Source organism: Streptomyces sp. Y20, assembly GCF_043195475.1.
GTDB lineage: Bacteria > Actinomycetota > Actinomycetes > Streptomycetales > Streptomycetaceae > Streptomyces.
The window spans coordinates 56,455-112,943 of the sequence record NZ_JBIDDP010000016.1 but is presented as its reverse complement, the minus strand read 5'-3'; the positions used below and the strand labels follow the sequence as shown (position 1 = coordinate 112,943).

The following is a 56,489-nucleotide window of genomic DNA, read 5'->3' as shown; positions in this document are numbered from 1 at the left end:
CTCGTACTCGGTGGACTACCGGCTGGCCCCAGAGCACCCCTTCCCGGCTGGTCTGCAAGACAACCTGAGCGCTTACCGTGCCCTCCTCGACAGCGGCCTGGACCCGTCCGCCATCGCATTTGCCGGGGACTCCGCCGGCGGCGGCTACTCGGTCACCACCGCCTTGGCCGCCCGCGACGCGGGGCTTCCGCTGCCCGCCGCGATCGTGGCCTTCTCCCCGGGATTGGACGCCACCCGTACCGGGGAGAGCATGACGACCAAGGACGGCATCGATCCGATCTTCAACCGCGAGGCCGTGATGCACACCGGAGCCATGTACCTCGCCGGCCAGGACCCCGAGCAGCCACTGCTCAGTCCGGCCCTCTTCGCTGACCTGACCGGGTTTCCCCCGCTGCTCATCCAGGTGGGCACCAACGAGATCCTCCTCGACGATTCCACCCGCCTCGCCACCCGCGCACGCGACGCCGGAGTCGACGTCATCCTCGACATCACCGCCGACGCCCCCCACGTCTTCCAGGCCTTCGCCGGCGGCACCCTCGACGAAGCCGACCAGGCACTCGACCGCGCCGCACTCTTCCTCACCCAGCACATCCCCACCCGCTGACGCCTCAACCGCACCAGTGCGACGGGCATCGCCCCGAGACCGCGGCCATGTCATCGGCGGAGTTCGCCCTTGCCGACGTCCAGGCCGAGGAAGACGTCGACGCCACCGGTGTCGATCACATGCGGGCCCCGCCATCACGCTTTCGTCCGGTCATGCCTGGGCACCGAGTTGCCACATGGGCGTCGAATCCGGCCACCGGCGTCTCCGCGCTCGACCCGCACTACTTCGGCCGATCAACCCCCACTACCGCGGCACCGGCGGGCGGTGGCGTCGGCCGCGCTCCGGCCGCCGGGCCCCCGCAACCCGCTGCCGTGCCGGGACCCTCCGCCGCCCCGCCTGCGGCCACCTCCGCCGACAGCGCGGACATGGACGGCGCCGGCGCCGAACGGCATGACACCACGAGTGATCTGTCATGTCTATCCCCGTGACAGGACTGGCCGGCCAAGGGGTGACCCACGAACCGCGCGCTGATGATCACGCACAACGGGTGCTCGGACCGGCCGCGGGCAACCGTCGGCCGGGATCACGTACGCGGCATGCGTCCGACGGACTTTCCACCGTGACCGCGTCGTCCGGGTCACGCGTGCATTCGACGGGAGCGGTGCCGGCCTGAGCCCCTACGCGCGGACCAAGGCGGTGTGCGAGAGCATGTTCGCCGACATCGCCGCCACCCAGCCAATCCGGGTGCTGTCCCTGCGCTACTTCAACCCGGTCGGCGCGGATCCCGAGTACCGCACGGGCCTGCAGGTGCGGCGTCCCAGCCATGCGGTGGGCAAGCTCATGGAGGCGCACGCCGCGGGGGAGCCGTTCAGGATCACGGGCACGGACTGGCCCACGCGCGACGGTTCGGGCATCCGCGACTCTATCCATGTCTGGGATCTGGCAGCCGCTCATGTGGCGGCGCTGCGGCGCTTCGACGACATCCTGACCGGCCCCACGAGGTCCACCGTGATCAACCTGGGCACCGGGACCGGCACCACGGTCCGGGAACTCGTGGACGCCTTCAACAGCGTGGTCACCCCACCGGTCGCCGTGGTCGAGACTGGTCCCCGGCCCGGTGACGTGGCGGGCGCGTTCACCCGCAGCGACCGGGCCGAGCGACTGCTGGGCTGGGTGCCCCGGCACAGCATCGCGGACGGCATGCGCAGTGCGCTGCGGTGGGCCGAGATCCGCGACGAGCGACTGGGGGACGGGGACGGAGGGTGAGAACGGGGAGCACCCACTGCCCTGGGCTGCGGTGTTCCGCGGCGGCGGTCATCCGTCCGGGGAGAGGGTCTGCGAGCCCTTCCGAGAAGTTCGAAGGCGCGGGTGATCGCCTGGCCGGGGTCGTTGTGGCTGCGTGCGGCGCGGGGCGCTTCGAGGGCCACGTGCCGCCCGTCCGGCGCCGCTCCCGGCAGTTCCCCGGCGGCCGGCCGAGTGCACCGCGCGGTGCCGCCGCCGGGGATGAACGGCCACGGTGGACTCCACCGTGCCCCCGGTGCGGGCCAGCGGTGGGGCTCGGCGGGAGTACTCCCGCCGACCGCACCGGCGCACCGCACGATGCGAGCTGGAGTGGCCGGCCACTCCCGCCTGTTCCACCCGATGCGCGTACAGAGGGCGTCGGCGCATCGGATGCGGTGGGCACATCGATCGCCTCATCGTGGGCGCTCGCCGTCATACCTCCTAGACCTAGCTGAGAACCGGTGCGGTCGCGCAATGACGCCCCCGCCGGTTGCTGGCGGGGGCGTGGTGCTGGGGTCAGGGCCTGCGGAACCCCAGGGCGGTGACGGGGGCGCCGTCGCCTATCCGGCTTTGATCGCGGCCGTCGAGACACCGGACTGACGCCGGGCCACGCGAGGCGACATGCCCGCCCGCGAATACGACAAGGCCGATGCCGCTCAGGACGACGGTCAGCAGGATGCGCCCCCAGCGGCTGAGCGCCTTTGCGAGCACCGGCCAGGTGGCGAAGGGCCAGCCGCGATCCACACCGGCATCGTCACCGATCCACTCCGGCAGCGTGCCTCTGGAATCAGGTGGCGGTCAGTCGGCGCCCTGCTCCGCGGGCGAGCTGACGTTCTGGGTGGCGGCCCAGGAGGCGAGGAGGCGCAGGCCCTCTTCGTTGGGTGAGCCGGGTTCGGCGGTGTAGATGGTGAGGGTGAGACCGGGTGCGGCGGCCATCTCGAGCCCTTCGTAGGCGAGGGTGAGGTCGCCAACGGCCTGGTGGTAGAAGCGTTTGGTGCCGGTGCCGTGGTGGCGGACGTTGTGGGCGCCCCAACGGGTGCGGAAGGCATCGCTGCGGGTGGACAGCTCGCCGACGAGGTCGTGCAGGTCCTTGTCGTGCGGGTTGCGGCCAGCTTCGGTGCGCAGGATGGCGACGGCGATGTCGGCGGCGAGGTCCCAGTCGGGGTAGAAACGGCGCGAGGCGGGGTCGAGGAACTGGAAGCGGGCCAGGTTCGCCTGGTTGCCGGCCGAGGCGTAGACGTCGGCATAGAAAGCGCGGGCGAGCTCGTTGGCGGCGAGCAGGTCCATGCGGCCGTTGCGCACGAAGGCGGGGCCGGCGGTGACGGCGTCCAGGACCCACTGCAGGCTCTGGTGCGCCTTCCACTGCGCGGTGCGGCGCCGGGGGCGGGTGAGGGCGTCGGAGCCGTCGGCGGCGTGGGCGAGGTTCAGCAGGTGAGCGCGCTCGGCGTCGTCGAGCTGGAGCGCACGGGCGACGGCTTCGAGGACGGCCGGGGAGACGCCGGCGAGGTTGCCGCGTTCCAGCTTGGCGTAGTACTCCACGCTCACATCGGCGAGCGCGGCGACCTCGCTGCGGCGCAGGCCCGGCACCCGTCGGCGGCTCCCGGAGGGCAGGCCGGCCTGCTCGGGAGTGATCTTGGCTCGCCGCGAGGACAGGAACTCGCGGACCTCTGCTTGATTGTCCACGCCTTCGACGGTACGTCCCGCCCGCGTCCACAGGGATGCACTGGCGGTACACCCCTTGACGGTGTCTCGCTCCCCGCGCGAAGAGCGGGTTACCTGGATGACGTGCTGCTTTTCACCCGGTCACCACGACGGGACCTTGCACCTTGCCCTGCACTCGGCGACGACCCCGGCATCCGGGATCGCCCGCCCCGACACGCCCAAGGAAGCTCATCTATGCGCGGCGCAATCATTCACGCTCCCGGCGACGTCCGCTTCGAGTCCCTGGACGACCCGAAGCTGCTTCACCCCACCGACGCGATCATCCGCACGGCCGTCACCTGCGTGTGCGGTTCCGACCTGTGGCCCTACCGGGGCGCCGAGCCGATCGGTGACCCGCACCCGATGGGCCACGAGTACGCGGGCTTCGTGGAGGAGGTCGGCTCCGAGGTCACCTCGCTGCGGCCTGGGCAGTTCGTCGTCGGCTCTTTCGCCACCTCGGACAACACCTGCGCGAACTGCCGCAACGGGTTCCAGTCGAACTGTCTGCACCGCGAGTTCATGTCCACCTGCCAGGCCGAGTACGTGCGCATCCCCAATGCCCAGGGCACCCTGGTCGCCACCGACGAGGTGCCCGACGAGGAGCTGTGGCCCGGTCTGCTGGCTGTGTCCGACGTGATGGGCACCGGCTGGTGGGCCGCGGATGCCGCCGAGGTGCGGCCCGGTTCGACCGCCGTGGTCGTCGGTGACGGCGCGGTGGGCCTGTGCGGGGTGATCGCGGCGAAGGAGATGGGCGCGGAACGGATCATCGCCATGTCGCGGCACGAGTCCCGGCAGAAGCTCGCCCTCGAGTTCGGCGCCACCGACATCGTCACCGAACGCGGCGACGAGGGAGTCGAGAAGATCAAGGAGTTGACTGGCGGGATCGGCGCCGACAGCGTCCTGGAGTGCGTGGGCACCGCCCAGGCCATGAGCCAGGCTCTGCACTCTGCCCGGCCCGGCGGCAACGTCGGCATCGTCGGCGTTCCCCACGAGGTCGCCGTCGACGGGCAGGAACTGTTCTTCTCCCACGTCGGCCTGCGCGGCGGCCCCGCCCCCGTACGCCGCTACCTGCCCGACCTCATCGACCGCGTCCTCACCCGCCGGATCGACCCGGGCAAGGTCTTCGACCTCACCCTGCCCCTGGAGCAGGTCGCCGAGGGCTACAAGGCGATGGACGAGCGCCGCGCCATCAAGACCCTCCTCAAGCCCTGATCCCCCTCCCATCTGACAAGGAGCACCCGTGCAGATCATCCGCAGCTCGCTCGACACCCTCAAGGGCCCGGCCGACTGGTTCACCGGCGACGTCTACATCGACCCGGTCGCCGCCGCGCCGGCTCCCTCCCGGGTCACCGCCTCACTGGTGCACTTCATGCCCGGAGCCCGCACCCACTGGCACCGCCACCCGCTGGGCCAGACCGTCTTCGTCACCGAGGGCGTCGGCCTGTGCCAGCGCCGCGGCGGACCGGTGGAGGTCATCCGGCCCGGTGACCGTGTCCTGTTCGAGGCGGACGAGGAGCACTGGCACGGCGCCGCCCCGAACCGGCTGATGGTCCACGTGGCCATCAACGAGGGCGACGACGCTCACGACGTCGTGCACTGGCTGAACCCCGTGACCGACGACGAGTACACCGCCGCCCCGGCCACCGATTGACACGGCGGTGCGTCCGCACCGCCTCACCTGAAAGGCTCACTGTGACCACGTTCGCCCTCGTCGGCGCCGGCCCCGGCTTGGGGCTGGCCATTGCCCGCCGGTTCGGCGCCGCGGGCCACCACGTCGCCCTCCTCTCCCGCGACGCCGATCACCTCGACGCCCTCGCGGGCGAACTCCACGGTGAGGGCATCCGGGCGCGCGGCTTCACCGCCGACGTCCTCGACCCCGCCTCTCTGACCGCAGCCCTGGACACGGCAGCCAAGGAGCTGGGGCCGATCGAGGTTCTCCAGTTCAGCCCGGTGCCCCGCGGCGACTTCATGAAGCCGGTCCTGGAGACGACCGCCGCCGACTTGGACGATCCGCTGGCCTTCTCCGTCAAGGGGCCGGTGACCTGTGTGCACGCCGTTCTTCCGGGGATGCGGGAGCTGGGCCGGGGCACGCTGCTGTTCGTCAACGGCGGCAGTGCCGTACGCCCGAACCCCAAGGTGGCCGGTACCTCGGTCGCATTCGCCGCCGAGAGCGCTTACGCGGCGATGCTCCACGACGCTCTCGCGTCCGAGAACATTCACGTCGCCCAGCTCATCGTCCCGGGCGCGATCCACCCGGACGCCGAGCGCTCCAGCCCCGATGCGCTCGCCGAGCGCCTGTATGCCATCCACACCGAGCGCGGCGCCTTCCGGCACTACGCCGAGCCCATGCCCAATTGATCACCCTCAAGACACCGCTCGTGACCTCCGCAGTCCGCCGCGGACTGGGCTGTGCCGCTTCGATGGCTGTCCTGCTGCTGCCCGTGACCGCCTGCTCCAGCGGAACGCAGGGGAGCGCCCCGGCCGCCACGCCCTCTGCCGCCGCCTCGGCGGGGCAGCAGGAGCCGGCGGCCTCCCCCTCGTCGTCCGCCTCCGGGAGGAGTACGTCCATGAACATCCGGGTCACTCTCGACGGCCGCCCCGTCGACGCCGCCCTGAACGGCAGTCCCGCCGCCCGCGCCTTCGCCGAGCTGCTGCCGCTCACCTTGGGCCTTGAGGACTTCCACGGCACGGAGCGGGTCGCCGACCTGCCGCGCGAGCTGGACACCTCCGGCGCCCCCGAACCGGCCGCGGCCACGGTCGGCGACATCGCCTACTACGCGCCCTGGGGCAACCTCGCCCTCTTCTACCGGGACGGGCCCGCTCCCTCCGCCGATCTGCTCATCCTCGGCCACCTCGATGTCAGCACCGACCGACTCGGCCGGGCGACGCGCATCACCATCGAACCCGCCTCCTGACTCCTGACCTGGGCGACCGCCCGGGATCCCCGACAGAAAGAGAAGTACCTCTATGGCCTCCGCAGACGGCACCCGAGAGGGCAAGCTGCCCTTCGTCGTCTGGGTGCTCGCCGCCGGGACGTTCCTGATGGGCACCACCGAGTTCGTCATCGCCGGTCTGCTCCCGGCAATCGCCGGTGACCTCGGCGTCAATGTCTCCCACGCCGGGCTGCTGATCACCGCCTTCGCGATCGGCATGATCGTCGGCGGCCCGACCATGGCTCTGGCCACCCTGCGCCTGCCCCGCCGCCTGACCCTCGTCTGGGCCCTGGCCGTCTTCGCCCTCGGCCACGTCGTCGCGGCCGTGAGCTCCTCCTTCACCGTCGTCCTGGCCGCCCGGGCGGTGACCGCTTTGGCCACCGGCGCGTTCTGGGCCGTCGGCTTCGTCATCGCCACCGCCGCCGCGGGCCCGGCCCGGGGCACCCGGGCTGTGGGCGTCCTGATGGGCGGCCTGACCCTTGCCAACGTCGTCGGCGTGCCGATCGGCTCCTTCGTCGGCCAGTACACCGGCTGGCGCGGCCCCTTCTGGGCCCTCGCGGTCCTCGCGGGACTCGCGTCCGTGTTCGTCGGCCGCTTCATCCCCGCCACGGGGCAGCGGGCCGAGATGTCGGTACGGGCCGAGGTCGGTGCTCTGCGGCAGGGCCGGCTGTGGCTGGCGCTGGCCGCCGCCGTCCTGATCATGGGCGGTGTCCTGGCCACCTACACCTACATCACCCCGCTGCTGATCGACCGCGCCGGTGTCCCGGCCGGGGCCGTCCCGCTGGTCCTGGTCGTCTTCGGGCTCGGCGCGCTGGGCGGTACTGCCATCGGCGGCCGGCTGGGTGACCGCCACCCCATGGCCACCACCCTCGCCGCCGCCACCGTGACCGCCCTGACCCTGTTCCTGCTGATCCCCCTGTCGACCGGCCCGGTCACAGCCGTCGCCCTGGTCTTCGTCATGGCGCTGGCCGGGTTCACAGTCAACCCGGTCGTCACCTCCCTCGCCGTCCGCTTCGCCGGTGACGCCCCCACCCTCACCTCGGCGCTGACCACCTCCGCATACAACACCGGCATCGCCGCCGGCTCCGCCCTCGCCGGCCAAGCCCTGGACTCCTCCCTCGGCCTGACCGGACCCGCCCTCATCGGAGCCGTCTCCGCCACCCTCACCCTGCTGCCGCTCATCGCCCTCGCACTCAGCGGCACCAAACGTCCGGCGCGGATCGTCGCCCCGCGCACCACACCGGCCCGTGCACGGGACAACACCCCCGCACCGGCACCGACACGCCCTTGACAGCCGTCCGCACACGCACGCCTGGGCCATCGAAGGAGAACTCACATGAACGTCACCTACGACTTCCACGGCAAGGCCGCGTTCGTCACCGGCGCCGCCGCCGGCATCGGCCGCTCCACCGCCCTCGCCTTCGCCCGCGCCGGCGCACGGGTCGCCCTCGTCGACCAGTCCGCCGACGGGCTGCGCGAGACCGCCCGCCTCATCAAGGCCGACGGCGGACAAGCCCTCACTCTGACCTGCGACGTCACCAGCGAAGAAGACGTCCAGACCGCCGTCGAGCGCACCGTCGAGCAGTTCGGGAGCCTGGACGCCGCATTCAACAACGCGGGCGTCGAACAGCCCGTCCAGTCCGTGGCCGACACCGCCAAGGACGACTGGGACCGCATCCTGGGCGTCAGCCTCACCGGCGCGTTCCTGTGCACCAGGGCACAGGTTCGGCAGATGCTCCGCCAGGACGGCGGCGGAGCCATCGTCAACGTCTCCTCCGGCGCCGGCGTCAAGGGCTTCAAGGGCCAGGCCGCCTACGCCGCCGCCAAACACGGGGTCATCGGCTTCACCCGTTCAGCCGCCCTCGACCACGCCGCTGACACCATCCGCATCAACGCCGTCTGCCCCGGCATCATCGACACCGAGATGATCCGCCGCTTCGGCGATACCCGCCCCGGCGGCCGCGAAGGACTCATCGCCGACGAACCCGTCGGCCGTCTCGGCCGGCCCGAGGAAATCGCCTCCGCCGTCCTGTGGCTGTGCTCCGACGACGCCGCCTTCACCACCGGCACCGCCCTCGTCGTCGACGGCGGCCAGACCACCTGAACCTTCCGGCATCCCCGCCTGAAGGACCACTCCGTCGAAACCCCGTGCGAGGAACCATCTCCATGAACCCCACCTACGACTTCACCGGCCGGGTCGCCTTCGTCACTGGCACCTCCTCCGGCATGGGACTGGCCACCGCCCGCGCCTTCGCCGAAGCGGGCGCTGCCGTCGGCCTCGCCGACATCGACGAGAACGCCGTACGCAAGGCGGCGAAGGAACTCACCGACTCGGCCACCAAACCCTCGCCCTGGTCTGCGACATCACCGAAGAGAGCCAGGTCGCCGCCGCCGTCGACCGCACCGTTCAGACCTTCGGCCGCCTCGACATGGCCTACAACAACGCCGGCATCATGTCCCCGCCCACCGACGCCGCCGACGAGAGCGCCGAGCAGTTCGACCGCGTCCAGAACATCAACCTGCGCGGCATCTGGGCGAGCACGAAGCACGAACTGCGTCACCTGCGCGACCAGGGCAGCGGCGCCATCGTCAACTGCTCCTCCCTCGGCGGTCTCGTCGGCAACCCCGGCCGCGCCGCCTACGCCCAAATCACTTTGTCATGTATGGCTCAGACACAGCTTCTCAACGCATCCCGGGCAGGCGACGCAACTCGCTGACCTTCATCAGCCGGGCGAGAAGGAGATATCCCATGGCTGTTGCGAGCGCCCCGGCAACCAGTGCGATGGCCGTAGGCCACGTTCCACTTCCCAGCTCCGCGCACGCACGCGCCGTAAACCACCCCAGCCCTGCAGCCGGGCCCGCGGCGCAGAACAGTTTCACGTAGGTGCGGCGCAGGCCGCCGTCGTCGATACGGCTCCCAAGCCTCCTGCGCAGCAGATGCGCGGTGAGTGCGAGACCGGCCACATAGGAGAGGGTGTAGGCCCCGGCCATACCGACGACCGCCCAGCGGGCGGGCAGGAGTAAATGACAGGCGGTGGCCAGGGCGATGTTCACCCCCGCGATCCAGGCCGCCATGAAGAACGGAGTGCGGGTGTCCTCGAACGCGTAGAAGCCGCGCAGCAAGAGGTACTGGGCGGAGAAAGGGATGAGCCCGAGTCCGAACGCCTGCAGCATGTATCCCAGCGGGCGGGCTGAGGCGGCGTCCGCCGCCCCGTGAGCGAACAGCAGCGATGAAATCTGCGGCCCCAGAGCGAGGAAGAGGAACGCGGCGGGCACGATGACCACGCCGCTGATCCGCAGCACCCGGGACAGGTCCGCGCGTAGATCCGGGATACGCCCCTCAGCGACGGCCCGGCTCATACGCGGCAGCAAGGCCGTCACCAGGGACACCGTCACGATCGACTGCGGCAGCATCCAGATGGTCTGCGCGTAGGTGTAGGCCGAGTAGCCAGCGCCGGCCTGCGGCAGCTCCTGGTCGGCGGCATTGGCGTAGTTCGTGACCACTGTCAGGGCGACCTGGTTGGCCAGGACGAACAGCAGCGTCCACTTCGCCGCGTGGACGCTCTTTCCCAGGCCGGTGCCCCGCCAGTCGAACCGTGGGCGGAAACGGAAACCAGCCGCCTGTGCGAACGGGATCAGCGCCAAGGCCTGCAGGGCGATGCCTGCCGTCGTCCCAATCCCCAGCAACTGCACCTGGTTGGCGGTGATGTCCTCCACCCGGTCGGGCACCGTCATCAGTCCCAGGTAGGCAGCGAACATGCCGACCAGCACGAGGTTGTTCAGTACCGGAGTCCACATCATCGCGCCGAACTTCTCGCGGGCGTTCAACACCTGCCCGTAGATGCTGAACAGCCCGTAGAAGAAGATCTGCGGCAGCAGGAACCGGGCGAACGTCACCGTCAGCTTGAACGCCTCGTGACTTGCCGGGGTGTCTCGCATGTACAGGCCCACGATTTGCGGCGCCGCCCATACTGCCAGCGTCGTCCCCGCGCCCAGCACGCACACCACGAGCGTGACCAGACGCTGCTCGTAGGCCCGACCACCATCGGGATTCGTTGCACGAGCCCGCACCAGTTGCGGCACCAGCACGGCGTTGAGCGCACCACCGATCAGCAGCGTGTACAGGCTTGTCGGCACCGTGTTCGCCGTGTTGTACGTGCTGGCCAGCAGGCCCGTTCCTAGCGCCGCGGCCTGCAGCACCTGGCGGATCAGCCCTGTCGCCCGGGACACCACCGTGCCGAAAGCCATCAATAACGAGGAGCGGGCCAGCCCGCCTTTGTCCTTCTTGCGTCGGGCGGCATGCCGTCCCCGTTCCTGTTGCTCCTGCGGCATGGTCTGCGCCGCGGAGTTCGTCCCGTCCACCATGCCGTCAACCTATGTCCCCAGGGTTCCACGGCCCCAATTCGTCGTCGTCACACAGCAGCCCCGGTGAGCATCCCCGAGCCGCGGCTATCGCCACAGGAATACGACACCCACGGAACAAGTGCTCTGCGCCAGTACCGCTGAAGACCTTGGGTCCTGCCTGGAGTGCTTCGACGGCACGCCCGCCGACCCCGCCTCCTACATCGCTCCCCCGGCCAAGCACCTGCTTGCCGCCTGATCCGAGAGGACCACCGCCCATGAGCACCGCCCCCCTCGCCGCCTTCACCGAGCCCGACCGCCCAAGAACCTGGTGATCCGGTTCATCACGGTCGGCGGAAGCTACGTGGACGTCACCGGCCCCGGCGAGCGCTCGGACAAGAACCGCTGGAACTGCCACGGCTGCGGAGACTCCTCCGACCGGCCCGAGGAAGACTTCCTGTTCCGCATCCGGCCGGACGCCAACAACCACGCCGCCAACTGCCGCGCCATCCCGCTGCGGTGACCGGCTGCCGTCTGCGCGCCGCCCTGCTGATCGCCGCCGCCGTCCCGCTCGCCGCGGCGACGGCCGCCGCCGTGCTCAAGGCCGGCCACTGGCGGCTGCACGCCGACCGGCACCGCATCGAGCTGACGCCCCAGCCCCGCCGCTCCTGCCCCGACTGCCGGGACGCGGGCGGCTGGGGGTCGACGGCGCGAACCCGGAGATGGAGGCGTGCGGCTGCTGGCCGGACCGGCGCGAACTGCGCGTCGGCTCTGCCCGTCCCGGCCTGGCCGGACAACGAGCTCCCGCTCTGAACGTCCCGACCCCGGCCACACCGACCGGGGTCGGGACCGCCGGGTGGCCGCGCATCGGCAAAGGGCCGGCCACCCCGCTCCCTCACCCTCTTCGAGATCAGGAGCATGCATCGTCCCGCCGTCTTCGCCGCCCTGCTCGGACTGACCCGCGCCGCCAGCGCGGTCGGCGGCTTCTGGGTCCAGAACGACTTCTGCGCCCGCGTAAAGGGCGCCTCCGACGACGCCCCGGTGACCTACGAGGACCCGGCAACCAAGGAGAAGACCACCCACGGCACCGCCGACGGTCCGCAAGGCCTGCCTGCACCACGTCGCTTCTGCAGGGCTTGAGGGCCGAGTGGACGCGGAGGACGCCAGGCCTTTCCCGGTCAGAAGCATGAACCCTCCTGTGTCTAATGTGCGACAGGTGTCGTGCACGGAGGCGGCTGGATGCCGAGCGAGGGCCCGTTGGCGCATCGGGCGGCAAATGCCTCATCCAGTTCGAGCCGGCAGCCCCCTGAGTAGAAAATTGCGTGGCACGAATATTTGCGCAGCGCGCACCTACTGCTAGTGTGAATGGCATGAGTGGTCTTCGGGAACGGAAGAAGGAAGCCACGCGCACAGCGCTGAGCTGGGCCGCAGTCCGGCTCACCGTCGAGCGCGGGTGGAGTGCGGTCAAGGTCGAAGACATCGCTGCGGCGGTCGGCGTGTCTCCGCGCACCTACAACAACTACTTCTCCAGCAAGGCCGAAGCGATCGCGTTTCGCTACCGTGAGCGCTCCTTGCGGCTCGCGGCCGAGCTGCGTCACGGACCGCCCGGCGAGCCCTTGTGGGAGGCAATCACTCGCGCGGCACTACGGCAACTGGAGCCTGGCCTTGAGGTGGAGCACATGCCACCCCAGGAGTCCGATGAGTGGGCGGCCGGTCTGCGGGTGATGTTGGCCGAACCCGCGCTGGAGGCCGAGATGCTGCGGGCGAGCAAGATCGCGGAGAAGGAGCTTGCCGCAGCGATCGCTGACCGCACGGGCACGGATCCAGGGTCCGATCTCTACCCTCGCCTGGTGGCCGCGAGCGTGATGGCCGCGAACAATGTCGCCCTCGAGCTGTTCGTGCAAGGCGGCACGGGCGAGCCGATGGAGGTTCTGCTGCCCCGGGCTCTGCGCATGGTGGCCACCGGACTTCCCACTCCGTAGGCCCCTCCTTTCCAACCCTGAACAGGGGCTGCTTGCTTGCAGCCTCTACGCCGCCATGCCCCAAAAAGGAGAATTGTCATGCTTAATGTAGTAATTGTCGGTGGCGGCCCGAACGGGTTGATGCTCGCCTGCGAGCTGGCACTGGCTGGGGTGCGTCCGGTTGTGCTGGAGCGTCTCGCCGGCCCGAAGACCGAGCCCCGGGCGAACGGTCTGGTCGGTCAGGTGGTGCGCATGCTCGACCGACGTGGTCTCTACGCACGCATCAGCGGATCCAGCGAGCCGCCCCGACCCGCGCCCCGCTACATGTTCGGCGCATTCACGCTGGACCTCACAGGACTCGACGACAATCCCGTGAGCCTGCTCCCGGCGCCGCAGGAGCAGATCGAAAAGGTCCTCGCCGAACGCGCCGTGGAACTCGGCGTCGACCTCCGCAGGGGGCAGGAGGTGGCCGATCTGCACCAGGACAACGACTTCGTCCGGATCACCCTTGCCGGCGGTGAGGCTCTCACCGCCCGTTACCTGGTAGGGGCTGACGGGGGGCACAGCCTGGTGCGACGACTGTCCGGCATCGGCTTCCCGGGCGTGACCACCGACGACTTCGTCACCCGCTCCGCGAACGTGTCCGTGGCGGACGAATACCTGGGCCCGGACGGCAGCCTGCACGTTCCCGGCTACGGGAGCTTGCCACCCCTGCTGTACGTGCGCACGGAGCGCGGCACGATCGCGTGGGGCCTGCTGCCTGGCCGAGTGCCAGTCCTCAACACCACCGAAACCGGCAGGCCGGACGAGCACACCACCCCGATGACCTTCGAGGAGATGATGGCGAGCGCCGAACGCGTGCTGGGTGTGCCCGTCCCGCTGGGTCCGCCCCAAGGAGAGGGACCGCACCTGCTTCGACGACTTGCCGGCGGAAACACCCGACTGGCAGACCGCTACCGGGACAGGCGGGTACTGCTGCTGGGCGACGCGGCCCACGTGCACTCGGCGATCGGCGGCCCGGGACTCAACCTCGGCCTGCAGGACGCGGTCAACCTCGGTTGGAAGCTGGCCGCCACAGTGCGAGGGTGGGCCCCCGAAGGTCTGCTCGACACCTACGACGAGGAACGCCGACCTGTCGCAGAACACGTCGTGGCCTCGACCCTGTCCCAGTCGGCACTGATGCGCCCCGGACCGGAGGTCAGTGCCCTGCGGACCGTCTTTGGTGACCTGCTCGCCTCACCTGGCGGCACTGAACGCATCGCCCACCTGCTCGCTGGAACCACCGAGGACTTCGCGCCCGACCTCGTGATCCACACCGGCGCAGGCACCCGTCGGCTGGCCGACTTGACCACCACCGCCCGGCCCTTGCTGCTGGACCTGTGCGGCGACTTCGCCGAGGCCGCGAAGCCCTGGCACGACCGGGTCGATGTCATGAGCGGCAAGGCAGAGGGCACGAGCGCGACCGGCCTGCTGCTGCGCCCCGACTGCCACATTGCGTGGACCGGACACGGGCCGAACGACATCGACGGTCTGCGAGCCGCACTGCACCAGTGGTTCGGCGGACCGCTGAGCGACGCCCGTGAGCTGGAGCAGGTCAGCGGTTGAGCTGGGTCATCAGCTCGCGGTTGGTGGCACGTGCGGCTTCGAGGTCCGCGTCCCGTTCCGCGAGTCCGCCGCGCAGATCGAGAATCTGCTGCTCCAGCTCGGCGGCGCGGCGTGTGAGCGTCTCGACGTCGGCCGGGGCGCCGAGGCCGGAGGCTTCCCAAGCCGTCTGTCCCAGAGCCTCGGACAGACGGCGTTCGAGCCGGGTGATGTGCGCGGCCAGCCTTCCGTTGCGGGCAGTGAGGTTCGCGACGTCGGCCAGCAGCGACTTGCGGCTGGCCTGGGTTCCGGCAGCCGTGCCGGGCGGGGGCTGGCCCGTGCGGGCGATGACGGCTGCGTGCAGGTCACCGTGGCGGTGAATCAGGCTGCGGTGGACACCGGCGGCGCGTGTGACCGAGGAAACGCTGATCTCCTCGCCGGCGGAGGCAAGTTGGTCGAGGGCTTTGAACACTCGGTTGCGTCGTCGGTCGGAGTCAGCGGCCCGCGCTCGGGTCAGGTGGTCCGGTGAGGCGCTCATGCGTCACGCTCCAGCCGCAGGTCCGGCTCGGGCGGACGGATGCCGGGCATGCCCAGGGAGACGATGCGGGACTTGCGAAGGGTCCGGGCGGCGTCTTGATCTGCTCACGTTCGTCCTCGGTGAGCCCGTCGAGGTCGGTCTCGACGCGGCGGATCAGTGTGCGGATGCGCTTGATCTCCTCGTCGGACGGAGTCGCTTCGGTGCGGGCCCAGGCGTCGAGGTCCGAGGCCGCGGTGAGACGTTCGCGGTCCCTCGGTCGACCGCCGCGGGACTCCGCTCGCCGTCATGCGTACCGGTGACAACCGCCACGACGTCCCCCAACTCCGGCTGCTGGACGCCATGGGGCCGATCCGCGCCGGCGGGAAGCCCCACCGCGCCCCGGAAAGAGTCCTGCTCGGTGGCGGAATCGCGTCCGCCTGATCGGATGATCTCTTCGCTTCTGGCGGCAGGCTGTCAGGAGGGCGCGCTGGTCCCGGAGAGTGGCTGCCCCCTCACTTTCCAGGGCGATACCGCCAGCAGCCCTCACTCCGAGTCGGCGGGAGCTACCACCACACCGAAATCAGGCCACGCTAAGCAATGACACAATCACCGAAAGCTATCAAGGTGCGTTCGTCGAGAGAGGTCTCATGCGCATTCTGAAGAGGGCCCGGGTCGCTGCAGCCGCCCTGGGGGTGGTGGCCGGGACGCTGATGGCTTCGGCCGGCCCGGGGACGTCGGTCTCGCAAGCAGCGACACCCGCGGACGGTACCGCCACTGCGGCGTCGCGCATCTACGGCGTCGAGATCGTCAAGCAGGGCGGCGGGGTCGGCGACCTGCAGACCCAGAGTGTCCGCTGCCCGCAGCGCAAGGTCCCGATCGGCGGAGGCGCCGAGGCCAGTTTCGGTGACACCCCCTGGGGCCACGACATCCAGCTCGTCAGCAGCGCCCCGCTGGTGGAGGGCGGCCAGCCCGTCGGCTGGAGGGCGTCCGCCTTGAAGTTCGTCTCCCCCGGCATGACCCTGACGACCTATGCCGTCTGCGCCTACCCGCCCAGCGGTTACCAGATGGTTCAGAGCCCTGTCACGCCGTCCCCCAAGAACACGCTCACCACGTTGTCGTGTCCGGCCGGGAAGGTCGCACTGGGCGGAGGAGGCGAGGCCATCGGGGCCGACTCCTGGCTGAGCAAGTCGTACCCCACCCCGGTCAGCGGCACCGCCCAGCCCACCCAGTGGGCACTCGGCACCGCCGGATGGGAGACGACCACCGCCGTGGTCCACGCGGTCTGCACCGACCCCGTCTACGCCCTGACCGTCACCCGCTTCAACACCGCTTCCGAAAGCCCCTACGGCGGCCTGCTCAAGTGCCCCGCCGGGACTGTCGTCGCCGGTGGAGGCGCGTCGGCCAACGGGCCTGCGGCCAGCCTCATCTCCAGCCGCCCCGCAAAGGCGGCCGAGACCGGCTCGCGCGACGGCTGGTGGGCCCAGGGCAGCGACGACCTGCAGAGTTCCAACATCGACCTCTACGTCATGTGCACCGAGCCCGTCTAGGGACCGCTCTTCGTTGAACGCAGGCGGCCGCCGCCTGAGCCTTTGCGTAGGCGGGCGGCCACCTGGTCGGCGGGGGGGACGACTGCTGACGCCAGCGGGTGGCGCGGCCCTGCCCCCGGGCCGAGGGCGAGCAGGAGGTGCGACTCAAGTTGCGCTTGGATGTGGTCCTTGGCTGCCAGGCACGGGTTCGGACCAGCCCCGAAGGCCAGCAAAGCGAAGCCGGGTTCCTCATTCAGTTGCCCACCGACCACGGCCGCCGGGGCTGTGGGAGCCCGAGCCCAGGTGCTGGTCAGTCGCCTCGGTGACCCGGGCGTCACCCCGCACTGTCCGCGCCCCTTGAGCGCCGCCTCAGTCAGGCCCCATCATCGCCCGACTCGAGGATGGTGCGATGGGCGCCGGTACCGGGAGCATGCGGATGTTTGTGCCGGGTCGGCCACGGAGTTGCTGATTTTCTAGTTGCGTGAGGTACAGGGCCCCGACGAGGGCTTCGACGTCGGCTTTCAGTTGCTGGATCTCGGCGGCGTCCGAGGTGCGGAGTTCCCTCAGCTTCACAATCTGCTTGCGCAGTCGCTTCTCGCTCTCGGATACATCGCCGCGGCTGCGAATCTGTTCATAGAACTGGTTCTTGAGGTCGGTGTGACGTTGGGTGAGGGCGTTTCGGGGGACGTCGGCCTCGACGGGGCCCCTCCACCAGCTGTTGCCGTTCCTGGAGCGCCTGAGCGAGACCCGGCAGGCCGACCTCGGACTGGACGGCAGCGACGGCCTCGGTGACCTGAACCTCGTGGCCTGCACGTTCGGCAAGGAGATCCTGCCGCTGTGGCAGTGGAAGCCCGGCTCGAACGTCGTCGGCGGCGACCGCGTCGCGTAGATCCGCCTCGGTCAGCAGTACCTCACCCTCGCCCTGCGCACCGACGTGGACGGCGAGGGCGACGTCGGGTTGGACGTGATGGTGCCGTGCCCGCACGACGACGAATGCGACGGCTACGCCCTGGTGCCCGCCTACAGCGTCACCTGCCTGTTCCGCGCGCTCAACGGCGACCTGGACGACGACGAGGACATCGTCTGCACCGTCCACGGCCCGGACAACGGCGATGACCAGGACGACGACCCCGACGGGCGCGCCGACCTCGAGGAGCAGGCCCCGCGCGCCGCTGCGGGCCGCCTTGGAGGCGATGAGTTCGCGGTCGTACTGGAGCTGCCCGCCGGCCGTCGCGAGCAGCGACTCACGCAGCTGGTCCGGATGCTGCACACGCTGGTCACCCTGGACGACGGCCGCACCCTCAAGGTCGCCGCCTCGGTCGGCGCCGCGGCCCCCGATGTCCTCGGCACCCGCGACCTGACCAGCTTGCAGAGGGCCGCCGACACAGCGCTGTACGACGGCAAGCACTCCGGCCGCGCGGTCCTCGCCACTGCCGCGCACACCACGGTCCCGTCCATCAACGGGCGCCGGGCGGGCAGGCCGGGCACGGCCGTGTGGGGGCGGGCCGCATGAGCACCGCGACCCTGCCCGAGGGCGACTGGATCGGGGGCACCAGCATCCGGCAGCCGTACCCGGCCTTCATCCTCGCCGGGGCCAAGACGGTGGAGAACCGGCCCACGCGGTGGCGGACCGGCTAGGTGCTGCTGCACACGAGCAAGACCGTCGACCGGCCCGCCCTGCGGATTCCGCTGATCGGCCGCACGATCCGCGACCGCCAGCTCGTCACCGGCGCCGTGGTCGGCGTCGCCTGAATCACCGACTGCCACCAGGACCCCGACGGTGCGCCGCTCTGCTCGGAATGGGCGCACCCGGGCGCCTGGCACCTCGTGCTCGGCGACGTCCAGGATCTCCCGCTGCCTGTCCCCGCGCGCGGGCAGGTCGTGCCCTGGAAGCCGACGCCGGACCTGCTGGACCGCGTGTTCCAGCAGCTGCCCGCCTTCCGGCCGTGACCCGCCCGGGACGCACGAAGGAGAAGCCACCGTTCGAGCCGGGCCTGATCCCGGCTCCCGGCGAGCTACTCGTCTGGCGCGACGGCCAGCACTTCGACCGCTGGCAGGACCTCCCCTGCACGCTGTGCAGCCAGCCCACGCCCATGCGCTCCCACTCCGGCGAGCCCGTGCACAAGGCATGCGCCGAGGACTGGCTCACCGCCAACCCCGTGGAGGCACGCCTCGGGCGGTTCGCCTCCGACCTCACTCCGAAGCCCAAGTCCAAGGACAAGGGCCAAGGCGACCACTCCTGACCTCCACCTGGAGGACCTCTCGGGTTCGCTGTGAACCATCTGTGCGGTGCATGACATGCCCTGCTTCGGCAGGCTACGCGTGCCAAGTTGTCGACCAAGCGAACGGCGGACTCTGCCACGTCCTCCTGGGCAGTCGGCGTAGCTGGGCGCTTGGTTCCCGCAAAAGAATAGGAACAGGGGTGGGAGACATGGCGCTAAACCGCAGGTGGGCCGCTCGATCCGCTGCGACAGTCGTCGGCGTAGCGCTGGCGTTCGGGGTGGTGGCGGGCGGGTCCGCCTTCGCGGACATGGACCTCTACAAGTCCGGAGGGGTGCACTCCTGGCGTACCAGTTCCGGCAGTGTCGCGGCGGTGCAGGACACCGAAGCGGATGGGCACGGCGCGTACGCGAACTTCAACCGGAACTATCGAACAAGACCGGATACGAAGTCCGTACCGAGAGCGGCAACGGCAGCAAGGCCTACAGCCCCAGCGGCGGTCGGATCTGGGACATGCAGGCCTGCGTGTCCATCGACCAGTGGCCGGATGACTGCAGCGACTGGTGGACGGACAACCACTCCCACGGATAAGAGTGTCGCCTGAAGACCGGTTAGGCCAGGGCGGGACGACGTGCCATACGTGGCACGCTGCCCCGCCCTGGATCAGTTGTGCTGTAAGCGATTTCCTGACCCCCGCTGCCCGTGCGGAGCGGGGCTGACGTGTGGGGTGTGGAGCGGTGTCGCCTGAAGTCCCGTTGTCTATCAGTGGGCTTGATTATGAAATCGGCGGCCGCAAGCTGCTGTCCGCACTGGAGCTGACCGTGCGGCCCGGGGAATCGGTCGCGGTGATGGGCCCGTCCGGATCGGGAAAGAGCACCTTGCTCTCGCTGATCCTGGGCCTCATCCGGGCGCCCGTCGGCCGGGTCGTGGTGGCCGGGAAGGACGTCGCGGCTCTACGGGGTGGAAAGCTGGCGCAGTGGCGGCAGCAACACATCGGGATGGTGTTCCAGTTCGGTGAGCTGCTCCCTGAGCTGACGCCCGTGGAGAACGTGGCCCTGCCGGCGCTGCTGGTCGGCCAGGACCGAGGTGAAGCGTTCAATCGTGGGCGGCAGCTGCTGGCCGGGCTCGGCGTGCCGGTCGATGCAGCGGCCACCGCAGACCTGTCCGGTGGCGAGCGCCAGCGTACGGCTGTGGCACGCGCCTTGATGTCCGAGCCTTCCTTGCTGCTGGCGGACGAACCTACTGGGGCGTTGGACGAGCAGGCCCGCGATCAGGTCGCCGATGTGCTGTTCGACGTGCCCCGGCACGATGGCTGCGGGCTGCTGGTGGTGACCCACGACGCCTCAATTGCCGGACGCGCCGACCGGGTCCTGCGGCTCAGCCACGGACGCCTGGTGCAGGCACCGGGGCAGGGGGCGGCATGAAGAACACGGGGACACCGCTGCGGTGGCAGATGCTGCGCATGGGCGTTTCGGCCGCGCGGGCCGGTGAGAGTGGGCGAAGTCGCTTCCTCGCACTGCTGATGGCCACCGTGGTGGCGGCGCTCACCGGCGCTGCTTTCGTGGCGTCGGCCGCGACGTTCGACGGCCGGGAGCTGCGTGGCGAGGCCCGCAACCCTGTGATGGCGACCCATAGTCAGCAACCCAAGGCGCTGTGGAGCCGGTATTGGGACAGTGAACAGGGCCGACAGTACTCGGTGGTCATCGTGTGGCCGCTGACCGCGGATGCGCCGCTGCCTCCAGGCCTGCCCCGCTGGCCCGCTCCCGGTGAATCCTTCCTCTCCCCGGCTCTCGCCAGCGCACCTGTGTCGGCGGACTTCACCCACCGGTACGGGAAGGCAGTGGGTCGCATCAGTGAGGAGGGACTGGCCACCCCCGGCGAACGCCTGGTCTACACCCGCCCCAGTCAGAGGATGCTCAACTCGAGCTACCTCGATCCCATCGTGGGGTTCGGCTCTGCCGGCCCCTCGTTCGGCGACCTCAAGGCCATCGAGAGCGACCGCGCCGTCCAGCTGGACTTGATCATGATCGTGTTGCTGGGTCTTCCGGCAGCCGGATTGACCGTGGCTGCCGCTCGTATGGGCGCGGCAGGCTATGACCGCAGGGCCCGTCTGCTGGCCGTCCTCGGGGCTAACCGGCGCACACGGGCATGGATGGATTTCGGGACCGCTGTCCTCCCGGTCGCTGCCGGCGCCGCGGCAGCCACGGCGCTCACCGCCCCAGCGCTGGTATTCAATGTCACACTGCCCTGGATCGACTTCACCCTCGCTGCAAGAGATCTGCGTCAGGCAGCCGTCAGTCTGCTCCTAGCCCTGGCCGGCGCGGTGGTATTCGTCTTCGCGGTCACGTTGCTTCTCCAGCCCTCCGCCAGCCGACGCTCGCACCGCACGCGGATCCGTGCGGCAGACGGCGGGCTGTTGCGACGCACAGCCCTTGCGGCCTGCCCGGCCTTCGTGGTGCTCGCCGTCGCTACTGGCCCGCTGCTCGGTGGCGGCCAGCGCTCCGCCTTCGGGTACCTCTTCGCCGTCGTGGGAGTATGGGTCACTCTGCCCTCGGTGATCGGCTGGGTCACCTCCCGGTACGCTCACCGGATTGCCGCGGCAGCCCGCAAGGCGGGTAATCCCGGGCGGCTGATTGCCGCCCGGACCCTGGCCGCCCGCCCTGGCGCCGTCGTACGCCTGGTCGCCACTCTGGTCATCGCGATCGGCGTGATCGGACAGACTCAGCTCATCAGCACACTGCTCCACAACCGCTCAGACGACAACGAGTACGTGGGCTCCGCCGAGGGCAGGAGCATGGCACTGGTGCAAGCGGCCAACCGCGCCCGCCCGAGCGGCGAATTCCGGGCCGCACTACCCAGCGGTGTCCACATGGTGTCGCTGGGCCACGTGGACCTCGCACCGGACGGATCCAGCAGACGACGCCTCATCCAGGCTCCCTGCGCGGACCTGCGCGCCCTGCATCTGCCCTGCCCCCTGGAACGGCACACCAAAGAGGTGTCCTTCCAGCAACTGGACCGCCGCCTGAAAGCCAACGCCTACACCTACTTCGGTGACACCCCGGCCACCGTCCGTACCGCACCGGCTACCCGCCTCGACCCTCAAGACGTGTGGCTTGTCGTCTTCACCGCCGACCGCACGGCCCTCGACCTATCGGCCGTCAAGCGCGCTGCACGGCTGAGCCTGAGCACCGATTCCGTGATCCGTCCCCTGACCGAAAGCAACGGATCCAACACGCTCGGCTTCCAGGCCCGCTGGATCCCGTTTCTCGGAACAGTCGGCACGGTGTACATCGCCGCGGCGATGGTCTTGTCTGCTCTCTCGGAATTCGTTCGGTTCGCCCGTACCCTCGCACCCGTCACCGTACTTACCGGACACAACCGTGTCTTTCGCACCACGGCGGTATGGTCTCTCAGCCTGCCCATCGTCCTGGCCGGAGTCGCAGGCGTCGGAGCCTATATCGTGCTCGCCCAGCCCATCAGCGGCGGGGCGAGCGGCGCTCAGCTCTCCGTAAGCCTGTGTGTCGCGCTACTCGTACTCACCCTGACCCTCGCTGCAGCAGCGGCGGGAGCGGCTGGCGTGGCTGCCGTCAGAGAGGCGCGACAGTGGCGGCCACGGGCCGACTGAGCTCCCAGCAATCCAGGTCGCCGGCGGGGGACAGGTGCTCCTCGGTCCGAGCGCCTTTCACGGCAAGGTGGGTCGTCTAGCCTCCTATCTGGAGGGGGGATCATGGCGGACGAGCCAGGGACCGACAGCGAGGACTGGTTCCTCGAGGGCATCTACACAACCGATATCGGGCTCACCTGGCTGGCCTCTCAGTGGGAGGTCCTCGAGCAGGCCTACAGGGAGTACGTCCGGTCTCACCCTGACAGCGGCCCCGTCAGGGTGTGGCTCAGCATCGCGGAAGCATCGGTCGAGGACTTCGACCGCTCGAAGGCCGCCCAACTGGGCCAGGACGTCCAGCGGCTGCTGGGCTCCGCGCTGCCGGACGAGACGCTCCGCACGGCGTGGCTCGCGGCCACCCACGGCGTCTTCGACCCGAGCGAGTACGGCATGAGCACCGGCGCCTGGCTGCGGAAGGTCGAAGAGACCTGGCTGGCCCGGGTACGTCGGGACGACCCGGCGTTCACACCACCGCCGCCACAGCCGGTGGCGGACGGGGAGTTGCGGCGGGCCGTCCTGGAGGCGATCCGCCCGGTCGCGGAACAACTGAGCCACGCGGTCGGCAGTCCTCCGTTCGGGACTCCCGTGACCGGCCTCGTATCCGCGTTGGAGCGGGTGGTCGCCGAGTCCTGCGCGGACCTCGGCCTCCGGCTGTTCCTGCGTGCCATGAAGGCGTACCACGTACCGGCCGACAGGCCGGCCCTCGTCGCCCTCGGTGAACGGTTCGGCTACCCGGAATGGGTCGTACCCGAGGGGCTCAACGACCGGACCTGACGATCCCATGGCGGTCCCACGACCCGGTGCCCGACCGGTACAGCGACCACCTGGCCGACCCTGGACTGGCTCGTGCGCGGGCCGGCGCGGACGGGCAGGTGACCGGCGTGCAGACCAGAGCGTTGTACGGGCGTGGACGGCTATGAGGACGTGGACCTGGACGAGATCGATATCGCGCCGGTGGGAGGAACGCGGGAGCGGCTGCCGTTGCTGACCTTGCCGGAGGCGCACCACCTGCTGGACTAGGACCTGTCTCTTTGTTCGACTCTAAGGGCGCCATTCCTCGCGGTAATCCGGATGCTCTGCATAGGACTGCGCGAGCACGCGGAGCGTGTAGGTGAGGCCGGCGAAGCGCGGGTCTGTGGGGCCCATGGCCGCGCAGTCCCGCGCAAGCATGTCGATCAGGTCGAGCATCGGCAGGTGACTGTCGAGGATGGCCTTGCCACCGAAGCGATAGGCCACCTCGGCGTAGGCATGGTTGTCTGCCTCGTACCTGGCGTGAATGAACTTCAGAAGGTCGTCCATATGGCGATCTTCGCGCGCTGATGCCGCAGCCGGAAGCCCCTGCCTTCTCGGTCAGCACCTTGTCCAGATGAGGATGCTCGCGAGATGCAATGCGGCTTGGTAGGCGATGGCGAGCTTGTCCGTCCGCATGGCCAGGCCGCGCCACTGCTTGAGCCTGTTGATGCACCGTTCGACCGCGTTGCGCTGCTTGTGTTCGGCGTCGAAAGCGGGCGGGCGGCCGCCGGCGCGGCCGCGCCGCCGACGGTGGCCGACCTGGGCGGATGGCTGGGGAATGACTGCACGAATGCCGCGTCGGCGAACATGGCTCCGGATCGCGCGGGACGAGTAGGCCCGATCGGCCAGGACCGCCTCCGGCCGGGTTCTCGGTCTTCCGGGTCCGCTTCGAGGAACACTGATACCGGCCATGACAGTTTCGAAGGCCGGTGCGTCGCCGCCTGGCCTGCGGTGACGCGAAGGGCCAGAGGCCGTGCGCGACTGTCGCTGACGATGTGGACTTTCGTGCTCAGGCCGCCGCGGGAGCGTCCGAGTGCGTGGTCGCCGGGTTCGGCCCGGCCTGGTGCCCCTTTTTCCGGCTCCGGCGGCGTGCTGGTGAGCGCGGCAGACGGTGGAGTCCACCGAAACGGTCCAGCCGATTGTCGTCACGGGCGTCGGCTGCTGCCAGCAGCGCGGCAAGGATCCGTTCCCAGGTGCCGTCCATGGCCCACCTGATCAGCCGTTTGTGAGCGGTCTGGAACGAGCCGAGCTCGCCGGGCAAATCCCGCCAGGGCGAGCAGGTGCGGTACTTCCACACGATGGCCTCCAGGGTTCGGCGGTGATCGGCCCACCGCCGACCACGAACCGCATCGGCCGGCATCAGCGGCTCGATCCGGCCCGACATCGCATCAGTGATCACTAACCGGACGGACACATCCGATCAACTGACCGATAAAGAGACACGCTCTAGGTGAGGGAAGTGGGCGACGAGCGGTGATGTGTGCTCAGACGGAGGTCGCGCGGCGGGAGCGGGCCCGCAAAAGGAATCCGGTGCCGACTGCGGCGGTGAGGAGTACGCCGCCGGCGGCCCAGACCAGCGTGGCAGTGCGGGACGACCCGGTTGAGTGCTGTGCCAGGCACTTCTTTCCGGGGGCGGCGGGGGCGATACGCAGTCGGGCCCACGGTTTGTCGGGGCCGGTCTGGTCGACGTCGTGCCGGTAGACGACGTAGATTCCGCGTCCAGAGTCACAGCTCAGGGTGGGGGTGGCGGTCAGGACGGCTTTGGCGCCGCGCAGGACGGGGCGGCCGGTGAAGGCGCGGTAGGCGAGGGTGATATCTCCGTCCGATCCCTCGTCGTCGTTGTCCGTGATCGTGATGCGGCTGCCGGCCCGGAAGGTTCGCACGTCCCATTCCGACTGAGGCCACGTTCTGTCCGGAGCCCAGCGTTCCTCCAGCCTGGACGGAGGCAGTTTCCTGACCTTGTCCCGGCAGGCGCGGCGTGCCGCCTCGTCGGCGGGTTCCACACGGGCCCGTGCCCATCGGAACGGATGCTTTAGGGTCGCGAGTACGTGTGCGGATGCGTCGACAGACGGGCCGAACTGCATGCTGTGCTCGGCGCCAGTACACCGGCTGCCGGCAGGCCTGCACGGTCGCCGAACCGTCCCATGCCAGCTCGTCCGCACAGGACCGGAGGCGAAGCATTCGACTCACACCGAATCTCTGTGCCGGCCGGCAGCCGCTCTGCTGTGATACCTGCCATGAGCTTCCCTGCTGCCGGCGCCCCCGTTTCCCTCCCTCATGCCTTGAACGACGGACTCCGAATCGGTTACTGGTGCCGCCCCGAGCACTACCGCGCCCCCGTCGTGAGACAGGCGAGCTCCACCTTCGGACTACCCTCGCGCGCGGTGGGATCGGCGACGGCAAGACTGCCTGCGGACCTGGAGGCCCGTGCTGGCCAGGGCCTGAATGCCGGCCTGCTGGAAAAGGAGCACACGGACTACGGCTACCAACTGGTCCACGCAGGTGAAGAAACGCCTCGCTCGGCATGACGACCGAGAGAGAGGGGCACTCCGCCCACGCGCCATTCCATGACCAGGTGAAAACGGGTCACTGGTACGAATTGCACGAGGTGGACGACGGAGTCGTCAGGATCACCGAACCGCACGTCGCCAAGTTGCTCCGGGCCAACCTCTGGTGGTTACGCGGAGCCGGTCGCGACATCGTCGTGGACGCCGGCCTGGGCGTGACCGCACTGCGTCGCGAAATTCCGCACTTGTTCGAGCGGGACCCGCTGGTGATCCTCACTCACGCTCACCTGGACCACGTCGGCGGAGCCCACGAGTTCCACGAACGGGCCGCCCACACAACGGCCGTCGAGACTCTGGCAAGAGGCGTCCCGGCGAGCCTCTACGGGACCGAGCTCTACGAGAAACTCGGCATCGACGCGGCAGGAGAGCCCGTACCGCACCTTTTGATCAACAAGCTGCCGCACCCCACGTACGACCCGAGGGGCTACCATCTGGGCCCGCTGAAGGTCACCCGCCGCCTCCAGGGAGGAGACACCGTCGAAGTGGGCGGTCGCACTCTGACCGTTCTCCACCTGCCTGGACACACACCCGGATGCATCGCCCTCCACGAGAAAGGCACGGGTGCGCTGTACTCCGGCGACGTGATCTACAACGGCCATCTCATCGACGATCTTCCTGAATCGGATCGGTGCGCTTACCGGCGCAGTATGCGGCACCTCACCGACCTTGACGTATCCGTCGTCCACCCAGGACACGGCCGCAGCTTCGGCCCCCGCCGGCTCCGCGAGCTGACGCGCGGGTACCTGCGCGGTACCACGGGGATCACCTAGGCAGGGATGCAGCAGCGACGTGCCGGCCGGTTGTTTCCTGTCTCCCGGCCCAAAGACAATGCGGTGCGGTGACCGTGCCTTGGCAGGCGACATCGCCGCCGCCCCGGCGGGGGCGCCCCGTCCGGACGGCTCAGGGCGCCAGCTGATCGCCCAGTTGGGTGCGCAGGTACAGCACGAGGTGGCCGTGCCGGGCCCGGGTGACCAGCCCCGTGCGGTGCAGAACACCGAGATGCTGGCTCACCGTGCCGGGGCTCAGGCCCACTCGGTGGGCCAGGTCGGTGGTGCTGGCGGGCTCTGCCAGGAGGGCCAAGAGGCGGGCGCGGGTACTGCCGAGAAGGGCGGCCAAGGCCTCGGGCGGGGCGGCCGCATCCGTGTGCCATACCGTCGCGCGGCCCCGCGCGGGGTAGCCGACCCTGGGCGGCAGCGCCGGGTTAACGAGAGTGTTGGCATGGTCGCAGAACAAGGAGGGGGTGAACGTCACTCCCCGGCCGTCCACCGCGAGATCACGGCGTTCGTCGCGCAAGGCGTCCACCGTGAGAGTGCCGGCTCGCCAGCGCAAGCCCGGGTCTATATCGGGGAACAGCGTGGCGGCCCCACCGTCGGCCAGCCGCCGGGCCCGGTACAGGACATCGGCGCGCAGGACAGCCAGCATGCGCGGCCAGCGGGGGGCGATCACCAACGCCCAGTAGGCGTACAGGGCGTCGGCGATGCGCTCGAGCAGAGCCAGGGGATCTCGGTGGGCCTGTTGAAGGCCGGGGGGTAGCTCCGCACCACTTGCGGCCTGGAGCAACTCGGCTGTCACACGTTCGGCCGGCGTCGCCCGCAATGCGGCTAACTCGTCGTCGACATCGGGGGACGGGCCGGTGGGGTGAGGGGTCAGGAAATCGGGAATACGCCGGCGCGGGCCGACCAGCGATTGCAGCAGCGGCCAGTCGAGTTGCCGTAGTAGCGGGGCACACTGGCGCAGGAAGGGCTGGTGCTCGGCGTGGCGGACCGGGTTGTGCCATGCCCACAGGCTGAGAGCGGTCTCCTGCAGGGGTGAGCACGCGAACCGAACGGAGGCGAGGTCTTCCAGGTCGAGCCGGAACAGCAACATTCGGACCACACTAGATCTTTCGAGCCTCTCATGGCCGGTCTGGTGGGATCACCGGCATGACCTCCTCTTGCGCCGGGAGAAACCTGGCCACGACGGCGATACACGACCGAGTCCGCGGCGAGTGCCCGGCAGGTGCGGCAACTGGACGGCGAACGCCTACCGACACGCCCAGTCGGCCTTGGTGACGTCGTCGTCCTCGGTTCCGGCCTGGTGGGGCTGATCGCCCTGCTGGTGCGATACCTGACCCATCGCCCGCTGCGGCCACACTCTGGGGCTCGAGCCACGCGCGACGAGTGCCCTGGTTGTCGAACTGAACAGCGCTGCTGAACTCGGTCTTCGCCCACATCGGCCATGCGACCTGCCCCCCACCAATACACAGAGCCCGTCCCGGGCCACGACAAGGAGCAGCACATCTTCAACAGGACAAGTGACCAGCGGCGGAAGACGAGCGCGTTGCGTAGCGGGATGGCGGGCGTCGCCGTCCTGGTGGTCTTCGGCGCAGCCCTCCTGTTCGGGAGCTGTGCCGACGACGGTCGGGTCAAGCTTGTCCCGCGGGAGATCGCCGGGGTCTGGAAGGGCTCCGGCGGTGGGCGGGTCGAGTTGCACCGCGACGGCAGCTTCGAGATGTCGGGTATTCCGCGTAGTGCATCGAGTTCAGTTTCAGTAGGCCCACGACCAGCAAGGGCCGGCTGCCCGGGCGGGGCAACTGGGACCTGGAGGGCGACACCCGGCGCAGCGACAGCATCGAGTTGCACTTCGTGGCGGGAGGTTCCTTTCCCGACGACTCGGAATCCACCCTCCTTCAGGTGACAGGGGGTGGCGACCATCCGGTGCTCTATTTCGACAACGACCCTGACAAGGGGTACGGCTACGAGGTGCGGCGCACCCGATGACGCGGCAGGCGCCACAGCGGCTGCGCCGGTTCTATGGATAACGGACTGCCCCAGCTACCTTCCAACGGCCCGCGATCTGGCAGCATGGCCGGCTTCAGTGACCTGCCAAAACTGACTGCCCGCTCCCTCCGCCGGACGATGAGCTGACAGGAAGCAGCAGGAAGCGGCAGGAAATCGGCGGGCGGTCAACCTCTCCCGGCGCGGGAAGGTTCCGGGCTTGCGGACAGGGTGGACCGCGACGGGGCGAGTGAGTGCTCAGGCGTCCGGGCGGCAGCGGCGGCGGTAGTAGCCGTAGGTCAAAGCCAGCACCAGGGGGCCCCACAGGGTCAGCAGGCCGCTGACCGTCATCGCCAGCATGTCCCAGCCCGGGGCGTACGGGAAACCGGGCGAACCGTCGATGCGGAAGGCCGTGAAGACCCAGTTGACCATCAGCCCCAGGAGGAGGAGCCCGCCGATTGTGGCGGGAACGATCGCCGCGAAGGGTGGGATGCGGCGGCCACCCAGTTCCGGGACCCAGTTGGGCACCACCTCTCCCCATCGGCGCACCAGCCCGAACCCGAGCAGCGCGAACGCCTCCGTCAGGAGACTGAGTCCGAAGACATACGGGATGTGCCACCACGCCGACGGAGTGTTGTCCCCGCCCATCGCGTAACCGAAGCCGATGGGCAGCCTCCAGAGACACACCGGCAGCCCCACCAGCGGAATGAGGTGGGCGACTCTCTCCGCCCACAGCGGAACGGGGTGCTCCGTCCCTCTACTCCCAACTGTCTTATGCTTCACGTTGGTTGGCATACCCTCAGTGTTCCTCGTCTTCCCCTGCCGGGGGATCAACCTGCAGGTTGACGTCACTACCCCGCTCGGTTGACGACATTTGCAGTCAGCTGAACGCAGGTGTTCCGGCCAGAACACCTGGACTGAGGTTCAACCGACTTGCCTCATGTGTCTCAGTGGTGATCAAGGCTGCTGACCTGCCATGACGTTCGCCGGACACTAGATAACGACACCCATCGTCGCCTACGTTGAGGCGTAGGAGCCTTCGCTGCGGGTGGGGCTCGTGTGGTCGTGGCGCAGTATTCGCACGGCACGGTCAGCTCTCGTAGAGAGCGCGCATGGCGTCCCAGAACCGCTGGGGCCGGATGGCTCGCAGCTGGAGCATCGGCGCCCTGTGATCCAGCTACGGGCCGGGTGGTCCTGCTGGGCGGAGCGCTGGGTGTGGCCGTACTCGATCCGGAGCGGTCGGCGGCAGAGCGGGCAGAGGCCTCGGATCGCCCTTCTGTGCAGGTCAGCGCTGGGGCTCCATGGGTCGATGATCAGCATGTCGCCAGTCCGCCCGGGGAACGGGTGGCGCTATCTGTTCCGTGGCGTGATGGTCGGCGACGGCCACCGCTCCGCGGATACGGCGCTGCACGCCCCCCAGGACGAAGCCGGTGTCCCGCCCGGCGTGTGGGAGGGCCGGGGCCTGGCCGCGCTCGGTCTCAACGACGGGGACGTGGTGACCGAGCGGCAGGCCGAGCTGCTCCTGGGGGAGGGCCGGCACCCGGATGCTGACCGGATCGAGCGCGGGCTCCTGGCGCAGGGCAAGAGCCCGGCGCAGGCCCGGCGGGGCCTGGCGAGCGCCGGCGGCGAGTTCGATGCGGACGAGGTCCTCGACGAGGCGGTCGACTCCGGGGTTTGGGTCGATCCACATGGCTGCGGCAGGAGACGCAACCAGCATCGACGCGGCCAGAGCGGCTGCACCGCGACCGCTGCGGCGAGAACCAGCGTCACGGCGGGGACCACCGCGCCGGACACGGCCACTGACCGCCTCACCTGGCATCGCAAGGCGCCGGACCTGGCTCGCGCCGAAGACGGCTGCCCGATCGCCTGCCGTCGCGTAGGAGCGGGAGGAAAGCTGGCGAACCTGTCAGGGCGTCTGAAAGTGCGGGCTTCCACTGCTTCGGTGGCAGTCGGACGCCAGCTACGACAAAGCATTCACCACCAACCTCGCATTCGACGTACCCACTGCCGGGTGAACCGCCTCGTAGTGCCGGGGTGGTGGGAGCCGGCGGACGCGGCGTGCGCTCACGAGCCCATCAGCGAGGAAGAGGAGCAGATCCTCGCGCTCTGCATGCGCGGAGTCCAGCAGTTCGAGGACGCCTGGTGGGTCATGGGCAAGTCCATGGCCAACATCAACAACCGTCGCCTGTACCGCAAGACGCACGCCAACTTCGAGGACTTCGCCCGGGACGTCTTCAAGAAGTCCCGCCCCATCGCCTACGAAGAGATGACCGCGTACGCGATCGGTGAGCTGCTGTCTGCACGTGCAGACACTCCCAGCATCGGGAAGAAGGCGGCAGGTGCCCTCAACCCGATCACCAAGGACTACGGCGCAGAGACCTCGGTCGCCGTCCACGAAACCATCCAGGACGCCACCGGCAAGACTGTCACCGTCAAGGCGATCACCGGCATCGTCCAGCAGTTCCCCCGTAAGGAAGAGCGAGAGCTGACGCAGGACGAGCTGACGGCCCTGGTCCGGGAAGTCGCAGCCAACACGTTTCGGGCCGACCAGGAGAAGCCAAAGACCGAGGGGCAGCCCTCCGCCCTGGACACCCTTCGCAGCGCCGTGACGCAGTTGGAAGCCGCACACCGAGCCCTGGCCCCGGCCAACATCAAGAAGGCGCTCGAACAGAACGCGGACGAGACCGCCAAGGCCCTGGCATCAGCCAAGACCACCGCAGACAAGGCCGTCGCGAGGATCAACGCCGCTCTCCCGCGGGAGACGTGAGCTGGGCGATCAAGCGAGCAGAGGGCCGGTTTCCCAAGCCTGGGAAACCGGCCCTCTGCCGTATGGTGCCGCGGGGCCGTCAGGAGCCGGGCGGCCGCTCGGTCACTCCTGGAACTCCTCGCTCTTCACGCCGTAGAACGTCGGCTTCGCGGGCCGGACCTCGGACTGCTCCAAGGTGTCGGCCATCTTGGCGAACCCCTCACTGCGCCGGACGACGCCGAAGAACTTCCCCAGCGCCTCCTTGTCCTCCCACAGCGCTTGCGCGGTGCTGATGATCAACGACTTCAGGTGATCCGACTCGGGCACGGCCTCGTTCGCTGCCACGGTTTTCCCCTCCTGGTCATCGGAGATCAGCCAACCAACTGGCGACCCTGACCCCACAAGACGGCCTTCGGCCAGGGGCTGGTCCAGGATGCTGTGGGTCCCGATCCGGTGCCACACGATGTGACGGGCCCCGGCGACTACCTCCCGGCCGTACGACCACGTTGCGCGCCCGTCCGGCGCCCAGGTGAGTTCGTAGATGCCCGGCGCGCAGCGGACGCCCTTGATCGCGCGTTCGAAGGCCAAGGTCACCGGGGGCGAGGTCGGCGGAGGGGGGCATGCGCAAGCTGCGCGATCTTGGGGCACGGCCGCTGAACCTCGGTGAGTCCCCGTCCCATTGGCTGGCCGGGGTTCTTCCGGCGATCGGGGCCAGGTGGGCTCGTCACCCTGGGAACCTTCGCTTCCGCAGACAGTTGGTATGTGTTGCCGCCTAGCCGACGACGCTACCTGAGTCAGGAGCCTTCACGCGAACAGATCCGACGCTCAGTTGAGAGCCTGAAGGCCGCTGGGCCACAGCAGAGTGGTGGCCGCCCAGGTGAAGCCTGCACCGAAGGAGGTCACGAGGACTCGTTGCCTGGCTTCCAGTTGCTTGTCGATCGCGGAGTGGCTCAGTAGCAACGGGATGGAGGCAGCGGAGGTGTTGCCGACGTGAATGATGTTGGACGGTACGCGCTGGGGCGGGATTCCCAGGGTGTTGGCCACGGCTGCGCTGATGCGTGCGTTTGCCTGGTGGACGATAAGTCTGTCAATGTCCTGGATGGACCATCCAGCTGCGGAGGCGGATTCTTGGGTCACGTGAGCGATACGGCGCACCGCGTGACGGAATACTTCCTTTCCTTCCATGCGCACGTACCGGTTCCTCACGTCGTCGGTTGCGCTTGGAGGGCGGCGGGAGCCCCCGTCGGGGATGTAGATGGCGTCTGCGTGCTCGCCGTCGCTGCCCCATGCGGCTGGTCCGAGAGTTCCCGGTTCGTCAGCGTGTCCGGCTGTGAGCACGACTGCGCCTGCTCCGTCTCCGAAGATCGGCGCGGTGGAGCGGTCGTCGGGGTCGATGACGGCCGACATCTTCTCTGCTCCGATGACCAGTACGGTGCTGGCGGTTCTCGCCTGGATCAGTCCTGCTGCGACGGTTGTTGCGTAGACGAAGCCCGAGCAGCCGGCGCCGAGATCGAAGGCAGGGACATGACGCAGGCCGAGTCGGTGGGCCACCAGGGGCGCGGTGCCGGGCACGTGATGGTCCGGAGTGGCGGTGGCCAGGATCACGGCGTCGACATGTTCTACCTCCGCCGATTTCATCGCCCGTAGTCCTGCTTCTACCGCCAGGTCACTGGTGGCTGTCGCTGGATCGGCGATGTGTCGCTGGGCAATGCCGATACGGGTGCGGATCCATTCGTCCGTGGTGTCCAGGCGTGAGACCAAGTCGGCGTTGCTTACCTTCTGCGGGGGCAGGTAGGACCCCAGGCCGATCAGTCGCGCGGCAGGCGCTGGCGTCGGGGTCGTGGTTTTGCGAGCAAAGATCAACGATTCGCCTTCTCTGTGTTGCTCGTTCGCGTCACCGCCAGGAAGGGCTTCGCCTTCGGGATCCTGGGCTGACCGGTCGCTCTCGTGATCCCGCTGCGGGTGGTGGCATCGGTGGTGCCGGCCGGAGCTTTTGCCAATGGGCAGGGGCTCGACTACGCCTCAGGTGCTGCGTGGGGGCGATCTGCCTGTGGGTGGGGATTCTGCTCTCCCGGGCTCTCGTGTTCGGAGGGTGACGCTGCCCGTTGGGCCACCAGGTTGACCAAATCGGCGATGGTGGGTGCCTTCGCCAGTTCGTTTTCGGTGATCACGACGCCAATGCGGTCCTCGAGGGTCATGGACAGCAGGGCAATGGCCAGGGAGTCGATGCCGGCTTGTTCCTGAGTGGCCTGGGCAGTGATGGGTGCGGCCGGCAGGCTTCCCTGCTGGACCAGGATGTCTTTGATGAGGGCGAGATCGATGATGGCTGTGGTATCGCAGTCGAGGGCGGGTGCCGGAATCGTCTCGGTGGCGTGGGGAGGTTGGTCCGGCAGCTGCGAGGCGTCGTGAGGGTGGGGGAGTTCGTCTACCGCGTCGCGGAACAGGCCTGGCAGCTGGTTCAGTCCGGGGAGAGCGGCGTCGGTGACGAAGCAGATGCTGGTGGTTCCGTTGTAGCTGCAGGCCACGATCGACGCGGGCTGGTTTCGTGGGAGCCAGTTGAAGGGCTGGATGCGGGTGACGGTGTCGTGCTTGTAGCGAAGGGGCCGGTGGATGGCAAGGTAGGACGTGGTGATGGTGGCCCGGTCGGGTGTGGTCAGCCGGGTGGCCAGCGCCTGAAAGGCGCGCGCGGGGACGAGATCCATTACGGAACGCATGGCCTTGTGGCGGGTGGGGTCTTTCGTGGTGCGGGTGGCCGCGATGACGTGGTCGAGGCGGTCTTCAGCTGTCGGCTCGTGGCAGGGAAGGGGCATGGATGCGAAGGTGCAGTAGTTTCCGGGCCGGTCGCGTTCTTCCGCTCGGCGCAGATTGACCATGGTGACGGCCGGCAACGGCCGGTCGGCGCCCCGGGGCCAGAATTGTGATGTCCACGTGCCTAGGGCGCCGCTGAGGCTGGCCAGGAAGCCGTCGTTCGTGTCGCCGCCGCGGACGGTGGCGGCTTGCCGCAATCGCTGCGTGGGGACATGTGCCCAACTGATGTCACGGTCCCCTGTGAGGGGCAGCGCGGTGTCGTTCCACACGTTGTTGGTGCCGCTTGCGGCAAGCATGCCGCGCACAGTGCCCAGGTAGGCGCCGGCACGTGCGCGGGGCGAGGGCTGCGTGGTGGGCGTGGGTGCGGTGCCGAACAGTGCGGTCAAGGTACCGATCAGGCCCATGCCGTCCTGGGTGCTGTGGTGCGCTCGCAGGCAGAGGGCATAGCGGTCCGGTGCATATCCGGATACCAGACAGAGGTCCCACAGGGGGCCCGCGTCGGGCAAAGGGTGAGCGACGAGACCTGGCAGGGCCGTATCGAGGTGCTCGTCGCCTGATGGCAGGTGCTGTTCGCGGACGCGGTGGGTCAGGTCGGGGGATGGGTCGTAATGCCAGCGGGCTTTGAGTCCGGGGCCGTGCAGGTAGTGGGTCAGGCGCGGCTCATTCTTCAGGTGGGAGGCGACGTGAGCGCGGAGTTCGCCGAGGGTGGGAGTGGGTCCTTCCAGGTGGAGGATCACTCCGATGGTCTGGGAGATCGAGGGATGGGCCTGGGCCATGCTGTGCATGGTCAGGTCCATGGGGGTGGGACGAAGGGGCACAGTCACAGGGTTCTCCGCGGTTTCGGTGGGGAGAAGCGGGGTCAGGCCGGAGTGAGCCGGAAGATCCGCAGGCGGCGCCCAGAGCGTTGGGCGAAGGAGACGTAGGCGGGCCAGACTTCGACGAGATGGTCCCAGGCGGCCACGCGCTCGGTTCCCTCCAGGAGGGTGGCGGTCACCGAGAGCGTGCGTCCGCGGCGGGTCACGCTTGCTCGGGGTGTAGCGATGAGGTTGTGGGACCAGGCGGGAGTTGGGGGGCGACCGAAGTTGGTGTCGACGACGAGATAGCTTCCGTCTGCTTCGAGGTGGCACAGCAGAGGAGTCTGACGAGGTCGGCCGCTGCGGCGGCCGATCGTGGTGAGCATCAGGGAGGGCAGCGTTGCGGGCATGAGGAGCATCCGGCCACCGCTGAGTCGGTGAGCCGCCCGGTCGATGCCCGGTGCAATATGGGACATGGCGCGCACGAAGTGGGCGTTACTCCCCGCCTTCTTCAGGGCACGGGCGGTAAGCCCGTCCTTGTGGGCGCCGCTGGTTCGGATGAACTCGGGCTGCGCCGATGGGGCGGCTGAAGGGGTCCCGGCGGCGAAGTTGCGTCGGGCGCTGCCACCGGTTGCGGCGGCCTTGCGGGTGAGTTCGGGCGCCATGGCGTAGGCGCGGTAGAACGACGGCAGATAGCCGGGAATGTCGACGGCCCGCCGGCGGCTGCTGATCGCCTGAACGGTCGCGGCAGCGACTTTCTCCGGTGTGGTGGGCGGCAGGAAGTCGGCGATCCTGGGCATGCGGGCCGAGGGGACGTGGACTTTGAAGAAGTCGGTGCCGACGACGGTGGCCGGGCGCACCAGGGTCACGCCGATGTCGGTACCGGCCAGCTCGATGCGCAGCATCTCGGTGTACGCCTCGACGGCGGCCTTCGCCGCAGCGTAGGCCGCCGATGGTCCTTTGACGAAGATCCGTCCTGCGGCCGAGCCCATCGCCACGATCTGCCCACCGCCGCCCGCCCGCATCAGCGGCAGCACTGTTTTGACGGAGCAGACCAGAGCGTCGTATGCGGTGCGCATGGACAACTGGGCCTGCTCCATGGTCATCTCTTCAACGTCCGCCCAGTGGATGTAGGCGGCGTTGTGGACCAGGACGTCGATGCGCCCGTGCTCGGCATGGACCTTGGCGATCCAGTCCTCAAGTGCGGTGCGGTCGGTCACGTCGACATGGGTGAACACGATGGATGGCGCCTCAGGCAGCTGGGCGAGGTCAGCAGCGGCTCGGTCGAGGCTGGCTCGGGCGTTGTCGCACACGTACACGTGGGCGCCGGCCACGGCCAGGGCGCGGGTCAGGGCCCACCCGATGCCCGCTGCACCTCCCGTTACCAGGCACACGCGCCCGGGCAGGGAAGGGACAGCCGGCTTGGGGCGGAACGGGTTCATGGGGTGGTCCTTTCGGCGGGTTGCGCAGTGCTGAGCCGGCGGCCCGGCATGACGAGGCGTGATGGCCGGATGCGACGGGTGAGGTGGCCGAGGGCAAGCAGAGCGAACGCGTCGGTCAACAACGGGACGTGATACGGGAAAGGACGCGGGCCGAGCATGTCAGGCACGGAAATGACGCTGCCGTCGCGCCGTTGCTGGGCGAGCAGGTAGCCGGTGGCACGAACAGCGGGAGCAAGGTCACTCTGTCCCGCCAGAATGATCAGGGCATAGGCGGTGCTGATGGCATCGCTCGGGGCGCCGTTCTGCTGTCCGAACCCGCCGTCCGCGTTCTGTGCGGTCTGAACCAGCCCGGCGATCCGACGGCACATGCCATGGACGGTCGGAGGGGCCTGCCCGAGGTAGGGGCGAGCGGCGAGATAAGCCCTGAAGAGGGTGTGCAGACGACTGCTGCTCCAGCCGGGGGGAAAGGAACCGTCGGGCATCTGGCGGCCGGCGAGAAAGCACAGAGCAGCCGGGATGAGGTGATCGTGGCTGCCTTGGGTGCCGAGCGCGTTGATCGCAGCGGCGGTCATGCACGCCTCGGAGGGCGTGCCTGATCCGTACGTGGGAAATCCGCCGTCGGAACCGCGGACCGCGATCAGGGTGTCCAGGCCGCGCCGAATCGGGGCGCGGAATGCGTCTGCGTCCAGCTCATGCAGGAATTCGACCGCGACGGAGGTGCAGTCCGTGTCAGAGAGCTGCGCGTGGTCGGTGTAGGACCAGCCGCCGTCTGCTTGCTGCACCTGCACGAGGTGCCGGGCGATGCGGTGCAGTACCTCGCGCGGTGCGCCGGCGCTGCTCAGGGCAAGGCCCGCGGTCACGGTGCACCACGTGTCGGTTTCCGTGACAAAGGGCAGGCCGCCGTCCTCCCGTTGGTGCATGAGGGCGGTGCGCAGACCAACCTCGACGACGCTCTCCATGCCGGGCACGTCGACCAGGGCGTGCAGAACGGACAGGTGGATGAAGAGGTTGCCCTCCCATACCTTGCCCGGGCGCTGGGTGGAGAGCAGCAAGGTGACATCGTGCCGGCCAACCGGTGCCCTGCCTGCCGCCCGCTCCAGGATGGCTTTCACGGCAACGGCCTGCACAGCAGCCCAGGGATGCAGCGCGCTCACATCGAAAGCTTGAGGGGCCACGTCGTCCTGGGTGGTAGCTGCGCCCAGCATGGTGAAGATGGCGTGGACCAAGGCGCGCTTGCGAGGTCCGGTGAAGTCCGGGACACGGCTGACGATGTCCTCGAGGGCCTGGTGATGCGCCGGGTGCCCGGCACTGCGGCCCAGGGCGGTAGCGGCCACGGCCGCGTCCATCAGGTCTCCATTGCCGCGGTGGCGCTCCAGGTAACGCACCATGCGCTCACATGCGTGACGGTGGCCAGATCCGTACCGCTCTGCCAGTGCCAGGGCGAGCGCGGATTCAAGAACCCGGCTTCGGCAGGCGTCGCGCACGGCGCCGTCCGCTCCCACCCGGTTCAGTACGTGTCCTAAGAGACTTCTGCGTCCGGCTGGCAGCTCTGCTGGGAAGCGCGACGACGGCCAGGCCGGGGGGAGCTGCTCGGTGGCAGGGGGTCTCATCGCTAGGACAGTCCTTGAGAGCGGGAATCAGGGGCAGCGCGGATCGGTGAGGGGCCGGGCGAACGAGATCAGTCACATGGGCCCGGGCGCCCCGGCGACCAGTGGGCGTCAAAGCGATGGGTGACGCCAAGCCAGTGCAGCGTCGCGGCCACAAAGGATTCGAGGGCCGCCACGTAGCGCCGTACCTTGTCCCGCTCGGTTCCGGGAGCGGCCATCGCCGTCAACGAGGCGGCAAGCGCGTGGAAATCTCTGGCTCGGTCATCTCGCATGCCAATGACCTGCTCGCGTGCCGAGGGCAGGGAGCAGCCGCGCTCACGGCCCAGCACGGTCAACAGGTTGTCGCGGTCCTCGCATAGGTCGTCCTCGGCCGAAACCAGGTCATTGGTCCAGCCGGCCACATCGGCCGCGGCCAGACGCAGGGCCCCCATGAGGTCTTCACCGCCGGAAAGGCCGGGCAAGGGCGCGCCGGCGGTGCACTCCAGGATGTCTGCCATGGGCAGGGCGGTAATCGTTCTGCGACGCCGCAGGACGTAGTCGCTGAGTCCCAGCCGAATCTGGTCTGTGCGGTTGGTGGCCTCTTCACGTGTGGCCAGGGCAAAGTCCCGGTAGTCGGCAATGAACCGCTCCCGCCACTGAGCGGACATCCGCGGAGCCGTACGCCGCCACAGGTCATCCAGGGCCTGCTCGACTCCGCGGCCCGATCCTGCCGCGTCGCTGCCGGTGAGCACCTTCAGTAACCGGTTGAACAGCGACGCGACGTCCTCCGCATGGACATCGACCCAGGTACGGTCGAACCGGTCGTCGACCAGACAGATGAACGCCGCCCACTGGGCGGTCAGTTCCAGATCGCCGACGCTCGCCCCCGGCACGGCCAAACCGGCGAATTCACCCAGCCGCATGGCCACCAGACGCTTCTCCTCAAAAGCGCCGGCAACCAGTCCCAGATCCTGTGCCCACGCCAGCACCGCGGCGTTGACCTTCTCAGCCTGGACACCACCCGGGATGCCGCGACAGCCAGGTACGACGCCAGACTCCCCCAGCATCCGAGCTCAGCCCAGAGCCGGCACGACATCGACACGGCCCGCGAGCGTGGCCAGGCTGTCCCCAGCGGGAACCGGCGCCGCACCGAACGCCTGAGAGAACACCGCCGCACCCTCCTGCGTCAGCATCGTGTCGAACGGCTTGCCCTCGACCGAGCCAGGCGAGTTTACGGACGGCATGGTGACCGTCACCTTCGTCATGTCAAGCTCGTACGTGGAGAGGTCAACCGACTGCGCCGCTGCATCTCCCACAGCCGCATCCACCGACATCGACCGCCGCGCCATGTCACCGTGCGCCCCGGTAAAGCGCAGACTGCGCCCGTCCGAGGCCCTGGTGAAGGTCATACCGCCATCCGCCGTCCAGGACCCCGCAGTCAGGTCGAGACTGATCTTGCCCTTCATCGGCCACTGCACACACGGGGCCAGCCCCGAAGAGTCGAGCACAGCAGGAGCGCCAGCCGACACCGCGACTCCGTCATCCGCCAGATGCTGAGCCGCCGCAGAAGACAAGCACCATGTGACCGTCCCGGCAACAGGCATCACAGGTCCCGCAGCGACAGCTGCAGACACGGCAAGGGCGGACAGGGAAGCCAGGGCGGTAGCAATCACAGCACGACGCCGCATGGGCAAGCCTTCCGTCGGAGGACCGCCAGAATTGCCTACAACACTTACAAGACCGGGCGAATGAACGTTTCCGTTCCTGAAGTTCACCTGAAGGCGTGAGACAGCGGCTTCACCGCGGTTCGCACCTGCTGAGCGGCGACAAGAACCCGCACGTCGGTCCGTCTCGCTGAAGGCCGCGCGTGCGGGTTCCCTCCTAACCTCATCCAGGATCCGGGGAACCTGCGCGGCTCCCGTAACCCCGGGCGGAACTGGCGGCCGGGGTGCAGGTCGGGCACGAAGGCGTCTAGGACGACGCTGCGGAAGCGCCGGCGCTGGGCGGGGTGAGGTGCTGGAGGTCAGCGGTGAAGCGGGGGAGGGTCTCGAAGGTGGGCACGGTGGTCTCCTCCGGGCAGCACGACGAAGTCCCCGACGGGTGCCGGGGGCTGCTGTAGGCGGTGCTTCCTTGCGGTGCGCGTTCCTTGGTGTGCGGTGGTGCTTATTGGTGTTGTCCGGGGAGTGGTGTGAGGGCTGCCGGAGAGCGATGACATTTGCTTCCGGCCTGGAGCCGCCTCCCGCCTGACGGGCACCCGAGAAGAAAGTTCGGCCGTTGCTCCCGCCTGGCGGGACGTCTCGCTGATCGGTCTTTTCTTGGCTCCATGACAGCAGATATCAAGGTCATCCGGGCCGGTCAGATGTACAGCTACTACCTGCGTGAGACCGTTGTCGGTGACGGTCGGCGCCCAGCCCGCACGCCGCTGCGCGCCGTCCAGGAGCAGGCCGGTGTCCCGGTCGGGCGATGGATGGGGCGCGGCTTGGCCGTGCTCGGACTGGCGCCGGGTGAGGAAGTCACGGAGAGCCAGTTGCGGAACCTGTTCGGCGAGCGGGGACGCCACCCGTACGCGGACCGGATCGAGGCCGACCTGCTCGCCCAGGGCGCGTCCCCGGAGAAGGCGTTCAAGGCCGGCGCCCTCGGACGCCGCGTGACGGTTACCGGTGTCGATTTCGTGTTCCGGCCGCAGCCGACGATCTACCTGCTGTGGGCGCTGGGGGATGAGGAGACCCGGCGGGTGATCGAGGCCGCGCACGAGCGCGCGATCGAGCGGGTGCTGGAGTGGATCGAGGACGAGGTGGCGGTGATCCGCTACGGCAAGGACGGCATCTACCGGGTGCGGCCGCCCGGCGGTCTGGTCGCCGCGCGCTTCCGCCACTACGAGGCACGCTCCGGGATGCCCTTGCTCCATGACCATCTGATTCTGTCCGTGAAGGGGCAGCGCCTGGACGGGAAGTGGGGGTCGATCCACACCCTGGCCTTGCACGAGAACACCGTGGCCGCCTCAGCGCTCTACAACGAGCTCGTGGCCGCTGAGGTCTGCGAGGAACTCGGGCTCGCGACCGAGCCGCGCACCGTCACCCCGGGGTGCCGGCCCGTGATGGAGATTGCCGGGGTGCCGCACGAGCTGATCCGCTGGACCTCCCGGCGCAGCGACCAGATCGCCGCCTGCCGCGAGGACCTGGAGCACGAGTACGTCACCGCCGTCGACGACGACGGCGAGCTGAAGTTCCTGCCCGTGGTCTCCGAGCGGGCCCGCGCCAAGCTGAACCAGATGGCCGCCCGCAAGACCCGCCCGCCCAGGCAGAAGCCCCGGCCGCTCGCGCAGCTGGGCAAGGAGTGGAAGGAGAGTGCGATCCGCACCTCCGGAGTGGCCGTCGACATCATCAACTCCCTCCTCGAGTACGCCCGCGCCGCGGCTGCCGCGATCCGGGCCCGCGTCGCCGTCGTGGCCGACGTCGCCCTGGCGGCCGTCGACGTCGCCGCGACCGTGTTCGTGATGAACGAAGGCGGCCGCTTTCACCGTCGGCACCTGCTCGCCGAAGCCCGCCGCCACCTCGCTCTCGTCCTGCGCGGCCGCCGCCGCGACCCCGGCCTGGACGACAGAAAGGTGGCCGCCGCCATCTCCACCCACTGCCTGGACATCAGCGAACCGAAGACCGTACGCGGCCTGGAATCCGGTTACCGCCTTTACACCGCCCGGTGGGCGCTGTCCGACCTCCCCGCCCGGCGCCCCCTGGCACCCGCGCCTGGCCCGGACCGGCAGCCCCCGGCAGATCCCGGCGAGCCGGCTGCGCCCCGGCCTCCAGGCCAAGATGCGGGGGAGTGGGAGATACCCCGCCTCCCGCTTCTGTACGAGCGGGCTGTCCTCGCCGTTGCGGTGGTGCGGGAGAAGCTACGCACCACCACTACCGCCGCCGTGCGGGGTCGGGCGTACGACGTCGTCGCACACCAGCAGGCGGCGATGCCCGAGCAACTACTCGCGGCCCCGGCCGCCGACCCCGAGCACGACGACCAGGAGCCGGAGGTCGAACCTCGGGAGGTGGTCGACATGACGGCGCTGCGGGCGCTGAAGGAGTCCCGCACCGACGTGGAGGCCCTCGACCTCACAGCCGAGCGGCTGCGGCATCTCCAGGACGCTTTCGCCACGGCGGCCGACCGAGCCCGCGCCACCATGGACCGCTACGCCGACGGGAAGCACACCGGCGCACCGCACCCGGTGCACGAGGACGACCAGCGCGCGCACCGGCATGCGGACCCGCACCGCGGGACACAAGCTGGCCGATGAGCGCGTACGGCCGCACGGCGAGGAAGATGGACGTAGGGCTCCCCTCCCGTGTTTCCCCCGAGCTGGGACGGGAGCCCGCTCAGCCGGGCCCGGTGCGGCGAACCGCTCGATCACTCGCTTGCGTTGTCACCGTCTGCTTGTGCTTTGTCCTGCTCGGCTTCGGGAGCCTTTGGGGCATTCAAGACCTGTGCCTGCTCATCGCCTTCGTCCACCACTTGCTCACGAACGCTTGGGCGGTACACGACGACGGGCACATCGATCTTGGGGAGCGAGGTGGAGATGTCGAGTTCGGGGAGCGAGGCCGCGATCTGCCGGGCGTGACGGTGCGCGGGGCTGTAGAACGCGGCCTGCACAGCGGCACGGTGCGCGGTATTGGCCATGTTCGCGACACACGGTACGGTCGGTGGGATATCGACGACGGCAAGACGGAAGCCGGTGGGAATCCGGAACGGTCGCGCCACTGTGTGTCTCCGCCCCGCATGGGGTGGCGGCGAGTCAGACCCGTTGCCGTCGTCATGCGCACCACCGAGATGGGACGCGAACTCCCAGAGGAGGCCCTGCCATGGCGCAGCATGTCGCCCAGCCGACTGCCACCACTCCCGCTCTCCCCGCCAAGCTGCCGATCGGCGCGATCGCCCCGTGGGCGGTCTTCTTCGGCATCCTGATGCTGGTCCTGCTGTACTTCGTCGGCGCCGAGCAGGGCGCCACTTCCGTGTTCAGTGGCACGGGCGTCCACGAGTGGGTGCACGACGCCCGCCACCTGCTCGGCTTCCCCTGCCACTGACGCAAGGGACACCGACACCCTCATGAACTCCGCAACGGTAAGAAACCTTCTCGTTCGCGGCATGCTCGCCGGCCTTGTGGCCGGCGTGCTCGCTCTGGTCGTTGCCTACCTTCTCGGCGAGCCGTACGTCGACAAGGCGATCGGCTTCGAGGAGGCGCACTCCCACGAGCACGAGATGGAGGTCGTCTCCCGCTCCCTGCAGTCCACCGCCGGCCTGGCCACCGGTGTCCTCGTCTACGGGGTCGCCTTCGGCGGTATCGCCGCCCTCGCCTACGCCTTCGCGCTCGGCCGCGTCGGCCGCTTCGGCCCCCGCGCGACCGCACTGCTGCTGTCCGGCTGCGCGCTGCTCGCCGTCTACGTCGTGCCGTTCCTGAAGTACCCGGCCAACCCGCCCTCCGTCGGCAACCCGGACACCATCGGCAAGCGGACCACGCTGTACTTCCTGATGATGCTGCTCAGCGTCCTCCTCGCGATCGCCGCCACCATCTTGGGCAAGCGCCTAACGCCCGGCCTGGGCACCTGGTGGTCGACCGTGATCGCGGTGGCCGGCTTCGCGCTCGTGATCGGGCTGGCGTACGCGTTCCTGCCCGTCGTCAACGAGGTGCCGAAGGAGTTCCCGGCCACCCTGCTGTGGCGCTTCCGTCTCTCCGCGCTGGCCATCCAAATCACGCTGTGGACAGGATTCGGCCTGCTCTTCGGCGAGTTGGCAGAACGGCTGCTGAACCCCCAGCCCGCGACGGCCTCCGCCGCGCGACACCCGGTGGCCGCCCCCAACTGACATGAGCCGCCACACGTGCGAGGGCCCGCGGAACCATCCGGGGGCCCTTTCGCGTTCTTCCGACACCCGGTCCGGTGCACGGACATGACGCAACGATCCGACCGACCAGGCCGCGCAGACGGGGACAGCCGAGGCGAGCAGCGGAGGACTCACGTGGCCAGACGCCCCCAGCCCCGCCATATCACCCTCGGCGGCCGGGAGGCCGTCGCCTTGACCTTGGAGGAATACGAGCAGCTGATCGCCAGCCGTCGGCAGATCGGCGGCCAGAGTGCCCGGGCCAGGGTGCTCGCTCAGCAGGCCAAGCGAACGGAGCAACTGCTGCGGTCCCTGGAGACGCTCATCGCGGTACCCGAGGACGGCTGCGCGGTGGCCGAGGTGTCACCGTCGGGCTGCACCGCCTCATGCCGCACCGGCGATGCAGCCGAGCAGGAAGAGACAGAGTGTCTGCACTGCTCGATCGCCGCCCTGCTGCGCCGTCACCGGGAGTCGGCCGAATGACTGGGCCCCTCAGCCGTGGGCGTCCCGCGGACCGAGCGGGTGGCCCACTCGCAGGTTCCAGCGTCCGGTCCTTCCGCTGATCGCGGTCGCCGTGAGCGGCGGCACATCGGCACGCCAGAAAGCCGGCACAGGGGTTCCCAGGACCTGCACCACCACGGCGCGTACGACATCCGGCTCCACCACGGCGACCGTGCGGCCATCCGCCTTGGACGTGCTGTCCAGCCACCGCCCGACGCGCAGGCACAACTCCTGCACCGACTCCCCGCCGTGGGGCGCTGAGGCCGGGTCGGCGAGCCACTGCACTACCGCCTCCGGCTCGGCCGCGGAGACATCGTCGAGTGTGCGGCCCTGCCACCGGCCCACGTGCAGGCCGGCGAGTTCTGCCACAGGCTCGGCATCGCCCAGTCCTAGTGCTGCGGCCGTTTCTCGGCAGCGCATGCTGGGAGAGGTGACGACGCGGGCGGGCGAACGCGGCATCCTGGCCGCCGCCCGGGCCCGTGCAGCGCCGTTGTCGTCGAGCGGGGTTCGGCCGTCGTCGAAGCGGTTCTGACGCAGCGACGGGTTCGTCGCGGGCGAGATAAGGGTTACGCGGCTGGTCACGCGGTTGCTCCTGCCGTCTGAGTCATGGAGTGCAGGTCTCCACCGGGTGGGGCACTTCCCGAGCATGTGCGGAGGCTACCGTGCCGTCGAAAAGGGCGATCTTGCTGTGACTGGTGCCGGGGCGGAGCGAGCACTCCACCCCCGGTCGGTCGTGGGGATCAAGAATGCGGGCAGCCCACTTCTGGCCGTGCGGCCGCGGCGAACAAGCTCTCCAGACAGACACGGCCTCGGGCCAGCCGCGGGTCTGCAGGCTGTCGTCGGGGCCGTCCGGCCGGGTTGGTCTTGAGGCCCGGTTCGCGGGAGCGTGGCTGCTCCTCGGTGCCCGGGATGTGTGGAGAGTGGATGTCACAGACGCCAGGTCCGGCCTCACGCGAGCAAGTGCCCCAGCGCCCTGAGCCAGTCGGGAGGGCAAGCCAGTGCCAGCCACACATCGAGCGGGCGCTGTGCGCGCCGCCTGCTGAGACCTTCCCCCCACGGGTGCGAATCTGCCGGTGGAGCCAGCAGGTTGGCCAGGGGCTCGGCTGCGGTAGGCCTTGGCCTGTGCACCTGGCAGAGTACGACTCGGACATGCGGGCCGGCCGTCGCTGTCGGGAGGTGACGACGTCACACCACCCCACGGCAACACTGTGCTCGGAGACTGATCGGCAGGGGGAGTAAGTGGCTCGGGACGAAGGCGTTGATCGGCAGCTGCAGGCGATCGAGATGGGACTCGGACGCGATGACCCGCGGCTGCATGCCAAGTTGGCGCGGTCTGGTGCGTTGTTTGTGGGTGCACGGCTGGTCGTAGCCGTGGGCGTCCTGGTGCTGGCCGTTGCGGTGCTGATGCAGATGAGCGGACTGGGGATCGGTGCTGTCTACTTTGCTGCCATTTTGATGATCATCGGTGTGACCGAGACGGTCCGGCGGGCCATCCAGTTGACAGGCCTGGTTCTGGAACGTCGTCGACAGCGACGGTGACGTTCCGCTGCCAAATGGTCCCGGGAAGAGGCACGTGTGTGAGCGGATGTTTGACTCGTCATGCAGCGCAGCGCCGACCGGGGACATTTCGGCTGCCGGGTGCGGCCTAATCAGACAGGGGATTCTTAAGAATAAGGTAAGAGCAGTTGGCTTCATAAATGGTGGACATGCGTGCGACCGTTGATCCAGAGTCGACTCGCAGGTTCTCCTGACGGGGGTGTCAGTGTTCTCTGGTTCGACCGACCAGTTTGAAGCGTCATTCAATTTCAGGGCCGGATGGTGTCGCCTGACACTGAGCGTAGGCGGAGAGTCCGCCGTCTACCGGGCTACAGACATCGAGGACGACTTACAACCAGTTTCTTGCGACTCGCTCACGGGTGGCACTGCACCACCTCATGGGTGGCGGCCCGGCCCCCGTGGACGGCGACTGGCCGCGCATGCTGCGGATGGTGCCGGACCTGCGCGACCGCGAGAGCCCCGCAACCTTGACTTTCTTCTTCCAGGCGGTCACCACAGGCAGGGTCCGGCTGCTTCGCCAGGGCCGCACCTCGACCCGGGCCCAGTCGAAGATCCGTTGGCCATTGGCTCCTTCGCCGCAGGAACGGCGTTTCCATTTCTGCCGCGGCAGGCCGGGAAACAGGTCGTGGGCGGGGTGGTCGAGGGCCCAGCGGGTGACGACGGTGTCGTGCCGGGTGGTGGCCATGGCGTGGAAGACGTCCGCCTGCTCCAGCTCGAACCGCCAGCCCTCGCTGTAGCCGTAAGCGGCGTCCGCCGTGACCCAGCCGGACGGGACCCTGTCGGCGATGGCCTTGCGGACCATCACCTTGGCCATGGCCACCTTCGTGGCGAAGGCGACACTGTCGTCGATGCCCGCCTGCCGGCAGCGTTCCCGGTCGTCCGCCCAGGAGGCGGGCAGATACAGACGGCGGTCGATCAGCGTGCGTCCACGACCCGTGGCGTAGGCGAGGAACACGCCGATCTGGCAGTTCTCGGTGCGGCCGGCGGTGCCGGAGTACTGCCTTTGCACGCCGGCCGAACGGGTGCCCTTCTTCAGAAACCCGGTGTCGTCGACGATCAGGACGGCGCCCGGGTCTCCGAGGTGTTCCACGACGTAGTCGCGTACGTCGTCCAGGACCTCATCAGCGCCCAATCGATCTGGTTAAGCAGCCGATGAATACGGTCCGGAGCCGCATGACCTGCCTGTTCGGCAAGTGTCCAGCCGTTCTTCCGCTCCAGCGGAGCAATCAGTCCCCGCATGTAGGCAAGCGCCGTCTCCCGCGGCTTCGTCCTGCTGAACCGATGCACGAACCCGCTCCTGCAACTGGCCCAACTCGTCGACCCACAGCCTGACATCAGCAAGGTCCCCACTCGTAACACCAGACCAACGACCCAGCTGGCCAGCAGTCACCGCATGGACCATTGCAGTACTAGATCGATCAGTTTGGCGGCGATGTCCCCTGTCGTTGCTGAAGGGACGTGATGCCCTCGGCACGGTGGTCATGCTGAGGGCATCACGTGTCCCACGTCGGTCGCTGGGGCCAGTCTCAGTAGCCTGCGTGGACCAGGGTCTCTTCGGTGCCGAGGTGGTTAGCGCGGGTGTCCATGTACATCGTGGTCTCACCGTCGGACCAGCGGATGACGAGGTCGTCGGTGTGGTGATTCCCGGTGAAGTCGCCGGTCGTCATGACCAGATCGTGCTTCCAGAGCTCATTCTTGTTCAGGATGCGCTGCTCCTTGCCGAGGGACGTGCCCGTATTGACGTAGTCGTCGAGCTCGCCGTCGGTCCAGCGGACCATCAGGTCCCACTTCTGGCTGCCCGAGTACTCGCCGGTGGTGAGCAACGTGGCATCCTGCCATGTGCGGTTCTTGGGCTTGAGCTGGTGCTCCTTGCCGAACGTCCCGGCGCTGACCCCGCTGTAGAGGGTCACCTCACCGTCGACCCAGCGCACGATCAGGTCGGTGACGTACTCCGACGAGAAGAAGCGGCCCGCTGAGATCTGGCTCGCGTCCTTCCAAGTGCTCTTGGGCTTCGCCATCTGTGTGCCGGCCCCCTGGAGGCCCTTGGAGCCGACGTCGCCGTAGAGCGTCACCTCGCCGTCGGACCAGCGCACCAGCAGGTCGAACTGGTTGGATCCGGTGAAGTCGCCCGCAGTCATGGTCTTGGCGTGCGGCCAGGTGCCGTTCTTGCGCAGCAGCTGCCGCTCGCTGGTGAACTTACCGTTCCCGTCGCTGTTGTGAAGCGTGACCTCACCGTCGGACCACACCACGATCATGTCGCTGTGTCCCTTGCCGTTGAAGTCGCCCGACGCCATCAGGTTGGCGTGCTTCCATGTCGAGCCGGCGCCCATGGTGTAGGGCAGCGGCGGCTGCTGGTAGGGGCCGTAGTCAGGGATGTCGCTGCCCTTCTGGGCATCGTCGTAGAGCCGGAAGAAGCGGTCACCGTGCAGCGGACTGTAGGTGATCTCGTTGTACCGCGGATCCGAGTGGTCCTCGATGTCGGGGCCGCCCTGGAGGAATCCGCCCACGTTGCCGATGATCGTGCCGGTGTTCCCGGAGGCGTCCAGATGGGAGAAGAACGGCCCGCCGGAGACTCCGCCCCACATGCCACCGCAGAAGATCTGCATCTGGTAGTAGCCCGACAGCGCGGTCGTGTAGATGTTGGAGCAGCGGATCGGCGTGTCCTGCGGGTTGTGCGCGAACCCGGGGTAGCCGATGACGGTCACCCTGTTGGCGTAGCCGGGCGTACGGGCCAGGGTGTTGGCGCCTCCCACGACGTCCTGGACCTTCTTGCCGCCGTTCGGCTTCAGGCTCGCGAAGGCGTAGTCCAGATCCGAGTTCTTGCTCTTGTCCGAGGCGTACTTCTTGTCCCGGAACCACTTATCTATCGCCCAGACCCCGAGTGGCTGCTTCGCGGCGGTCTTGCCGTGGTCGTACATGGGCACGAACATGGACTTCGAGCCGACACAGTGCCCCGCGGTCAGGATCAGGTTGTGCCCCCCGCTGCGCACAACACTGGCCGTACAGCGGTGACCCTTCAGACCCTTGTCCGTACTGAAGATCGTGCCGACGGACTTGATGCCTTTGAAGTGCTGGCCGGTGATGCCGACGACGGAGTGCTGCTGCCCCACTGCTGGCAGGCCCTTCGGCGGCGCGGGACGGCCGGCGGGGTCGGTGGCCGCGGCCATGCGCTCGGGAGTCCAGAAGCGCATGGCGGCCTCGGCAGTCCAGTCGTCGCCGGAGGCCGTCACCTGCGTGTCCGAGGCCGACGACTTCGCCGAGGGCTTGGCCGACGGGCTGGCGGAGGCTGTGGGCATGTGACTGGCCGGCGGTTTCGGTGCCGGACTGGTGCTCTGCGGGAACCCCGACGCGGTCGGCGTGGGACTGCCGGGCACAGGGGTCGCGGTACCGGCCTGAGCCGCTGCGGTGTTGCCCCACAGCACCACGGCGCTCAGCGCCGCGACAGCCCCGAGACGTATTCGTTTATCGAGCAATTCAGGTCTCTCCAAGAAGCAGGCCGCACAGCACGCGAACCCCAAGGGCCAAGCCACCTGCCAGCAGAAGGCAGGCGGGTCACTGTTATGGAGCCCGACGCTCGGTCTTCGCCGCCGGCCTGCGCGCGGTCACAGCGCGCAACAGCGCACCCCCGTGTGTCCCCCGTGCCGCCGTACGGCGGCTGTCAGTCGACCGTGGTGAGCGGTCTCACCCGCCATGATCGCACGGTCGGCGTCCGGAGGCACACAGTTACCGAGCTTCAAAGCGTGGTGTGGGCAGGGGCTGCCGGCCGGTGAAACCGTGCGGTATGCCGACTGCATGAGGTAGGCGCAAGGGGGCGGGCTGACCACCGAGCGGCGAGCCTTCCGTGAGAAGTCTGGGACGACTTGAACACCCACCTCACGGCCGGAATGCGCCGCTACATCGCCGAGCGGAACTGGCTCACTGTCTACCAACTACCGCTCTGCGCACCGGGCCTCCATCCGGTCGAAGGCATCTGGTCGGTGCTGCGGCGCACCACCACAGCCAACCGCGCGTTCGCCGGCCCGCAAGACCTGATCACCGCCGTGCGGCGGGGCCTACGCCAGCTCCAGTACCGTCACGACGTCCTCGGCGGCTGCCTCACAGGAACCGGACGCGCGCTCACCCGACGATGACGACATCACGCCGAAGGCCAGTGACTGACCCGTCTCAGTGCATTCGGGGCGCACCCAGCTTCGGGTCATTGGGGCCGCAGACCTGCGCCCGCACGTGCTTTCCCTTCGCGTCGGTCAGGTGCACAGGGGTGCCGTAGTCGTGCGCGGCCCGGTGCGGTGGCGTCACGGAGACGCGGGGGTCGAGTTCGGCCGAGAGCTCGCAGTCCCCGGGCGAGGACCCGATCGGGTCGTAGAAGACCGGGAACTCGATGCGGTGGCCCGGGTTCAGCACAAGGTGAACCGGGGTAGAGGTCTTCGGCTTCGACTCGGCCGATGGACCCTTGCCAGCCCAGATATCGAGCTGCGGGTACCCGTCGAAGGCACAGGGCTTGGGTCCTTTGTGCGTTGCAGTGAGCGTCGCCGCCGGAGTGTTGTGCGGCTTGCCCGGCAGCAGGCTCATCTTCCAGTCCAACTGGGGCGTTGCACACACGGCTGGACGAGCGTCCGACGAGCCCTTGCTCGGCTGGGCGGCGCTGTGGTAGTTGTCACAGGCCACGGCGCCCAGCAGCACCATGAGGCTGAGCGTGGAGACCGCGACTGGCCGCCTTGACATGGGAGTTCCCCTCGGTGAAGCACCCCTGCGGGACCCGGTGTCACCGCTTCCACCTCACCGCACAGGGAGATGCGCGCCCTGCCTATGAGGTTCCGTGACGTGGACGCCGGGTCCCGCGAAGCTGAACACGGCTGACTCGGCGGTGGCTACTTGTAGGGCCGGGATGCCGCCCGCGCCTGCGGGCACCGGTGCCGGGCCGGCGGGGCGCGGTCCGGGCGGCCAGGGCGGTGGGCCGTGAGGCGGTCCCGGCCGGTTCCGCGGACGACCGGTGTCCCCGGAAAGGACTCGGCCAGAAGGCGAAGACAGATGCCCCTTCAGCGTCCTTCAGGCACGAATTGCCGTACGTGTGGGCGTAGTCCACGTGCTTGCCGCGCCATACGCCCTGCGCGGTGACCACGACCGGGCGGTACTCCTTGGTGCAGTACACCGGCGGCCCGGCGTGCGGGCCGAGCGTGTCGAAGTCCCCATCCAGCAGGGCAAGTTCCGCACAGGCCGTCCGCACGTCAGGGTGGGTTCCGGAGGCGGTGGGTGCACAGCTCATGGTGACGGCACGCTCAGGCACCGTCTCGGCGGCGTTCTCGCCGTGGCCGACGGTCAGAACCAATGCGGAAGGGGCGTACAGCGAGAAGGGAGCGCTGTGCGCGGGAGTACTCGAAAGTCCCGACAGGGCCGTGGTGAGCAGAGCGCTTGCCGTTGCCCAGCGTGTCACCGGTCGCATCGTGCTTCTCCTTCGATTGACGCGGTCGGTCGCGCTGACGTGCTCGCCGCTGCCCCCCGTCTCCGGCGGATGACTCTGCGCGGGTCATCGGCCGGCTGCGGCGCGCTTCAAACTGTCAGCAGGACCAGCACTCCGACCAGGGACCAAAGGGCACCAGCCCCGACCCTCGAATCCAAGATCGCAGCGACAGGCCCTAGCTTGCACCGCCGGTGAGTGATCCGGGAGTCCTGCGCTCTCCGGGACACGATCGTGCGCGCCGGCCAGTGCTCGAAAAGGCTGCGCTGATCTATGAGCGCGCACGGACCACGAAAGTTGAGTCACACCCCGTTCTCGCGTGCCGCAGCCAACCGGCCCTCCTGAACGAGCACTTACGAAGGTTCTTCTGCGCCAACGTGCAACCTTTCGGCCCCCCTACTGGTCTCTTGTTCGGTGGACCCCGCGCGTCACTCGGGAGACGTTCAGTGAACGACGTGGGGCCCCGCGAACCAGCGGCCGCGCACCCTGTTCGCCCGCCGATTGAGCCGCCTGCCTGCGCGATCACAAGGAGCCCCGACACTCATGCCCGTCCGCACAACGGTTTCGCTCGCCACCTTCGTGGTAGCGGGTCTCGTCCCCCTCTCTCTGCCCGTCGCGGCAGCGAACGCCGCGCCCGCGCGGCACGGCGACGACTTCAACGGCGACGGGTACCGCGACTACGCGTACTCGAGCTTCAGCGCAAGAGGGGGCGGCGGTGTCACCGTGGTCTTCGGCACTGCCACCGGGCCCGGCCCCAAGCAGCAGCGCATCACTCAGGCGAGCCCTGGCGTGCCCGGATCCGACGAGGCCGACGACATGTTCGGCGAGGTGCGGGCCGCCGCGGATTTCGACGGAGACGGTTACGGCGACCTCGCGGTGGCAGCGACCGGCGAGAACCATTCTCAGGGCGCCGTGACGATCCTGTGGGGGTCCCCCTCCGGCCTGTCCACGGGTACGGCTCTCCCGAACAAGAACCCGGGTCGCAACAACTACATGGGCAAGGACCTGGCGACCGGCGACTTCAATGCGGACGGCAAGCAGGACCTGGCCGTCATCAACGAGTCCATGACCTACGTCTACCGCGGCCCCTTCAAGCGCACCGGTACCACCGGTACCGTGACCAAGCTCGACAAGACGTCGTCCTTCTACGCCACCGCGCTGATCTCCGGCAAGGTCAACGGCGACAAGAAAACCGACCTCGCGATCATCGGTGACGTGGTCAGCCGCGAATACATCGCGTCCGACGTCTGGTTCATCAAGGGAGGCGCGAGCTCACTCACCCCGGGCACAAGCCTCCGCCTGGAGTCGGAATCCGGCAACGGCGGCAGCTCCGAACGCGGCGGCGACGGTGTCATCGCCGACTTCAACAAGGACGGCTACGGCGACATCGCCGTCGGCACACCCCTCTACTCGAAGCACAAAGGCCGAGTCAGCGTCTGGTACGGCTCGTCCGCCGGCCCGTCCCGGAGCACCCGCCTCACCCAGTCGACCAGTGGCGTCACCGGATCTCCCGAGAACTGGGACGAATTCGGCTCATCCATTTCGGCGGGTGACGTCAACGGCGACGGCTACGCGGATCTCGCAGTCGGCGTGCCGGGCGAGGAGATCGATAGCCACGACTACGCGGGCGGCGTGCACATCTTCAAGGGGCGGGCGGGCGGCCTGCCCGGTGCCGGCTCACAGTGGTTCGCCCGCAACACCCGAGGCGTCCCGGGTGCGTTGACGGCCGACGAGCAGTTCGGTGGCCTGGTACGGCTGCGTGACACGGACGGTGACGGAACGGCCGACCTGTACGTGAGCGGTGCCAGCGCTCTGCGGCTGCCCGGTTCAGCTGGCGGCATCACCACCGCGGGCGCGACGGAATACCACGCGGCACCCATCGACAGCTTCCTGCAGTGATGTGGCCTAGCTGACTCGTGTGGCTGCACCAGCTGCTCCCGGGCCTCGCTGATCAACTGCTCGATTCGAAAGCGGTGTTCGGCGTCCACCGTGGTCCGCCACCGGGTGGCCGAGCCGCCCGACCGCTGCTCGGCCGCCGTGCGCGCAGCTGGCCGGCCATCGTGGCGGGCTGCTGCTCCCGCCTCAGCCGCCACGGATCGTCCCATCCCGGCGGCCCGGCCTCGCGGCGGCGGGGGCGCACCAGCGCCCCCGTGAAGCCGTGCAGAGGGCTGTCGTGGTCGGCGGCGATCTCAGGTCCCAGCCAGGCGCGGCCCACCCGCTCGCCCATCCGGCGGCAGAACGCATCGTCAGCGCCCCGCGCCCGAGGCCGCGTCCCCCCCGCTTGCCTGCCAGGCCAGCTCGGCCGTCTCCGACTCCAGCAGCGCCTGCGCCACCGCCACCACCTCAGGGAAGATCGCCGCATCCCGGCCCACGATCCGCCACCACTGAAGCCGGCGAACCGCGTTGCCGCCCGCCAGCCGGTGCAGGCGCTGCGGCCAGATCTCCTCCTGCTCCCAGTGCAGGGCCTCATCCCACCACCGGACCGCGGCACCTGCGCCGCCCGGGGACGAGGGGACTGTTCGTGTCCGCGACGGGGACCGGGAAGACGCTGGTGTCCATCCGCGTCGCGGACGGACTCGGCGCAGGGCTGGTGCTGTTCGTGGTGCCTACGCTGGACCTGGCGGCGCAGACGGCGCTGGCCTGGCGGGCGGACGGCCACGGTGAGCACATGGTGATCGTCTCCTTCCTGGACGTGGCCGGCCGCGACGACCTGGTGGCCGCCCGCGTCATGTCGACCACCGACCCGCGCGTACTGGGCGGACTGATGTCGGTGGTGGGGGACGGGGAAGACCAGATCCCGGCCTTGACGCTGATCTGCACCTACGACTCCCTGAACAAGATCGAGGGAGCCCAGAAGACGGGGTACGCAGTCCCGCCGTTCGACCTGGCGGTCATGGACGAGGCGCACCGGATCGCGGGCCGCGCCGACAAGAAGTGGGCGATCGCCAACGACGCGAAGCGCATCCACGCGGACCGCCGCCTCTACACGACCGCCACCCCCCGCATCTTCGCCGCCCCGGAGCTGGCGGAGTCCGCCGACCTCACCCGCCCGCGCCGCCGCCAGCACCGGGACGGCGCGGATGCGGAGGCGTTCGCCAACTCCATGGACAACGAGCAGGTGTACGGCAAGAAGGTCGTCGAATACCCCCTGGCGAGGGCGGTGGCGGATGGCCGGGCGGCGGACTACCGCATCGTGGTGCCCACCCTCACCGACACCGACCTGCGCCGCCGCCTGAACCTGCCCGCCCCCGGCACCACGACCACCGGCGCCACCGGGGCCCGGGAGGAGGACGACGGTGCGCTGCGCACCACCGCCCTGCACCTGTCCGTCCTACGCACCATGACCCAGCACGGCCTGAAGAAGGTGCTGGTCTACTTCCACCTGGTCTCCGACGCCCGCCGCTTCGCCCGCGAACTCCCTCACACCCTGCGGCTGCTGCGCCGCACAGACCCCGACCTTGCGCCCAGGATCAACCGGAAGCTGTTCTTCGCCCACGGCGAGCACACCCCCGCCCAGCGCGCCGACATCTTCACCGGCTTCGCCGCCGCCGACATCGCGATCCTCGCCAACTCCCGTCTGATCGCCGAAGGCGTCGACATCCCCAGCGTCGACGCGATCGTGTTCGCCGATCGTGAGATTCGCAGAACCTTGTCCACCAGGCCGCGAGCCACGTGGGGGCCCGCAGACGGGAGTCGGGCGATCACGGTCGCCGCGACGAGGGTAGCCCGGCACGCCCTGAGAGCTCAACGTCTCCGGGGACAGGGGCCGTCCCAGGTTCGAGGTCCGAGGCGACCTGATGGTCGGCGCCAGCGGGGGAGAACATCCCGCGGGCCGGACCGCTCGCAGCCCGGGCGGTCGCCGGATGCCCGAGCGAGCTCGGAGCGGAAGCTCGGGGGATTTCGGCCGTTGTGCTAGCGATTTCCGGCGTTCTGGCCGACAGCGGCGGCAGGGGCCGGGATGATGCGTTGTCCGCAGGGGCGAGGAGGAGACGATGGGCAAGCACGAGAAGCCGCCGGCCGATCCGAGCTCGGGCAACCCGCCGCCCGGTAACAGCGACGGTCAGGTCCCTCCGCCTCCGCCCAGCGACGGCAAACACAAGAAGTAGGCCAGCACGGTGGTGATCACCTCCGACGTCGACAGCCTCCGCCGGTCCCTGGCCGCTGCCATGGACCAGCGGGGCGACTGGCCGCAGCGCTCCGCCTGGATCCGCCGGGCCGTCGACGAACTACCCCGGCACCGGTTCGCCCCGGAGCGCCTGTGGCGGTGGGACGGACACTCCTACGTGCCGGTGGACCAGGGCAGTGATCCGTCCGGCTGGGCGGGCGAGGTGTATCCCGGGCCCGATACGGCGACCGTCACCCAGGTCACGGACGGACTGCCGACATCGAGCCTGTCCAGCCAGGCCGTGGTGGCCGACATGCTGGACTCGCTACTGCTCGACCCCGGACACCGCGTGCTGGAGCTGGGCACGGGCAACGGATGGAACGCCGCCCTGCTGAACTGGCGGGCTGGCCCGGGGCACGTCGTCAGTGTCGAGGCAGACCCCGTTCTGGCCGCGACGGCACGCAGGGCCCTGGCCGCAGCCGGCGCCACGGTGGACGTGCAGGTCGGCGACGGAAACCAGGGATGGGCGCCGGCAGCCCCCTACGACCGCGTCCTGGCCACCTACGCCGTCGAACGGATCCCGTGGGCCTGGATCGAGCAGACGAAGCCGGGCGGGCGGCTCGTCACCCCGTGGGGCCGTCTCGGACACGTCGCGCTGACCGTCGCCGACGACGCCCGGTCCGCCACCGGATGGGTGCAGGGCCTGGCCCAGTTCATGCCCGACCGCCGCACCGTGAGTGCCGAGCCCGGCTTCACCCAAGTACGCACCCACAGTGAACCTCACGGGGAGCGGCCCTTCCTCCGCGACCTCGGCCCTCTCCAGGATGACGTCCATCTGCGGTTCGCACTCCGCGTCGCTCTGCCGTACCTCCGCATGACCCTCGCCCGGGACGCGGACGGACTCAACGCCTGGATCCACGACACCGAGCGGTCCTGGACCGTGCTCTCGGCCATCGGTGACCGCCGCACGGTCGCCACCCAAGGCGGCCCCCGACACCTGGCCGACGAACTGGAAGCGGCCTGGGACACGTGGCTGGAGGTGGGCAGACCCTCCCTCTACGACTTCGGGATGACCGTCACAGACAGCGGCACCACCCAGTACATGTGGGTCAACGACGCCGACCGCGGCCCTCGTTGGCCGATCACCTGAGCAACGAAATCCACGGGCGCGGCAACAGATCGGGACCGGCCCAGCTCGCTCGCCGCCGTTGGCGCCCTTGCCCGAGCAGCACCAAAACGGTTACCCCGCAGG

The 56,489-nt window shown here is 69.0% G+C and carries 53 protein-coding genes, 5 pseudogenes and 1 riboswitch (1 of these 59 running past the window's edge); of the genes and pseudogenes, 36 read left to right on the top strand and 22 right to left on the bottom strand.

The genetic code is table 11. From position 1 onward, the window contains the following. Both ACGFT1_RS31050 and ACGFT1_RS31045 read left to right on the top strand, forming a co-directional pair. Window positions 1-604, top strand: the 3' portion of a protein-coding gene (locus ACGFT1_RS31050) for an alpha/beta hydrolase (RefSeq protein WP_373912308.1). 299 nt of this gene lie to the left of the window's left edge; the window shows 604 of its 903 coding nt (coding positions 300-903); its start codon lies off the left edge, out of view; its stop codon occupies window positions 602-604. A 522-nt stretch (window positions 605-1,126) separates the two neighbouring features. Next, window positions 1,127-1,810 (top strand): NAD-dependent epimerase/dehydratase family protein, encoded by a 684-nt coding sequence (locus ACGFT1_RS31045; RefSeq protein ID WP_373912380.1) that lies wholly within the window; start codon window positions 1,127-1,129, stop codon window positions 1,808-1,810. A gap of 531 nt (window positions 1,811-2,341) precedes the next feature. On the opposite strand, the gene ACGFT1_RS31040 is transcribed toward ACGFT1_RS31045, so the two are convergent. Together ACGFT1_RS31040 and ACGFT1_RS31035 are read right to left on the bottom strand one after the other, a co-directional pair. Then, window positions 2,342-2,569: a hypothetical protein gene (locus tag ACGFT1_RS31040; RefSeq protein WP_373912307.1), complete on the bottom strand. Its 228-nt coding sequence runs from the start codon at window positions 2,567-2,569 to the stop codon at window positions 2,342-2,344. 54 nt (window positions 2,570-2,623) lie between these two features. Further along, window positions 2,624-3,508 carry a helix-turn-helix transcriptional regulator gene (locus ACGFT1_RS31035; RefSeq protein ID WP_373912306.1) on the bottom strand — a complete coding sequence of 295 codons (885 nt, stop codon included), beginning with the start codon at window positions 3,506-3,508 and terminating at the stop codon, window positions 2,624-2,626. A 213-nt stretch (window positions 3,509-3,721) separates the two neighbouring features. Here ACGFT1_RS31035 and ACGFT1_RS31030 point away from each other — a divergent pair, with 213 nt between their 5' ends. The 7 genes and pseudogenes from ACGFT1_RS31030 to ACGFT1_RS31000 all read left to right on the top strand — a co-directional run. Beyond that, window positions 3,722-4,738, top strand: a complete 1,017-nt coding sequence (locus ACGFT1_RS31030; RefSeq protein WP_373912305.1) for a zinc-dependent alcohol dehydrogenase family protein — start codon at window positions 3,722-3,724, stop codon at window positions 4,736-4,738. A 28-nt stretch (window positions 4,739-4,766) separates the two neighbouring features. After that, complete coding sequence (locus ACGFT1_RS31025; RefSeq protein WP_373912304.1) at window positions 4,767-5,177, top strand: cupin domain-containing protein; 411 nt, start codon at window positions 4,767-4,769, stop codon at window positions 5,175-5,177. Between the two features lie 41 nt (window positions 5,178-5,218). Then, window positions 5,219-5,884: an SDR family NAD(P)-dependent oxidoreductase gene (locus ACGFT1_RS31020; protein ID WP_373912303.1), complete on the top strand. Its 666-nt coding sequence runs from the start codon at window positions 5,219-5,221 to the stop codon at window positions 5,882-5,884. A gap of 209 nt (window positions 5,885-6,093) precedes the next feature. After that, on the top strand, window positions 6,094-6,441 hold the full coding sequence (locus ACGFT1_RS31015) for a cyclophilin-like fold protein (protein ID WP_373912302.1): 348 nt from the start codon (window positions 6,094-6,096) through the stop codon (window positions 6,439-6,441). 52 nt (window positions 6,442-6,493) lie between these two features. Beyond that, window positions 6,494-7,750 (top strand): MFS transporter, encoded by a 1,257-nt coding sequence (locus ACGFT1_RS31010; protein WP_373912301.1) that lies wholly within the window; start codon window positions 6,494-6,496, stop codon window positions 7,748-7,750. Between the two features lie 45 nt (window positions 7,751-7,795). Then, window positions 7,796-8,563: a glucose 1-dehydrogenase gene (locus ACGFT1_RS31005; RefSeq protein ID WP_373912300.1), complete on the top strand. Its 768-nt coding sequence runs from the start codon at window positions 7,796-7,798 to the stop codon at window positions 8,561-8,563. 62 nt (window positions 8,564-8,625) lie between these two features. Continuing rightward, window positions 8,626-9,101: pseudogene (locus ACGFT1_RS31000) on the top strand (SDR family NAD(P)-dependent oxidoreductase); the annotation flags it as partial. A 40-nt stretch (window positions 9,102-9,141) separates the two neighbouring features. Here the strand turns inward: ACGFT1_RS31000 and murJ are convergent. Then, entirely contained in the window at window positions 9,142-10,824 is a 1,683-nt protein-coding gene (gene murJ, locus ACGFT1_RS30995; protein WP_373912299.1) for a murein biosynthesis integral membrane protein MurJ, read from the bottom strand. A gap of 307 nt (window positions 10,825-11,131) precedes the next feature. On the opposite strand from murJ, the gene ACGFT1_RS30990 reads away from it, so the two are divergent. The 5 genes from ACGFT1_RS30990 to ACGFT1_RS30970 all read left to right on the top strand — a co-directional run bounded on the left by ACGFT1_RS30990 (window position 11,132) and on the right by ACGFT1_RS30970 (window position 14,366). Further along, complete coding sequence (locus tag ACGFT1_RS30990; protein WP_373912298.1) at window positions 11,132-11,323, top strand: hypothetical protein; 192 nt, start codon at window positions 11,132-11,134, stop codon at window positions 11,321-11,323. Further along, a complete protein-coding gene (locus tag ACGFT1_RS30985; protein ID WP_373912297.1) occupies window positions 11,320-11,613 on the top strand; it encodes a hypothetical protein in 294 nt (97 codons plus the stop codon). Before ACGFT1_RS30990 ends, ACGFT1_RS30985 begins: the two co-directional genes overlap by 4 nt. A gap of 105 nt (window positions 11,614-11,718) precedes the next feature. Further along, the gene (locus ACGFT1_RS30980) at window positions 11,719-11,940 is read left to right on the top strand and encodes a hypothetical protein (RefSeq protein WP_373912296.1); all 222 of its coding nucleotides are present in this window, start codon (window positions 11,719-11,721) and stop codon (window positions 11,938-11,940) included. Between the two features lie 230 nt (window positions 11,941-12,170). Next, entirely contained in the window at window positions 12,171-12,782 is a 612-nt protein-coding gene (locus tag ACGFT1_RS30975) for a TetR family transcriptional regulator (protein WP_373912295.1), read from the top strand. Between the two features lie 78 nt (window positions 12,783-12,860). Beyond that, window positions 12,861-14,366 (top strand): FAD-dependent monooxygenase, encoded by a 1,506-nt coding sequence (locus ACGFT1_RS30970; protein ID WP_373912379.1) that lies wholly within the window; start codon window positions 12,861-12,863, stop codon window positions 14,364-14,366. Here the strand turns inward: ACGFT1_RS30970 and ACGFT1_RS30965 are convergent. After that, window positions 14,356-14,880, bottom strand: a complete 525-nt coding sequence (locus ACGFT1_RS30965; RefSeq protein ID WP_373912294.1) for a hypothetical protein — start codon at window positions 14,878-14,880, stop codon at window positions 14,356-14,358. The genes ACGFT1_RS30970 and ACGFT1_RS30965 overlap by 11 nt on opposite strands. Before the next feature lie 285 nt (window positions 14,881-15,165). Between ACGFT1_RS30965 and ACGFT1_RS30960 the strand changes: the two genes are divergently transcribed. From ACGFT1_RS30960 to ACGFT1_RS30910, 11 genes are all read left to right on the top strand, one after another. Beyond that, window positions 15,166-15,300: a hypothetical protein gene (locus ACGFT1_RS30960; RefSeq protein WP_373912293.1), complete on the top strand. Its 135-nt coding sequence runs from the start codon at window positions 15,166-15,168 to the stop codon at window positions 15,298-15,300. 206 nt (window positions 15,301-15,506) lie between these two features. Beyond that, entirely contained in the window at window positions 15,507-16,406 is a 900-nt protein-coding gene (locus ACGFT1_RS30955) for a hypothetical protein (protein WP_373912292.1), read from the top strand. A gap of 697 nt (window positions 16,407-17,103) precedes the next feature. Then, window positions 17,104-17,274, top strand: a complete 171-nt coding sequence (locus tag ACGFT1_RS30950) for a hypothetical protein (RefSeq protein WP_373912291.1) — start codon at window positions 17,104-17,106, stop codon at window positions 17,272-17,274. Between the two features lie 45 nt (window positions 17,275-17,319). Then, window positions 17,320-17,898 carry a diguanylate cyclase domain-containing protein gene (locus tag ACGFT1_RS30945; RefSeq protein ID WP_373912290.1) on the top strand — a complete coding sequence of 193 codons (579 nt, stop codon included), beginning with the start codon at window positions 17,320-17,322 and terminating at the stop codon, window positions 17,896-17,898. Then, a complete protein-coding gene (locus tag ACGFT1_RS30940; protein ID WP_373912289.1) occupies window positions 17,895-18,023 on the top strand; it encodes a hypothetical protein in 129 nt (42 codons plus the stop codon). Before ACGFT1_RS30945 ends, ACGFT1_RS30940 begins: the two co-directional genes overlap by 4 nt. Before the next feature lie 189 nt (window positions 18,024-18,212). Further along, window positions 18,213-18,335 (top strand): hypothetical protein, encoded by a 123-nt coding sequence (locus ACGFT1_RS30935; protein ID WP_373912288.1) that lies wholly within the window; start codon window positions 18,213-18,215, stop codon window positions 18,333-18,335. Continuing rightward, window positions 18,332-18,628, top strand: coding sequence for a hypothetical protein (locus ACGFT1_RS30930; RefSeq protein ID WP_373912287.1), 297 nt, complete (start codon window positions 18,332-18,334; stop codon window positions 18,626-18,628). Before ACGFT1_RS30935 ends, ACGFT1_RS30930 begins: the two co-directional genes overlap by 4 nt. 714 nt (window positions 18,629-19,342) lie before the next feature. Continuing rightward, window positions 19,343-20,029: an ABC transporter ATP-binding protein gene (locus ACGFT1_RS30925; RefSeq protein WP_373912286.1), complete on the top strand. Its 687-nt coding sequence runs from the start codon at window positions 19,343-19,345 to the stop codon at window positions 20,027-20,029. Next, the gene (locus tag ACGFT1_RS30920) at window positions 20,026-22,230 is read left to right on the top strand and encodes a hypothetical protein (protein WP_373912285.1); all 2,205 of its coding nucleotides are present in this window, start codon (window positions 20,026-20,028) and stop codon (window positions 22,228-22,230) included. Before ACGFT1_RS30925 ends, ACGFT1_RS30920 begins: the two co-directional genes overlap by 4 nt. 102 nt (window positions 22,231-22,332) lie before the next feature. Next, entirely contained in the window at window positions 22,333-23,040 is a 708-nt protein-coding gene (locus tag ACGFT1_RS30915) for a hypothetical protein (RefSeq protein WP_373912284.1), read from the top strand. 132 nt (window positions 23,041-23,172) lie between these two features. Further along, window positions 23,173-23,286, top strand: coding sequence for a DUF6417 family protein (locus ACGFT1_RS30910; protein WP_373912283.1), 114 nt, complete (start codon window positions 23,173-23,175; stop codon window positions 23,284-23,286). Between the two features lie 21 nt (window positions 23,287-23,307). Here the strand turns inward: ACGFT1_RS30910 and ACGFT1_RS30905 are convergent, their stop codons facing one another. The 3 genes and pseudogenes from ACGFT1_RS30905 to ACGFT1_RS30895 all read right to left on the bottom strand — a co-directional run bounded on the left by ACGFT1_RS30905 (window position 23,308) and on the right by ACGFT1_RS30895 (window position 24,941). After that, complete coding sequence (locus tag ACGFT1_RS30905; protein ID WP_373912282.1) at window positions 23,308-23,565, bottom strand: DUF6221 family protein; 258 nt, start codon at window positions 23,563-23,565, stop codon at window positions 23,308-23,310. Between the two features lie 51 nt (window positions 23,566-23,616). After that, a pseudogene (locus ACGFT1_RS30900) lies at window positions 23,617-24,472 on the bottom strand (IS5 family transposase). 70 nt (window positions 24,473-24,542) lie between these two features. Further along, window positions 24,543-24,941 carry a hypothetical protein gene (locus ACGFT1_RS30895; RefSeq protein WP_373912281.1) on the bottom strand — a complete coding sequence of 133 codons (399 nt, stop codon included), beginning with the start codon at window positions 24,939-24,941 and terminating at the stop codon, window positions 24,543-24,545. 641 nt (window positions 24,942-25,582) lie between these two features. Here ACGFT1_RS30895 and ACGFT1_RS30890 point away from each other — a divergent pair. Further along, complete coding sequence (locus ACGFT1_RS30890; protein WP_373912280.1) at window positions 25,583-26,395, top strand: MBL fold metallo-hydrolase; 813 nt, start codon at window positions 25,583-25,585, stop codon at window positions 26,393-26,395. Window positions 26,396-26,525: 130 nt separating this feature from the next. Here ACGFT1_RS30890 and ACGFT1_RS30885 read toward each other — a convergent pair whose 3' ends face one another. Both ACGFT1_RS30885 and ACGFT1_RS30880 read right to left on the bottom strand, forming a co-directional pair. Then, window positions 26,526-27,491: an ArsR/SmtB family transcription factor gene (locus ACGFT1_RS30885; protein ID WP_373912279.1), complete on the bottom strand. Its 966-nt coding sequence runs from the start codon at window positions 27,489-27,491 to the stop codon at window positions 26,526-26,528. Between the two features lie 1,148 nt (window positions 27,492-28,639). Continuing rightward, window positions 28,640-29,068, bottom strand: coding sequence for a hypothetical protein (locus tag ACGFT1_RS30880; protein ID WP_373912278.1), 429 nt, complete (start codon window positions 29,066-29,068; stop codon window positions 28,640-28,642). A gap of 622 nt (window positions 29,069-29,690) precedes the next feature. On the opposite strand from ACGFT1_RS30880, the gene ACGFT1_RS30875 reads away from it, so the two are divergent. Then, window positions 29,691-31,148 carry a relaxase domain-containing protein gene (locus ACGFT1_RS30875; RefSeq protein WP_373912277.1) on the top strand — a complete coding sequence of 486 codons (1,458 nt, stop codon included), beginning with the start codon at window positions 29,691-29,693 and terminating at the stop codon, window positions 31,146-31,148. A gap of 102 nt (window positions 31,149-31,250) precedes the next feature. Here the strand turns inward: ACGFT1_RS30875 and ACGFT1_RS30870 are convergent, their stop codons facing one another. The 7 genes from ACGFT1_RS30870 to ACGFT1_RS30840 form a co-directional block, all read right to left on the bottom strand. Continuing rightward, window positions 31,251-31,472, bottom strand: a complete 222-nt coding sequence (locus ACGFT1_RS30870; RefSeq protein ID WP_373912276.1) for a hypothetical protein — start codon at window positions 31,470-31,472, stop codon at window positions 31,251-31,253. 480 nt (window positions 31,473-31,952) lie between these two features. Beyond that, on the bottom strand, window positions 31,953-32,990 hold the full coding sequence (locus ACGFT1_RS30865; RefSeq protein ID WP_373912275.1) for a beta-ketoacyl-ACP synthase III: 1,038 nt from the start codon (window positions 32,988-32,990) through the stop codon (window positions 31,953-31,955). 152 nt (window positions 32,991-33,142) lie between these two features. After that, window positions 33,143-34,711: a wax ester/triacylglycerol synthase domain-containing protein gene (locus ACGFT1_RS30860; RefSeq protein WP_373912274.1), complete on the bottom strand. Its 1,569-nt coding sequence runs from the start codon at window positions 34,709-34,711 to the stop codon at window positions 33,143-33,145. A gap of 83 nt (window positions 34,712-34,794) precedes the next feature. Beyond that, complete coding sequence (locus ACGFT1_RS30855) at window positions 34,795-36,171, bottom strand: SDR family NAD(P)-dependent oxidoreductase (RefSeq protein ID WP_373912273.1); 1,377 nt, start codon at window positions 36,169-36,171, stop codon at window positions 34,795-34,797. Next, entirely contained in the window at window positions 36,168-37,559 is a 1,392-nt protein-coding gene (locus ACGFT1_RS30850) for a prenyltransferase/squalene oxidase repeat-containing protein (RefSeq protein WP_373912272.1), read from the bottom strand. The genes ACGFT1_RS30855 and ACGFT1_RS30850 overlap by 4 nt, the downstream gene beginning before the upstream one ends. A 290-nt stretch (window positions 37,560-37,849) precedes the next feature. Beyond that, the gene (locus ACGFT1_RS30845; protein WP_373912271.1) at window positions 37,850-38,824 is read right to left on the bottom strand and encodes a hypothetical protein; all 975 of its coding nucleotides are present in this window, start codon (window positions 38,822-38,824) and stop codon (window positions 37,850-37,852) included. A gap of 6 nt (window positions 38,825-38,830) precedes the next feature. Next, window positions 38,831-39,223, bottom strand: coding sequence for a hypothetical protein (locus ACGFT1_RS30840; RefSeq protein ID WP_373912270.1), 393 nt, complete (start codon window positions 39,221-39,223; stop codon window positions 38,831-38,833). 857 nt (window positions 39,224-40,080) lie between these two features. Here ACGFT1_RS30840 and mobF point away from each other — a divergent pair. Further along, window positions 40,081-42,042, top strand: a complete 1,962-nt coding sequence (mobF, locus tag ACGFT1_RS30835; RefSeq protein ID WP_373912269.1) for a MobF family relaxase — start codon at window positions 40,081-40,083, stop codon at window positions 42,040-42,042. Between the two features lie 110 nt (window positions 42,043-42,152). Here mobF and ACGFT1_RS30830 read toward each other — a convergent pair whose 3' ends face one another. After that, window positions 42,153-42,422: a hypothetical protein gene (locus tag ACGFT1_RS30830; protein WP_373912268.1), complete on the bottom strand. Its 270-nt coding sequence runs from the start codon at window positions 42,420-42,422 to the stop codon at window positions 42,153-42,155. Continuing rightward, window positions 42,418-42,569: riboswitch (cobalamin riboswitch) on the top strand. (Overlaps the previous gene by 5 nt.) Before the next feature lie 35 nt (window positions 42,570-42,604). Here ACGFT1_RS30830 and ACGFT1_RS30825 point away from each other — a divergent pair. From ACGFT1_RS30825 to ACGFT1_RS30815, 3 genes are all read left to right on the top strand, one after another. Beyond that, a complete protein-coding gene (locus ACGFT1_RS30825; protein WP_373912267.1) occupies window positions 42,605-42,826 on the top strand; it encodes a CbtB-domain containing protein in 222 nt (73 codons plus the stop codon). Window positions 42,827-42,848: 22 nt separating this feature from the next. After that, the gene (locus ACGFT1_RS30820) at window positions 42,849-43,604 is read left to right on the top strand and encodes a CbtA family protein (protein WP_373912266.1); all 756 of its coding nucleotides are present in this window, start codon (window positions 42,849-42,851) and stop codon (window positions 43,602-43,604) included. 153 nt (window positions 43,605-43,757) lie between these two features. Further along, on the top strand, window positions 43,758-44,102 hold the full coding sequence (locus tag ACGFT1_RS30815; RefSeq protein WP_373912265.1) for a hypothetical protein: 345 nt from the start codon (window positions 43,758-43,760) through the stop codon (window positions 44,100-44,102). Window positions 44,103-44,111: 9 nt separating this feature from the next. On the opposite strand, the gene ACGFT1_RS30810 is transcribed toward ACGFT1_RS30815, so the two are convergent. After that, the gene (locus tag ACGFT1_RS30810) at window positions 44,112-44,702 is read right to left on the bottom strand and encodes a histidine phosphatase family protein (RefSeq protein WP_373912264.1); all 591 of its coding nucleotides are present in this window, start codon (window positions 44,700-44,702) and stop codon (window positions 44,112-44,114) included. 657 nt (window positions 44,703-45,359) lie between these two features. Between ACGFT1_RS30810 and ACGFT1_RS30805 the strand changes: the two genes are divergently transcribed. Beyond that, entirely contained in the window at window positions 45,360-45,659 is a 300-nt protein-coding gene (locus ACGFT1_RS30805; RefSeq protein WP_373912263.1) for a hypothetical protein, read from the top strand. A 535-nt stretch (window positions 45,660-46,194) separates the two neighbouring features. Here the strand turns inward: ACGFT1_RS30805 and ACGFT1_RS30800 are convergent. Continuing rightward, window positions 46,195-47,079: pseudogene (locus tag ACGFT1_RS30800) on the bottom strand (IS701 family transposase); the annotation flags it as partial. Between the two features lie 124 nt (window positions 47,080-47,203). Then, a complete protein-coding gene (locus ACGFT1_RS30795) occupies window positions 47,204-48,973 on the bottom strand; it encodes an FG-GAP-like repeat-containing protein (RefSeq protein ID WP_373912262.1) in 1,770 nt (589 codons plus the stop codon). Window positions 48,974-49,525: 552 nt separating this feature from the next. On the opposite strand from ACGFT1_RS30795, the pseudogene ACGFT1_RS30790 reads away from it, so the two are divergent. Next, a pseudogene (locus ACGFT1_RS30790) lies at window positions 49,526-49,807 on the top strand (DDE endonuclease); the annotation flags it as partial. A 34-nt stretch (window positions 49,808-49,841) separates the two neighbouring features. Here the strand turns inward: ACGFT1_RS30790 and ACGFT1_RS30785 are convergent. Continuing rightward, complete coding sequence (locus ACGFT1_RS30785; protein ID WP_373912261.1) at window positions 49,842-50,360, bottom strand: DUF4232 domain-containing protein; 519 nt, start codon at window positions 50,358-50,360, stop codon at window positions 49,842-49,844. Window positions 50,361-50,691: 331 nt separating this feature from the next. After that, a pseudogene (locus ACGFT1_RS30780) lies at window positions 50,692-51,117 on the bottom strand (subtilase-type protease inhibitor); the annotation flags it as partial. A gap of 558 nt (window positions 51,118-51,675) precedes the next feature. Here ACGFT1_RS30780 and ACGFT1_RS30775 point away from each other — a divergent pair. From ACGFT1_RS30775 to ACGFT1_RS30765, 3 genes are all read left to right on the top strand, one after another. Further along, a complete protein-coding gene (locus ACGFT1_RS30775) occupies window positions 51,676-53,031 on the top strand; it encodes an FG-GAP and VCBS repeat-containing protein (RefSeq protein WP_373912260.1) in 1,356 nt (451 codons plus the stop codon). Between the two features lie 622 nt (window positions 53,032-53,653). Continuing rightward, window positions 53,654-55,048, top strand: a complete 1,395-nt coding sequence (locus tag ACGFT1_RS30770) for a DEAD/DEAH box helicase family protein (RefSeq protein WP_373912259.1) — start codon at window positions 53,654-53,656, stop codon at window positions 55,046-55,048. Between the two features lie 199 nt (window positions 55,049-55,247). Next, window positions 55,248-56,387, top strand: a complete 1,140-nt coding sequence (locus ACGFT1_RS30765) for a methyltransferase domain-containing protein (protein ID WP_373912258.1) — start codon at window positions 55,248-55,250, stop codon at window positions 56,385-56,387. Window positions 56,388-56,489 lie beyond the last annotated feature (102 nt).

What these genes read in the sequence shown, in the direction of transcription:
- ACGFT1_RS30905 (WP_373912282.1), bottom strand. Translation starts at nt 23,565, where the DNA reads ATGGACGACCTTCTGAAGTTCATTCACGCCAGGTACGAGGCAGACAAC.
- ACGFT1_RS30970 (WP_373912379.1), top strand. Translation starts at nt 12,861, where the DNA reads ATGCTTAATGTAGTAATTGTCGGTGGCGGCCCGAACGGGTTGATGCTC.
- ACGFT1_RS31030 (WP_373912305.1), top strand. Translation starts at nt 3,722, where the DNA reads ATGCGCGGCGCAATCATTCACGCTCCCGGCGACGTCCGCTTCGAGTCC.
- ACGFT1_RS30875 (WP_373912277.1), top strand. Translation starts at nt 29,691, where the DNA reads ATGATCAGCATGTCGCCAGTCCGCCCGGGGAACGGGTGGCGCTATCTG.
- ACGFT1_RS30845 (WP_373912271.1), bottom strand. Translation starts at nt 38,824, where the DNA reads ATGCTGGGGGAGTCTGGCGTCGTACCTGGCTGTCGCGGCATCCCGGGT.
- ACGFT1_RS30920 (WP_373912285.1), top strand. Translation starts at nt 20,026, where the DNA reads ATGAAGAACACGGGGACACCGCTGCGGTGGCAGATGCTGCGCATGGGC.
- ACGFT1_RS30775 (WP_373912260.1), top strand. Translation starts at nt 51,676, where the DNA reads ATGCCCGTCCGCACAACGGTTTCGCTCGCCACCTTCGTGGTAGCGGGT.
- ACGFT1_RS30785 (WP_373912261.1), bottom strand. Translation starts at nt 50,360, where the DNA reads ATGGTGCTGCTGGGCGCCGTGGCCTGTGACAACTACCACAGCGCCGCC.
- ACGFT1_RS30840 (WP_373912270.1), bottom strand. Translation starts at nt 39,223, where the DNA reads ATGAAGGGCAAGATCAGTCTCGACCTGACTGCGGGGTCCTGGACGGCG.
- ACGFT1_RS30885 (WP_373912279.1), bottom strand. Translation starts at nt 27,491, where the DNA reads ATGTTGCTGTTCCGGCTCGACCTGGAAGACCTCGCCTCCGTTCGGTTC.
- ACGFT1_RS30860 (WP_373912274.1), bottom strand. Translation starts at nt 34,711, where the DNA reads ATGGCCCAGGCCCATCCCTCGATCTCCCAGACCATCGGAGTGATCCTC.
- ACGFT1_RS30975 (WP_373912295.1), top strand. Translation starts at nt 12,171, where the DNA reads ATGAGTGGTCTTCGGGAACGGAAGAAGGAAGCCACGCGCACAGCGCTG.
- ACGFT1_RS30960 (WP_373912293.1), top strand. Translation starts at nt 15,166, where the DNA reads ATGCGTACCGGTGACAACCGCCACGACGTCCCCCAACTCCGGCTGCTG.
- ACGFT1_RS31005 (WP_373912300.1), top strand. Translation starts at nt 7,796, where the DNA reads ATGAACGTCACCTACGACTTCCACGGCAAGGCCGCGTTCGTCACCGGC.
- ACGFT1_RS30890 (WP_373912280.1), top strand. Translation starts at nt 25,583, where the DNA reads ATGACGACCGAGAGAGAGGGGCACTCCGCCCACGCGCCATTCCATGAC.
- ACGFT1_RS30965 (WP_373912294.1), bottom strand. Translation starts at nt 14,880, where the DNA reads ATGAGCGCCTCACCGGACCACCTGACCCGAGCGCGGGCCGCTGACTCC.
- ACGFT1_RS30855 (WP_373912273.1), bottom strand. Translation starts at nt 36,171, where the DNA reads ATGAACCCGTTCCGCCCCAAGCCGGCTGTCCCTTCCCTGCCCGGGCGC.
- ACGFT1_RS30825 (WP_373912267.1), top strand. Translation starts at nt 42,605, where the DNA reads ATGGCGCAGCATGTCGCCCAGCCGACTGCCACCACTCCCGCTCTCCCC.
- ACGFT1_RS30850 (WP_373912272.1), bottom strand. Translation starts at nt 37,559, where the DNA reads ATGGTGCGTTACCTGGAGCGCCACCGCGGCAATGGAGACCTGATGGAC.
- ACGFT1_RS30820 (WP_373912266.1), top strand. Translation starts at nt 42,849, where the DNA reads ATGAACTCCGCAACGGTAAGAAACCTTCTCGTTCGCGGCATGCTCGCC.
- murJ (WP_373912299.1), bottom strand. Translation starts at nt 10,824, where the DNA reads ATGGTGGACGGGACGAACTCCGCGGCGCAGACCATGCCGCAGGAGCAA.
- ACGFT1_RS30915 (WP_373912284.1), top strand. Translation starts at nt 22,333, where the DNA reads ATGGCGGACGAGCCAGGGACCGACAGCGAGGACTGGTTCCTCGAGGGC.
- mobF (WP_373912269.1), top strand. Translation starts at nt 40,081, where the DNA reads ATGACAGCAGATATCAAGGTCATCCGGGCCGGTCAGATGTACAGCTAC.
- ACGFT1_RS30940 (WP_373912289.1), top strand. Translation starts at nt 17,895, where the DNA reads ATGAGCACCGCGACCCTGCCCGAGGGCGACTGGATCGGGGGCACCAGC.
- ACGFT1_RS30830 (WP_373912268.1), bottom strand. Translation starts at nt 42,422, where the DNA reads ATGGCCAATACCGCGCACCGTGCCGCTGTGCAGGCCGCGTTCTACAGC.
- ACGFT1_RS31010 (WP_373912301.1), top strand. Translation starts at nt 6,494, where the DNA reads ATGGCCTCCGCAGACGGCACCCGAGAGGGCAAGCTGCCCTTCGTCGTC.
- ACGFT1_RS30795 (WP_373912262.1), bottom strand. Translation starts at nt 48,973, where the DNA reads ATGCCCACAGCCTCCGCCAGCCCGTCGGCCAAGCCCTCGGCGAAGTCG.
- ACGFT1_RS30980 (WP_373912296.1), top strand. Translation starts at nt 11,719, where the DNA reads ATGCATCGTCCCGCCGTCTTCGCCGCCCTGCTCGGACTGACCCGCGCC.
- ACGFT1_RS31015 (WP_373912302.1), top strand. Translation starts at nt 6,094, where the DNA reads ATGAACATCCGGGTCACTCTCGACGGCCGCCCCGTCGACGCCGCCCTG.
- ACGFT1_RS30955 (WP_373912292.1), top strand. Translation starts at nt 15,507, where the DNA reads ATGCGCATTCTGAAGAGGGCCCGGGTCGCTGCAGCCGCCCTGGGGGTG.